55 protein-coding genes, 1 pseudogene and 1 riboswitch are annotated in these 54,763 nt (G+C 67.4%); of the genes and pseudogenes, 26 read left to right on the forward strand and 30 right to left on the reverse strand.

Features of this window, described 5'->3' with window-relative positions; translation table 11 throughout:
- Window positions 1-272: 272 nt before the first annotated feature.
- Together HYV14_14825 and HYV14_14830 are read right to left on the reverse strand one after the other, a co-directional pair.
- Window positions 273-974 (reverse strand): class I SAM-dependent methyltransferase, encoded by a 702-nt coding sequence (locus tag HYV14_14825; protein MBI2387264.1) that lies wholly within the window; start codon window positions 972-974, stop codon window positions 273-275.
- A gap of 197 nt (window positions 975-1,171) precedes the next feature.
- Window positions 1,172-1,588 carry a hypothetical protein gene (locus HYV14_14830; protein ID MBI2387265.1) on the reverse strand — a complete coding sequence of 139 codons (417 nt, stop codon included), beginning with the start codon at window positions 1,586-1,588 and terminating at the stop codon, window positions 1,172-1,174.
- Between the two features lie 128 nt (window positions 1,589-1,716).
- Here HYV14_14830 and HYV14_14835 point away from each other — a divergent pair, with 128 nt between their 5' ends.
- On the forward strand, window positions 1,717-2,631 hold the full coding sequence (locus HYV14_14835; protein MBI2387266.1) for an alpha/beta hydrolase: 915 nt from the start codon (window positions 1,717-1,719) through the stop codon (window positions 2,629-2,631).
- Window positions 2,632-2,638: 7 nt separating this feature from the next.
- Here the strand turns inward: HYV14_14835 and HYV14_14840 are convergent, their stop codons facing one another.
- Both HYV14_14840 and HYV14_14845 read right to left on the reverse strand, forming a co-directional pair.
- The gene (locus HYV14_14840) at window positions 2,639-3,001 is read right to left on the reverse strand and encodes a hypothetical protein (protein ID MBI2387267.1); all 363 of its coding nucleotides are present in this window, start codon (window positions 2,999-3,001) and stop codon (window positions 2,639-2,641) included.
- Between the two features lie 86 nt (window positions 3,002-3,087).
- The gene (locus HYV14_14845; GenBank protein MBI2387268.1) at window positions 3,088-4,326 is read right to left on the reverse strand and encodes a hypothetical protein; all 1,239 of its coding nucleotides are present in this window, start codon (window positions 4,324-4,326) and stop codon (window positions 3,088-3,090) included.
- 188 nt (window positions 4,327-4,514) lie between these two features.
- On the opposite strand from HYV14_14845, the gene HYV14_14850 reads away from it, so the two are divergent.
- From HYV14_14850 to HYV14_14860, 3 genes are read left to right on the forward strand one after another with little or no spacing between them, the layout of a single operon-like run.
- Window positions 4,515-5,993, forward strand: coding sequence for a phosphoglucomutase/phosphomannomutase family protein (locus tag HYV14_14850; GenBank protein ID MBI2387269.1), 1,479 nt, complete (start codon window positions 4,515-4,517; stop codon window positions 5,991-5,993).
- A 2-nt stretch (window positions 5,994-5,995) separates the two neighbouring features.
- Window positions 5,996-7,291, forward strand: coding sequence for a phosphopyruvate hydratase (eno, locus tag HYV14_14855; protein MBI2387270.1), 1,296 nt, complete (start codon window positions 5,996-5,998; stop codon window positions 7,289-7,291).
- Complete coding sequence (locus HYV14_14860) at window positions 7,288-7,599, forward strand: septum formation initiator family protein (protein ID MBI2387271.1); 312 nt, start codon at window positions 7,288-7,290, stop codon at window positions 7,597-7,599. The genes eno and HYV14_14860 overlap by 4 nt, the downstream gene beginning before the upstream one ends.
- Here the strand turns inward: HYV14_14860 and HYV14_14865 are convergent.
- From HYV14_14865 to HYV14_14875, 3 genes are all read right to left on the reverse strand, one after another.
- On the reverse strand, window positions 7,596-8,753 hold the full coding sequence (locus HYV14_14865; protein MBI2387272.1) for an ATP-binding protein: 1,158 nt from the start codon (window positions 8,751-8,753) through the stop codon (window positions 7,596-7,598). The genes HYV14_14860 and HYV14_14865 overlap by 4 nt on opposite strands.
- 233 nt (window positions 8,754-8,986) lie before the next feature.
- On the reverse strand, window positions 8,987-10,033 hold the full coding sequence (locus tag HYV14_14870) for a hypothetical protein (protein ID MBI2387273.1): 1,047 nt from the start codon (window positions 10,031-10,033) through the stop codon (window positions 8,987-8,989).
- A gap of 27 nt (window positions 10,034-10,060) precedes the next feature.
- Window positions 10,061-10,708 carry a hypothetical protein gene (locus HYV14_14875; protein ID MBI2387274.1) on the reverse strand — a complete coding sequence of 216 codons (648 nt, stop codon included), beginning with the start codon at window positions 10,706-10,708 and terminating at the stop codon, window positions 10,061-10,063.
- Window positions 10,709-10,848: 140 nt separating this feature from the next.
- On the opposite strand from HYV14_14875, the gene HYV14_14880 reads away from it, so the two are divergent.
- The 5 genes from HYV14_14880 (at window position 10,849) to HYV14_14900 (ending at window position 14,597) form a co-directional block, all read left to right on the forward strand.
- Window positions 10,849-11,613 carry a prolipoprotein diacylglyceryl transferase gene (locus HYV14_14880; protein MBI2387275.1) on the forward strand — a complete coding sequence of 255 codons (765 nt, stop codon included), beginning with the start codon at window positions 10,849-10,851 and terminating at the stop codon, window positions 11,611-11,613.
- Entirely contained in the window at window positions 11,595-12,332 is a 738-nt protein-coding gene (locus HYV14_14885; protein MBI2387276.1) for a prolipoprotein diacylglyceryl transferase, read from the forward strand. Before HYV14_14880 ends, HYV14_14885 begins: the two co-directional genes overlap by 19 nt.
- Complete coding sequence (locus HYV14_14890; GenBank protein MBI2387277.1) at window positions 12,329-13,240, forward strand: RluA family pseudouridine synthase; 912 nt, start codon at window positions 12,329-12,331, stop codon at window positions 13,238-13,240. Before HYV14_14885 ends, HYV14_14890 begins: the two co-directional genes overlap by 4 nt.
- A 73-nt stretch (window positions 13,241-13,313) precedes the next feature.
- Window positions 13,314-14,210: a HEAT repeat domain-containing protein gene (locus HYV14_14895; GenBank protein MBI2387278.1), complete on the forward strand. Its 897-nt coding sequence runs from the start codon at window positions 13,314-13,316 to the stop codon at window positions 14,208-14,210.
- 18 nt (window positions 14,211-14,228) lie between these two features.
- On the forward strand, window positions 14,229-14,597 hold the full coding sequence (locus HYV14_14900) for a DUF423 domain-containing protein (protein MBI2387279.1): 369 nt from the start codon (window positions 14,229-14,231) through the stop codon (window positions 14,595-14,597).
- Here HYV14_14900 and HYV14_14905 read toward each other — a convergent pair.
- Window positions 14,577-14,975, reverse strand: a complete 399-nt coding sequence (locus HYV14_14905; protein ID MBI2387280.1) for an aspartyl protease family protein — start codon at window positions 14,973-14,975, stop codon at window positions 14,577-14,579. The two genes, HYV14_14900 and HYV14_14905, sit on opposite strands and share 21 nt — an antisense overlap.
- A gap of 108 nt (window positions 14,976-15,083) precedes the next feature.
- Here HYV14_14905 and HYV14_14910 point away from each other — a divergent pair, with 108 nt between their 5' ends.
- Together HYV14_14910 and tdh are read left to right on the forward strand one after the other, a co-directional pair.
- Window positions 15,084-15,926 (forward strand): proline dehydrogenase family protein, encoded by an 843-nt coding sequence (locus HYV14_14910; protein MBI2387281.1) that lies wholly within the window; start codon window positions 15,084-15,086, stop codon window positions 15,924-15,926.
- Window positions 15,923-16,945 carry an L-threonine 3-dehydrogenase gene (gene tdh / locus HYV14_14915; protein ID MBI2387282.1) on the forward strand — a complete coding sequence of 341 codons (1,023 nt, stop codon included), beginning with the start codon at window positions 15,923-15,925 and terminating at the stop codon, window positions 16,943-16,945. The genes HYV14_14910 and tdh overlap by 4 nt, the downstream gene beginning before the upstream one ends.
- Window positions 16,946-16,951: 6 nt before the next feature.
- On the opposite strand, the gene HYV14_14920 is transcribed toward tdh, so the two are convergent.
- A complete protein-coding gene (locus tag HYV14_14920) occupies window positions 16,952-17,443 on the reverse strand; it encodes a hypothetical protein (GenBank protein ID MBI2387283.1) in 492 nt (163 codons plus the stop codon).
- Entirely contained in the window at window positions 17,440-19,509 is a 2,070-nt protein-coding gene (locus HYV14_14925; protein MBI2387284.1) for a hypothetical protein, read from the reverse strand. Before HYV14_14925 ends, HYV14_14920 begins: the two co-directional genes overlap by 4 nt.
- 121 nt (window positions 19,510-19,630) lie before the next feature.
- Here HYV14_14925 and HYV14_14930 point away from each other — a divergent pair, with 121 nt between their 5' ends.
- Window positions 19,631-20,254, forward strand: coding sequence for a hypothetical protein (locus HYV14_14930; protein MBI2387285.1), 624 nt, complete (start codon window positions 19,631-19,633; stop codon window positions 20,252-20,254).
- Here HYV14_14930 and HYV14_14935 read toward each other — a convergent pair.
- Window positions 20,221-21,723 carry a hypothetical protein gene (locus tag HYV14_14935; GenBank protein ID MBI2387286.1) on the reverse strand — a complete coding sequence of 501 codons (1,503 nt, stop codon included), beginning with the start codon at window positions 21,721-21,723 and terminating at the stop codon, window positions 20,221-20,223. The genes HYV14_14930 and HYV14_14935 overlap by 34 nt on opposite strands.
- 24 nt (window positions 21,724-21,747) lie before the next feature.
- Here HYV14_14935 and HYV14_14940 point away from each other — a divergent pair, with 24 nt between their 5' ends.
- Window positions 21,748-22,947, forward strand: coding sequence for a glycine C-acetyltransferase (locus HYV14_14940; GenBank protein MBI2387287.1), 1,200 nt, complete (start codon window positions 21,748-21,750; stop codon window positions 22,945-22,947).
- A gap of 66 nt (window positions 22,948-23,013) precedes the next feature.
- On the opposite strand, the gene HYV14_14945 is transcribed toward HYV14_14940, so the two are convergent.
- From HYV14_14945 to HYV14_14965, 5 genes are all read right to left on the reverse strand, one after another.
- Window positions 23,014-23,487: a hypothetical protein gene (locus HYV14_14945; protein ID MBI2387288.1), complete on the reverse strand. Its 474-nt coding sequence runs from the start codon at window positions 23,485-23,487 to the stop codon at window positions 23,014-23,016.
- Entirely contained in the window at window positions 23,484-24,164 is a 681-nt protein-coding gene (locus HYV14_14950; GenBank protein MBI2387289.1) for a flagellar assembly protein T N-terminal domain-containing protein, read from the reverse strand. The genes HYV14_14945 and HYV14_14950 overlap by 4 nt, the downstream gene beginning before the upstream one ends.
- Entirely contained in the window at window positions 24,161-24,601 is a 441-nt protein-coding gene (locus HYV14_14955; GenBank protein ID MBI2387290.1) for a hypothetical protein, read from the reverse strand. Before HYV14_14955 ends, HYV14_14950 begins: the two co-directional genes overlap by 4 nt.
- Before the next feature lie 17 nt (window positions 24,602-24,618).
- Window positions 24,619-25,455 carry a hypothetical protein gene (locus HYV14_14960; GenBank protein ID MBI2387291.1) on the reverse strand — a complete coding sequence of 279 codons (837 nt, stop codon included), beginning with the start codon at window positions 25,453-25,455 and terminating at the stop codon, window positions 24,619-24,621.
- A gap of 19 nt (window positions 25,456-25,474) precedes the next feature.
- Window positions 25,475-25,563, reverse strand: a riboswitch (cyclic di-GMP riboswitch).
- A 68-nt stretch (window positions 25,564-25,631) separates the two neighbouring features.
- Entirely contained in the window at window positions 25,632-26,330 is a 699-nt protein-coding gene (locus tag HYV14_14965) for a response regulator transcription factor (protein MBI2387292.1), read from the reverse strand.
- A gap of 200 nt (window positions 26,331-26,530) precedes the next feature.
- Between HYV14_14965 and HYV14_14970 the strand changes: the two genes are divergently transcribed.
- The 9 genes from HYV14_14970 (at window position 26,531) to HYV14_15010 (ending at window position 34,670) form a co-directional block, all read left to right on the forward strand.
- Window positions 26,531-27,472, forward strand: coding sequence for an NAD(P)H-binding protein (locus tag HYV14_14970; GenBank protein ID MBI2387293.1), 942 nt, complete (start codon window positions 26,531-26,533; stop codon window positions 27,470-27,472).
- Window positions 27,457-27,972 (forward strand): MarR family transcriptional regulator, encoded by a 516-nt coding sequence (locus tag HYV14_14975; GenBank protein ID MBI2387294.1) that lies wholly within the window; start codon window positions 27,457-27,459, stop codon window positions 27,970-27,972. The genes HYV14_14970 and HYV14_14975 overlap by 16 nt, the downstream gene beginning before the upstream one ends.
- A 22-nt stretch (window positions 27,973-27,994) precedes the next feature.
- Entirely contained in the window at window positions 27,995-28,942 is a 948-nt protein-coding gene (locus tag HYV14_14980; protein ID MBI2387295.1) for a polyprenyl synthetase family protein, read from the forward strand.
- A 192-nt stretch (window positions 28,943-29,134) separates the two neighbouring features.
- Window positions 29,135-29,386 carry a PqqD family protein gene (locus HYV14_14985; protein ID MBI2387296.1) on the forward strand — a complete coding sequence of 84 codons (252 nt, stop codon included), beginning with the start codon at window positions 29,135-29,137 and terminating at the stop codon, window positions 29,384-29,386.
- Between the two features lies 1 nt (window position 29,387).
- Window positions 29,388-30,344, forward strand: coding sequence for a radical SAM protein (locus tag HYV14_14990; protein ID MBI2387297.1), 957 nt, complete (start codon window positions 29,388-29,390; stop codon window positions 30,342-30,344).
- Window positions 30,341-31,258 (forward strand): prenyltransferase, encoded by a 918-nt coding sequence (locus tag HYV14_14995; GenBank protein MBI2387298.1) that lies wholly within the window; start codon window positions 30,341-30,343, stop codon window positions 31,256-31,258. The genes HYV14_14990 and HYV14_14995 overlap by 4 nt, the downstream gene beginning before the upstream one ends.
- Window positions 31,255-32,214: a radical SAM protein gene (locus tag HYV14_15000; GenBank protein MBI2387299.1), complete on the forward strand. Its 960-nt coding sequence runs from the start codon at window positions 31,255-31,257 to the stop codon at window positions 32,212-32,214. Before HYV14_14995 ends, HYV14_15000 begins: the two co-directional genes overlap by 4 nt.
- 137 nt (window positions 32,215-32,351) lie before the next feature.
- On the forward strand, window positions 32,352-33,314 hold the full coding sequence (locus tag HYV14_15005) for a radical SAM protein (protein MBI2387300.1): 963 nt from the start codon (window positions 32,352-32,354) through the stop codon (window positions 33,312-33,314).
- Between the two features lie 108 nt (window positions 33,315-33,422).
- Window positions 33,423-34,670 carry a hypothetical protein gene (locus tag HYV14_15010; GenBank protein MBI2387301.1) on the forward strand — a complete coding sequence of 416 codons (1,248 nt, stop codon included), beginning with the start codon at window positions 33,423-33,425 and terminating at the stop codon, window positions 34,668-34,670.
- A 3-nt stretch (window positions 34,671-34,673) separates the two neighbouring features.
- Here the strand turns inward: HYV14_15010 and HYV14_15015 are convergent, their stop codons facing one another.
- From HYV14_15015 to HYV14_15070, 12 genes are all read right to left on the reverse strand, one after another.
- The gene (locus tag HYV14_15015) at window positions 34,674-35,132 is read right to left on the reverse strand and encodes a DUF4279 domain-containing protein (protein ID MBI2387302.1); all 459 of its coding nucleotides are present in this window, start codon (window positions 35,130-35,132) and stop codon (window positions 34,674-34,676) included.
- A 63-nt stretch (window positions 35,133-35,195) separates the two neighbouring features.
- Window positions 35,196-36,932: an RNA-directed DNA polymerase gene (locus HYV14_15020; protein ID MBI2387303.1), complete on the reverse strand. Its 1,737-nt coding sequence runs from the start codon at window positions 36,930-36,932 to the stop codon at window positions 35,196-35,198.
- Window positions 36,929-37,855, reverse strand: a complete 927-nt coding sequence (locus tag HYV14_15025; GenBank protein MBI2387304.1) for a hypothetical protein — start codon at window positions 37,853-37,855, stop codon at window positions 36,929-36,931. The genes HYV14_15020 and HYV14_15025 overlap by 4 nt, the downstream gene beginning before the upstream one ends.
- The gene (purH, locus tag HYV14_15030; protein ID MBI2387305.1) at window positions 37,855-39,375 is read right to left on the reverse strand and encodes a bifunctional phosphoribosylaminoimidazolecarboxamide formyltransferase/IMP cyclohydrolase; all 1,521 of its coding nucleotides are present in this window, start codon (window positions 39,373-39,375) and stop codon (window positions 37,855-37,857) included. Before purH ends, HYV14_15025 begins: the two co-directional genes overlap by 1 nt.
- Window positions 39,372-41,396, reverse strand: a complete 2,025-nt coding sequence (gene ligA / locus HYV14_15035; protein MBI2387306.1) for an NAD-dependent DNA ligase LigA — start codon at window positions 41,394-41,396, stop codon at window positions 39,372-39,374. Before ligA ends, purH begins: the two co-directional genes overlap by 4 nt.
- Window positions 41,368-41,823, reverse strand: a complete 456-nt coding sequence (gene nusB, locus HYV14_15040) for a transcription antitermination factor NusB (GenBank protein ID MBI2387307.1) — start codon at window positions 41,821-41,823, stop codon at window positions 41,368-41,370. Before nusB ends, ligA begins: the two co-directional genes overlap by 29 nt.
- A complete protein-coding gene (gene ribH, locus HYV14_15045) occupies window positions 41,813-42,247 on the reverse strand; it encodes a 6,7-dimethyl-8-ribityllumazine synthase (protein MBI2387308.1) in 435 nt (144 codons plus the stop codon). The genes nusB and ribH overlap by 11 nt, the downstream gene beginning before the upstream one ends.
- Window position 42,248: 1 nt before the next feature.
- Window positions 42,249-43,490, reverse strand: a complete 1,242-nt coding sequence (locus HYV14_15050) for a bifunctional 3,4-dihydroxy-2-butanone-4-phosphate synthase/GTP cyclohydrolase II (protein MBI2387309.1) — start codon at window positions 43,488-43,490, stop codon at window positions 42,249-42,251.
- The gene (locus tag HYV14_15055) at window positions 43,487-44,074 is read right to left on the reverse strand and encodes a riboflavin synthase (GenBank protein ID MBI2387310.1); all 588 of its coding nucleotides are present in this window, start codon (window positions 44,072-44,074) and stop codon (window positions 43,487-43,489) included. Before HYV14_15055 ends, HYV14_15050 begins: the two co-directional genes overlap by 4 nt.
- A complete protein-coding gene (ribD, locus tag HYV14_15060; protein ID MBI2387311.1) occupies window positions 44,074-45,069 on the reverse strand; it encodes a bifunctional diaminohydroxyphosphoribosylaminopyrimidine deaminase/5-amino-6-(5-phosphoribosylamino)uracil reductase RibD in 996 nt (331 codons plus the stop codon). The genes HYV14_15055 and ribD overlap by 1 nt, the downstream gene beginning before the upstream one ends.
- Complete coding sequence (locus HYV14_15065; GenBank protein MBI2387312.1) at window positions 45,066-46,088, reverse strand: alcohol dehydrogenase catalytic domain-containing protein; 1,023 nt, start codon at window positions 46,086-46,088, stop codon at window positions 45,066-45,068. Before HYV14_15065 ends, ribD begins: the two co-directional genes overlap by 4 nt.
- Window positions 46,085-47,086 carry an alcohol dehydrogenase catalytic domain-containing protein gene (locus HYV14_15070; protein MBI2387313.1) on the reverse strand — a complete coding sequence of 334 codons (1,002 nt, stop codon included), beginning with the start codon at window positions 47,084-47,086 and terminating at the stop codon, window positions 46,085-46,087. Before HYV14_15070 ends, HYV14_15065 begins: the two co-directional genes overlap by 4 nt.
- 35 nt (window positions 47,087-47,121) lie before the next feature.
- Between HYV14_15070 and HYV14_15075 the strand changes: the two genes are divergently transcribed.
- From HYV14_15075 to HYV14_15090, 4 genes are all read left to right on the forward strand, one after another.
- Complete coding sequence (locus tag HYV14_15075) at window positions 47,122-48,279, forward strand: hypothetical protein (protein ID MBI2387314.1); 1,158 nt, start codon at window positions 47,122-47,124, stop codon at window positions 48,277-48,279.
- 111 nt (window positions 48,280-48,390) lie between these two features.
- Complete coding sequence (gene speA / locus HYV14_15080) at window positions 48,391-50,385, forward strand: biosynthetic arginine decarboxylase (GenBank protein ID MBI2387315.1); 1,995 nt, start codon at window positions 48,391-48,393, stop codon at window positions 50,383-50,385.
- A gap of 112 nt (window positions 50,386-50,497) precedes the next feature.
- Window positions 50,498-51,088, forward strand: a complete 591-nt coding sequence (locus HYV14_15085) for a porin family protein (protein ID MBI2387316.1) — start codon at window positions 50,498-50,500, stop codon at window positions 51,086-51,088.
- Between the two features lie 13 nt (window positions 51,089-51,101).
- Window positions 51,102-51,716, forward strand: coding sequence for a hypothetical protein (locus HYV14_15090; GenBank protein ID MBI2387317.1), 615 nt, complete (start codon window positions 51,102-51,104; stop codon window positions 51,714-51,716).
- Here the strand turns inward: HYV14_15090 and HYV14_15095 are convergent.
- Both HYV14_15095 and HYV14_15100 read right to left on the reverse strand, forming a co-directional pair.
- Window positions 51,691-52,785 (reverse strand): DNA topoisomerase IV subunit A, encoded by a 1,095-nt coding sequence (locus tag HYV14_15095; protein ID MBI2387318.1) that lies wholly within the window; start codon window positions 52,783-52,785, stop codon window positions 51,691-51,693. The genes HYV14_15090 and HYV14_15095 overlap by 26 nt on opposite strands.
- A gap of 189 nt (window positions 52,786-52,974) precedes the next feature.
- Window positions 52,975-54,744 (reverse strand): annotated as a pseudogene (locus HYV14_15100) (DNA topoisomerase VI subunit B).
- Between the last annotated feature and the right edge of the window lie 19 nt (window positions 54,745-54,763).

Below are 54,763 nucleotides of genomic sequence, written 5' to 3' on the forward strand. Positions count from 1 at the left end.
CGTGATGTTGGCCTACAATTTGATGAGCGTGTTCCGGCAGGCGTTACTAAAAGCGCCGAAAGCGGTTCGCCTTTCCACGATGCGCTTCCAATGCTTTGCATTAGGAAGCTGGGTCGGACGAAATGGCCGAAAGAAGGTCCAACGGATCAGTTTGCCGCGGCAACGCCGGGCTTGGTTCGACGGATTATTCGCCAGCATCAACGCCTTTAAGGCGCCATGGCCGATCCCAACCTAGTTCCTAATGCAAGATTTGGATCAAGGACAGCCGGTCGCTACTTCTCGGCCGCGATCATCGCGATCCAGATCTCCTCGCGGCCGCCGTTCTCGTCTCGGGCGAACTTGCCGTTGCCCCGCCTCCCGTCGTCGCCTTCCCAGTAGACGTGCGACCTCCGGAACCCCGCCTCGGCCAGCAGCTCGCGGATCTCGGCGACGGTCCAGACGCGCCAATCGTAGGTGAAGACGTCCAGCATCTTCCGCCCGCCCTTGGGCTTGAAGTGCATCGCGCAGCGGGCCGTGTTGTGCACCGGGTCGTAGTCGTACTGCTCCCAGTAGTAGGTGAAGCGGGGGTGGACCGTGCTCTCCTTGTTCGGCCGGTGGACGCCGCCTCCGCCGAAGCAGTCCATCGCCAGCACGCCGCCGCGGCGGAGGTTGCGGAAGCAGTTCTTGAAGTAGGCCTTGAGCGCCGCGCGCTCCTTGAAGATGAAGTAGGAGAAGTTCATCGCCATGATCAGGTCGCTCTTCGGCCCGCCGGGCGCGAGGACGTCTTTGCGCTCGATCGCGACGCGCCGCCTCTGCTCGGGCGCCAGCCGGGACAGGAAATACCTCTTTCCGTACGCGATCGGCTTCGCGCCGAGGTCGCGCCCGTAGGCGCGGTAGCCGGGGCCGAGCTTGACCCACTCGCAGCACACGCCGAAGGTCCCGCAGAAGTCCTCGCGCAGGAGCTTGGGCCCCCGGCCTTTCAGCTCCCGGTACATCTCCCGGAAGAAGCGGACGTCGGCGTCGGGCTGCTGGACGGCGGCGGCGTAGAGGGCGTGCTTATCGATGGCTCAAGTCTAGCAGTAAAAAATGGGACCAAAGCGTCACAGCGCGGGCATGGAGCGGGGGGGCGTTACGCGCTAGGCTGTGCTCGCGGATACGGGAGGTTCCCATGCACGGATGGACGAGCCGGTTCTCAGGCCTGTGGCAGGCCGCGCTCATGATCTTTTTCGCCTCGGTCGTCGTCGGCCCTCACGGGCTTCGGGACGCCGACCGCTGACGCCGTGTGGGCCCGGTGGCAGGGCACGCATAAGGTCTCGAGGTTGACGAGGTGATGGGCGCAGCTGATCTCGCCGTGCGCGCCGAGGCAGGGCGCGATGTGGTTGACCTCGAGCGGGCGGCCGCCGCCGCAGCGCACGCAGGCGTACTTGTCCCGCCGTTTCGCCGCGCGCCGCGCGCGCGGCCACCAGTGGTTCTTCCAGAACGCCGTCGCGCAGCGGTCCCGGCACCACATGCGCCGAGCCGCGGGCAGCGCCTGCGCGCACCAGGAGCAGGCTCCGGCCGCCGGCTTGGCCAGCGCGCAGCGCGACACCAGCTCGGCGCTCTTCGTCATGCCCGCTATTCTAACAAGCTGAATCGGTGTCAGGCATTCCGCTTTTTTCAGTTTTCGCCCCGCTCGCGCGGAAAACTGAAAAAAGCGGAATGCCTGACACCAAGATTATCGTTTGTTATGATCGTCGGATGAAGCGCGCGATCGTCGCGGGGCTGCTCGGCGTCCTGTGCGCCGCCGCTGTCTTCGCGGCCGCGGTCTCCTTCGCCCCGTTCCAGACGCACATGGCGCTGCGCCGGCTGGCGCTGCGGCGGGGCGGCGCCCAGCGCGTGCCCGCCGGGCCGCTGCTCGCCTATGAGCTGAGCTCCTGCCGCCCCGGGGCGCCGTGCCGCTGCGTGGCGCTCGTCCACGGGATGGGCGACTCGGCGATGACCTGGGACAAGACCATGCTCGGCCGCGGCGGCGCGACGCTTCCCCCCGAGGGGATCATGCTGCTCGCGGTGGACATGCCCGGGACGGACGGCTCGGCGCCCGCGGCCGACTACGGCATCCGGGCGCAGGCGCGCGTGCTGCGCGCCGCGCTCGAGCCGCGCTGCCCGGAATGGACCGTGGCGGGCAACAGCCTCGGCGGCTGGATCTCGGGCTGGCTCGCCGTGGACTGGCCCCAGGGCGTGCGCCGCCTCGTGCTCGTCAACGCGGCGGGGCTCAGCGACCCGACCGCGCGCTCTCTCGAGGCGGCGAAGGTCCTGGCGGACCCGACGATCCCGGCGATGAAGGCCTTCAACGCCAAGGCCTACGGCAAGCCCCGGGCGGTGCCGGATCGGGCCTGGCCCGCGGCCGTGGCGTCCATCCGCGCGCGGCCCACGCGCGCGATCCTGGAGGCGCTCAAGCTCGAGGACGTCCTCGACTCCCGCCTCAAGGACGTGAAGGCCGACACGGTCATCCTGTGGGGGAGCGCCGACGGCGTCCTGCCCGCGGAGTTCGCCGAGCGCTTCCGCAAGGGCGTGCGCGGCTCGCGCGTGGAGCTGGTTCCGGGATGCGGCCATCTGCCCCAGCAGGAGTGCCCGGAGAGCGTCTCGCGGGCGTTGTTCGGCGCGAAGCTCTAGGCGCCGGCTACTTTCGGCCGGACCAGTCGGCCGCGCGCTTCTCGTCCGACATCTTCCGGAGCTGCTCGTCGGCGCGGCGGACCTTGCGGGCGGCCTTCGCCTTGGCGGGCTTTTCGGCGGTCTTCTCGGCGAGGCCCGCGACGGGCTTGAGGGGGGCGAGCGGGTCGACGAGGCTGATCGTGATCGCCTGGCCGGAGCCGAGGCGCGTGGAGCCGGTGACGCCGCCGGCGGGCATGGTGAGCTGATGACTCATGATCTGACGCATCAGGGGGTCGTGGGTGACCGTGGGGCTGGTGACCTCCGCCGAGGCGGACAGCGCCGCCATCGTCAGCAGCGCCGCGAACATCGCCGTCATGAGCTTGGTTCCCATGTCCTTTCCTACTAAGAGGATAGCGGGAAAGGGCTTCGACGCTCAGTGTCCTAGGGCCCGGGAGGGCCTAGGCCCATGGACCTAGGCTACTCGTTCGAGGACGCCTGGATCTTGCCCAGGTACTTCTCGTCCACGGGCGGCTCGGCCAGCCGGCCGGAGGCGGACGGCGCGTTCGGCGACGCGAAGCCGGTCATCTGGCCGCTGCTGAAGGCCCCGGCCGCGCCCTTGATGTCGTCCTCGGTCTTCTGCAGGCGCGTGTAGGTGATCTCGATGCTGCCGAGCGAGGCCGCCTTGGTCTTGATGACCTGCTCGGCGGTGGCGCCGCCGGAGGAGGAGCCGTTGGACGCGATCGAGCCTCCCGTGCCGGAGGGGGAGCCCGAGGCCCCGGACACGGCCGCGGAGTCGGCGGCGGCCTGGCGGCCCATGCCTTTCGCCTCGTCGGAGGGGTTGGTCTGGTCGGCGGCCTGGTTCGGAGAGCCGGTCTGTCCGGCGTTGTTGATGCCGGGGGTGGCGGGGGCGTTCCGGCCCGCCTGGCCGCCGCCGGAGGACCCGGTGAAGCCGGCGCTCTCGGCGCGGGCCATCTGGACCTTGTCATGGAAGTCCGGGATCTCGCCGGGGGCGCGGGTGCCGGCGCAGAGGCCCTTGCCGCAGACCTGGACCTCTCCGTCCGGCGTCACGATCCCGTAGCGGTTGTCGCCGAGGTCGATGACGGGATAGGGATTATCGCTGCGCGCGTCGGCCATCTCCTTCTGGAACTCGGCCGGGGAGAACGCCGGCGGGTCGCTGAACATGCCGACGCTGTTGGAGGCGTTGATGGGAGGCGCGGGCGGGCCGATGAAGCCGGGCTGCTTGTCATAGGGGAGGCCGGACTCGGCGGCGCGCTTCGCCTGCTCCTTCTCCCACGCGGCCTTCTGCGCCTCCTCCTCGGACGTGCACAGGCGGTAGGGAACGGTCCCGCACTTCTTGAAAAACTCGTCGTTCGCCGTGGACGGGTTGGCCTGATTCCCGAGCAGCTGGATCGGCGCCGTGCCGGCGTTCCTCATCAGGTAGTCGACGCAGGACGGGATCGCCGGCTGGGGGCACTTCCCGGAGGTGCGCACGGCCTCGCGGAGGTTCAACTGGGCGGCGGTGCAGGCGACGTAGGGCACGGTGCCGCACTTGAAGACCATCTCGTCGATCGGGCCGGCGCCGGGGGCGAGCAGGAAGGGGCTCGAGTTGCCGGCGGGCATGGTGAAGCCGGTTCCGGCGCCCGCGGAGAAGGGCTGGGCCGCGGCGGAGGCGGCGATCAGGAGCAGCGCGGCGGCGAGGGGGTTCGGGGTTTTCATACGGATTCTCCGTTCTTTCCTGCGACCCCCACAGCATAGCCCCGGGGGCCCCTTCGCGCCATAGGCCTAAGGGCCCAGGCGTCAATGGGTCCTAAGACCCAGAACGGCTCTGCCGTAACAGGGTCATTGACCTTTGGCCGCGCTTATCCTAATATGCCGCCCACGATTCAAACGGCTCAAGGGGATCAATGATCAGATTCGGCACTTCCGGGTGGCGCGGCGTCGTTTCGGACGACTTCACGTTCCAGAACGTTCGCAAGGTCGCCCACAGCGTGGCTGGGTGCGTGAAGGAGAGCACCGAGGTCGGCTACAACAGCGACGATTACCGCCAGTTCCTGGCGGGGACGGCGCCCTCCCGCGTGCCGACCGTCGTCGTGGGCTACGACACCCGCTTCCAGTCCGAGGATTTCGCGCACGAGGTCGCCGCGGTGTTCGCCAACGACGGCATCCGGACCTTGCTCGCCTCCGCCGACCTGCCGACGCCGGCCGTCGCCTGGGCCGTGCTCGCCAACAGGGCCGTCGGCGGCGTGATGATCACCGCCTCCCATAACCCCGCCCAGTACAACGGCTTCAAGTGGATGCCCTACTGGGGCGGCTCGGCCTCCCCGAACGTGACCAACGACCTGGAGCGCCGCATCGAGCTCCTCGGCGACCACGCGATCAAGACGATGACGGACGAGCGGTCGACCCGCGAGGCCTGGGTCGACAAGGTCGACTTCCGGAAGTCCTACTTCGACCAGCTCGAGAGCCTGCTCGACGTCAAGGCCATCAAGAAGGCCAAGCTCAAGGTCGGCGTCGACGCGATGCACGGCTCCGCGCGCCTGTACCTGCGCGCGTTCCTGGAGGAGCGCCTGGGCGTGGAAGTCTTCGCGCGCAACGAGGACCGCGACGTCCTGCTCGGCGGCATCTCGCCCGAGCCGACGCCCGAGTCCACGGCGGACCTCGCCGAGCAGGTCAAGAAGCAGAAGCTCCACCTCGGCCTCGCCTGCGACGGCGACGGCGACCGCTTCGGCATCATCGACGCGGGCGGCGTCTGGATCCAGCCGAACGAGGTCATCGCGCTCGCCTACGAGCACCTCGTCGTCAACCGCGGCCTGAAGGGCAAGGCCGCGCGCTCGGTCATGACTTCCCACTTCATCGACGCCGTGGCCAAGTCCCACGGCTCGGAGACGCGCGAGACGCCGGTCGGCTTCAAGTACCTCGGCGAGCTGCTGCGCTCGGGGCCCTTCCTGATCGCCGGCGAGGAATCCGGCGGCCTCTCGATCCGCGGGCATGTTCCTGAAAAAGACGGCATCCTCGCCTGCGTCCTGATGCTCGAGCTCGTCGCCTTCGAGAAGAAGCCGCTGACGACGGTGCGCGACCGGCTGTTCAAGGGCCTTGGCGCCTTCCACGGCGCCCGCCTCAACTACAAGATGGACCGCCTGCGCGACATCATCGAGCTCGAGGCGCGGCTGAAGACGAAGCCGCCGCTCGAGCTCGCGGGGTCCTCGGTCTGGCGCATCGACCAGGCCGACGGCTTCAAGTTCATCCTGCGCGACGGGGCCTGGCTCGGCCTGCGCAGCTCCGGCACCGAGCCGGTCTTCCGCGTGTACGCCGAGGCGCACACGCCCAAGCGCCTGGCGGAGATGATCGACGCCGGCAAAAAAATGCTGTCGGGGAAATTCTAAACATGGCTAAAATCGAATCCGTTCGCGCTCAAGAGATACTGGACAGCCGGGGCTTCCCGACCGTCGGGGTCGAGGTCGTCCTTTCGGACGGGTCCGTCGGCTGGGCGGGCGTGCCCTCGGGCGCGTCCACCGGCGAGCACGAGGCCGTCGAGCTGCGCGACGGCGACAAGGCCCGCTACTTCGGCAAGGGCGTCCTCAAGGCCGTGGCCAACGCCAACGGCGAGCTCGCCAAGGCCGTGAAGGGCCGCGAGGCCTCCGACCTGGCCGGCCTCGACGCCGTGATGATCGCGCTCGACGGCACCCCGAACAAGGGACGTCTGGGCGCCAACGCCATACTCGCGGTCTCCATGGCGACGGCCCGCGCCGCGGCCGCCTCCGCCAAGACGCCGCTGTACGCCTTCCTCCGCCAGGCCTACGGCATCACGTCCGACAAGTGGCTACTGCCCGCGCCGATGCTCAACGTCGTCAACGGCGGCAAGCACGCCGACAGCGGCCTCGACGTTCAGGAGTTCATGATCGTCCCGGTCGACGCCCCGACCTTCGCCGACGCCCTGCGCGCCGGCGCGGAGATCTACCAGATCCTCAAGAAGAAGCTCGCCGCGCTCAAGATGACGACCGCGGTCGGCGACGAGGGCGGCTTCGCCCCGCGCCTGAAGACCCACCTCGAGGTCCTCGAGATCCTCGCGGCGTCGATCAAGGAAGGCGGCTACGAGGGCAAGGTGCGCCTGGCGCTCGACTGCGCGGCCAGCGAGTACCACAAGGACGGCAAGTACGTCCTCGAGGGCAAGGCCCTGAGCAGCGTCGAGATCGCCGAGGTGTACGCCGGCTGGGCGGCCAAGCACGGCATCGTCTCCATCGAGGATCCCCTGGACGAGAACGACTGGTCCGGCTGGGCGGCGATGACGGCCAAGCTCGGCGACCGCTTCCGTCTGATCGGCGACGACCTGTTCGTCACCAACCCGGAGTTCCTGGCGCGCGGCATCAAGGAGAAGGCGGCCAACGCCATCCTCATCAAGCTCAACCAGATCGGCACGATCACCGAGACGGTCAAAGCCGTCACCGACGCGCAGAATGCCGGGTTCTCGACGGTCATCTCCCATCGGAGCGGGGAGACCGAGGACGCGTTCATCGCGGACCTCGCCGTCGCCCTCAACGCGGGCGCCATCAAGACCGGCGCGCCGTGCCGCTCCGAGCGCCTGGCCAAGTACAACCGCCTCCTGCAGATCGAGGCGGCCCTGGGCAAGAAGGCCAGCTACGCGGGCGGCTCCGCGTTCGCGGCCACGGCCGGAGCGCGGTGAAGGACCGGGCCCGGCGCGCGTCCGCTTTCGTCCGCGCGCACTGGGGCCGGCTGCTGACGGGCGCCGCGCTGATCTTCGTGTTCTTCGGCAACGGCGGCTTCCGCTCGCTGACGCGCAACTGGCTCGAGCTGCGCCGCCTCAACAAGGAGATCGTCGCGCTCCAGGCCGAGGAGAAGGAGCTCGACGGCCGCCTCAAGGCCCTGCGCTCCGGGGACGGCCCCGTCGAGCGCCTCGCCCGCCGCGAGCTCGGCTACATCAAGAAGGGCGAGATCGAGTACCGCTTCCCGCCGCCGCAAAAGAAGCGCTAGAGGCGAACCTGGTCCAACGGGATCGCTCGCACCTTTTCCGCGAGGGGGAAGGTCTCCTGCCCGGCATGGACCACGTCGAGCCGGTGGAGCTTTAAATCCTTAAGCGCGATCTTCATGGAGGGAGTGAGGGCGGGCGCCTCGGTCCGCTTGAACTCAAAACCAAAGCGTTTTCCCCCTTTGACGACCAGAAGGTCGAGCTCAGCCCCGGCATGCGTCGCCCAGAAATAGCACTCCTCGGGCCTCGCGCCCAAAGTCCGGATCGCCGTTTCCAAGGCGAAGCCCTCCCAGGAAGCGCCGAGCCGAGGGTGGCTCTCGAGCGCTCCCTTGCTCTCTATGCCGAGCAAAGCGTGCAGGAGGCCGCTGTCCGATAGATAGACTTTCGGAGACTTCACCTGCCGCTTAGCGAGGTTCTCGTGCCATGGCTGGAGCTGGCGCACGAGAAAAGTCGCGGAGAGGGCGTCGAGATAATTCCGCACGGTCGTATCGGCGACCCCGAAGGAGCGGGCGAACTCCGAGGCATTCCAGATCTGGCCGTGGTAATGGGCCAGCATGGTCCAAAAACGATGCATCGTACGCGCCGGCAGGCCGAACCCAAGCTGGGGCAGGTCTCGTTCGAGGAATGCGGATATGAACTCCCGGCGCCACTCGACGCTGGCCGCCTCCGAGCGGGCGAGAAAGGCCCGGGGAAACCCGCCCCGCACCCAGAGTCGCTCCAACGAGGAAAGTCCCGCCTCGTCCAAACCCAACGGCGGGAGGATGTGATGTGCGATCCGCCCCGCCAGGGACTCCGAGCCTTGCCGTTTGAGGTCGGGCGAGGCGCTTCCCAGCAGAAGGAACTTCGCGGGCCGGCCCGGACGGTCGGCGAGCACGCGCAGGATCGGGAACAGCCCGGGGAGCCTCTGGACCTCGTCGATCACGACCAGTCCGCGCAGCCCGCGCAAGGCGAGCATGGGGTCGGCCAGACGCCCCAGATGGGCCGGGTCCTCGAGATCGAACCACGCGGCCGGACCGCGGCCGGCGAGGCGAGCCTCCTTGGCCAAAGTGGTTTTACCGACCTGACGAGCGCCCAGGATGGCGACCACGGGGTTCCTGGACAGCAGGGACTGCACGGCCTGGAGATGCCGGCGGCGCTGGATCACAAGGAAAGTGTACATTGAAAATTCGGTCTTTGCAACCGGATTTTCAATATACAAGGAAGGCCTTGACGCAGAGTAATGTGCATGTTTCGATAAACCTGCGTATAGTCATGCTCGAGCGGCTCTGCGCCCCGGCGACCTGCGCCTCGCGCACGACGCGCTGCGCGCGCTCGAATGATCAAGCGCCCTAGCTCTGTGAAAAAGATCGGGAGTGGGCCTAGGCGGTCCCGTTCATGTACCAGGATGCTTGTTTATTGGATGTAGAGCAGGAAGCCCGCTTCTGGAATGCCCGAGGTGCGGATGTTGAGGTAATACGTCCGGCCGGGTTCGATCCTGCATGCATTGAACATTTTCGCGTACTTGCTGCCGTCGTATGTCCAGTACACTCCTCCGGTGAGCGTTCTCGAGACGGCGCATCCGGCCGGCACGCCCGAGAATTGTCCCGGACACTCGCTGATCGCCATGTCCTTGAGGCCGCTGCCACGGTTGCCATCCTCAGTAGCGACGCGACCTCCTCTCTTGGACGCCGGCGTATACTTGTTGACGAATGCGTAGGCTTTGGGCTTGCCCGCCAGCACCTTGCTATCCAGCGGCATGCCGGGAGTGTTGAAGGCATAATGGAAGTTGCGCGGGGTATAGTTATCCCGCTGAGCGGTGCTGTACAGCAATGTTCCGGCCGGCGGCGCCGGACAATTGGCCGCGGTATTCGAGCCCGCAGACGGGTCTTCCGGCTTTCTCGCCCCGCCGCTCGGGGCCCGATCGCCGTTTGAAGGCGTGCAGGCGCCCTTCCCGGGCTGAAAAACCTTTTGGGGATTCCCGATGCATTCCTCTTCGTAAGCGGGAGAGAAATCGACGGGATATGAGCACAAGCATTCTCCCTCGGAATAGCCCGGCCGGAGGCAGTTGTTAGTGTCTCCATTTAAGCATAGCTGCCGACAGCTTGCCCCGGCCCAGTGGTAGCAGCGGCCGCTCGAATCCTTGAGAGGAAAATCTTCCGAACAGGCTACGGCGGCGCAGGAATCCGAGGAGGTCGGATCGGCGCTCGCGCCGCCGCCCTGAGCCGCGTTCCCGGAAGATTGCGTCCGGGCGCTCGCGGCGGAGGGGCGGCCGCTAAAAATGGGGCGGGCGGGACGCTCGGGGCGCGGAGCGGGCTCGGGAGGCTGGGCCTGAGGCTCCTCGACATCCTCGGACGGTTCGCCTTCATCCGCGGTCTCGTAATGCTGAGTGGTCTGAGGTTGCGCTCCGGCGAGCGCCGCGACGAAAGTCAGCGTCAGGGCGACGGCGAGATTCTTGAGCATGGTTTCTCCGGCCGGGACACAGTAGTACTAATAGGCGCCGCGACAGTGTCCACCTTTATATTTTTTATGATTGCGCCACCAGTTTTTTTCCTTCGGGACCTTCCCAGGCGGGCAAATCGGGGCATGGCCGGGCAGCGCGCTTCGCGTTGAGTTGGTGTACCTATGCCACGCCTCCTCGGCCTCCTCATGTGCCGCCAACGCCTCTTGGTACGCGCATGCGCTGGGATTTTCGTAGAGATACCGGCTGATCGCGTGGTGCGCCAGCGCTCTCCTCAACTGCCATTCTGTTTCGAGATCGTGACTGGCGATTCTGGCGAGGGCGAGCTGCTTTTTGATGTCGGCGGCCCGGGCCGCGGCCTGGGAACAATCCCGGCCGCCGGGGGCCCGTCCGGCATTCCGGGCGCCCTCGACGGCCTGACCCACCCCTGAGGCCGAACCGCCGCTGCCGGTGGATGAGAAGTCCGTGTTGGGTCTGTTTGTCTCCCTTCTTCCCCGCATCTGGAGCCCGGCTCCGCCTGAGTCCGCTTGAGCGGGCGGCCGTATAGCCTCCGGTTCGGGGGCTTTCACTTCGTCTTCGGCTTGGGCCCCCTCGGAAGCCTCCTCCTCGTCGGCCTGCGCTGCCGCGAAAGACGCGAACTGCGCCAGAATCAAGGCGACCGCCAGATTTTTGAGCATGTTTTCTCCTGATTTTTTGACGAGACGTATCAGTATTAGGGGCGGCCCTTGGGCCGGTCAACGGGTCAAAAATACCGTTAATGAGAAATGGATCGCCGCGCGCGAAGCCGCCGCGGAGAGATATGGGCTACAATAGGCCCATGTGCCCCGTCCTCCTGGCGTTCGGCCCCTTCAAGCTGTACGGCTACGGGGCCGCGATCACCCTCGGGGGCGTGATCGGCGCGCGGCTGCTGTGGCTGCGCCGCGAGAAGATGGGCCTGCGCGACGAGGAGTCCTTCTGGGCGCTGATCAACCTCGCCGTGCTGTCGGGCTTCCTCGGCGGCAAGCTCCTCTTCATGCTCCAGTACGGCGTCCGCCCCGGCCTGTCCCTGATGAACGGCTACTCCGCGTTCGGCGGCTTCGTCAGCGTGCCGCTCGCGGTCGCGGGCTTCGCGCTCTGGAAAAAGATCCCGGTGCTCAAGCTCGCCGACTACATGTTCCTCACCGCCCTGTTCTGGCACGCGTTCGGCCGCCTCGGCTGCTTCCTCGCCGGCTGCTGCCAGGGCCAGCCGACGAGCCTCCCGTGGGGCGTGACCTTCCGCGACCCCCGCTCGATGGTCCCGCCGGAGTTGCTCGGCGTCCGCCTCCACCCGGTCCAGCTGTACGAGGCGGCGGGGGACCTGATCGTCGCGGCGATCCTCTACCGCGTCCTGCTCGCGACCGAGAAGGGCAAGGTCGAGCCCGGGCTCGTCGCGGCCGGCCATTTCGCCGCCTACGGGATCATGCGCTCCTCCCTCGAGTTCCTGCGCGGCGACACCTTGCCGTTCCTCGGGCCTCTCACGCAGGGCCAGGCGCTCGGCGCGGGCCTGCTCGCCGCTTCCGCGGCCATACTGGCCTGGAGGAGCCGATGCTCCCCGTCCTGCTGACGCTCGGGCCGGTCGAGGTCTCGACCTACGGCGTGCTCGTCGCGCTCGGCTGGTTCCTGGGCGTGCGCTGGCTCGTCTCCCGCCGCGCGGACATGGGCCTGAGCGAGAACCAGATCTGGGACATCGTCTACTGGGTGTTCGGCGGCGCCTTCGTCGGCGGCAAGATCATGTACTTCCTCGTGACGCCCGGCTCGTTCGCGTTCACGGTCGAGGCCCTGCGCTACGGCTTCGTGTTCTACGGCGGCCTGATCGGCGGCCTCGCGGCGGGGTTCTACCACGCCTGGAGGCGCGGGCTCCCGTTCCTCAAGCTCGCGGACTGGTGCATGACCGCGCTCGCGCTCGGACACGGCATCGGACGGTTCGGCTGCCTCGCCGCGGGCTGCTGCTACGGCCGCCACACCGACCTGCCCTGGGGGATCTCCATGGCGGGCGACCCCTCCCGCCATCCGACCCAGGTGTACGAGGCGGTCCTGAATCTGGCCCTGTTCGGCGTCCTCGCCCGCTTCGTCCTGCCGCGGGTCGCGGACGAGCGCTGGCGGGAGGGCGCCGGCCTCGCGTCCTACATCATAGGCTACGCCGCCCTGCGCTTCGCCGTCGAGTTCCTGCGCGGCGACGACCGCGGCGCCTTCGTCCTCGGCCTGTCGCCGTCGCAGTGGGTCGCGCTCGCGGCCGCCGGGGCGACCTGCGCTGCCCTCGCTTCCCGGAGAAAACCCGCATGAAGAAACGCCTGATCGTCGAGAACGACCTGCCCCGCCTGGACGCGTTCCTCGCCAAGAACCTCACCGGCTTCAGCCGGGCCTTCCTCAAGGACATGATCGAGCGCGGCATGGTCACGGTGGACGGCAAGGTCGTCGACGCCGACGAGCCCATCCTCGAGGGGCAGAAGATCGAGGTCGAGCTGCCGGAGACGGCTTCCGCCTCCTCCGACGATTTCGAGTCCTGGGTGATCTTCGAGGACAAGCGCCTGCTCGTCCTCAATAAGCCCACGGGCCTGCTGATGCATCCGTTAGGGGACTCGTGGCTGAAAAGCCCCGAGGCCGCGCGCGCCGGGCGCGAGACCAACCTCGCCGCCGAGCTCCAGGTGCATCGTCCCGCGATCCTGAAGGCGGGCACGCCCCGCTGCGGCATCGTCCACCGCCTCGACCGCCCGACGAGCGGCGTGCTCCTCGTCGCGAAGGACCCGGAGACCTACGCGGCGATCACCGACATGTTCAAGGAGCGGTACATGGACAAGACCTACCGCGCGATCGTGCGCGGCGTCCCGCCGCCGACCTCGCGCGTGTCGGCGCCCATCGGCCGCGAGCCGGGCCAGCGCCAGATCGTCGTCACGCCGCTGGGCAAGCCCGCCGAGACCGGCTTCCGCGTCGTCACCAAGAAGAAGGCCGCCTGCCTCGTCGAGGCGAAGCCGCTCACCGGCCGCACCCATCAGATCCGCGCCCACCTGGCCCATATCGGCCATCCCGTGATGGGGGACAGCGAGTTCGACCGCAAGGGCGTGCCCGCCGCGCCCCGCCTGATGCTGCACGCCTATCGCATCGCCTTCGAGCACCCGTTCACCGGGCGCCCGGCGCGGTTCGAGGCGCCGCCGCCCGCCGACTTCCAGAAGTTCTGGAAGTCCATGCGCTGAAAATACGACGGAAAATGGGCCCACGCGGGTCTTGTTTTCGGGCGGGGGCTTTGGCAGAATCCAGATTATGATAATGACCACCTGGCTGGTTGCCGCCGCCCTCGCCGCGTCCGCCGCGCCGTCGTCCGACGCCTCCTTCTTCTCCGCCGCCGCCGGCGTCCGCGCCGAGCTGGGCGCCGCGTTCAAGACCGCCTCGTGGAACGAGGTGGACACCCTTCTCGACCTGCTGCGCGACTCCGACCCCGAGGTGCGCCGCCAGGCCGTGCGCTCTCTGAAGGCCTGGGTGGCCCAGCGCTCGAGCACGCGCGACCGCGTCCTCGACGTGTACAAGAGCTCCGCCGAGGACCTCGCCGTCCGTCGCGAGGCCGCGAAGACCCTCTCCGTCGTCTCCGGCAACAGCGAGATCCACCAGGCCCTGCTCGACTACGCCCGCCGCGGGAGCGACGCCGGCCTGCGCGCGGTCTCCTACAAGGCCCTGTTCTGGATGGTCGCGCAGCGCTCCGACGTGCGCGACGACGTCCTCGACGCCGCTCGCCGCGAGAGCGAGCCGTCCGTGCGCCTCGCCGCGATCTGGGCGCTGTTCGGCGCCAACGACAGCCGGGTCAAGGACCAGCTCCTCGACATCGCCAAGCGCGACTCGAGCGAGGCGGCCCGCGCGGAGGCGCTCAAGAGCTCCTACGGCCTGATGGGATACAGCGAGGTCCGCGACCTCGCCTACGACCTGGCGCGCGACACGGGCACGCCCGCGTCCGCGCGCAAGGCCGCGATCCTGCTGCACTCCAACCGCGTCACCTCGAGCCAGAAGGACCTCCTCGAGGAGATCGCGACGCGCGACCGCGACCCGCGGATGCGCTCGGCGGCGATCGTCGCGCTCGGCAACCCGCGGGCCGAGGAGCTGCTGACCTACTTCCACCTGGTCCGCCGCGACCAGAACGGGGTCATGGTGTACGACCCGCTCGACGCGGAGTAGCCGGTGACCGCCGCCGTGATGACCCGCCTGGGCGCGGGCCTGATGTTCCTCGCCGTCGGCCTGGGCGCGTTCGGCGCGCACGCGCTGAAGGCGAAGCTCACGCCGGACATGCTCGCGGTCTTCGAGACCGGCGTGCGCTATCAGGTCTACCACGCGCTGGCCCTGCTGCTGCTCGCGTCATTGCGCGGTCCGTCCAAGGCCGCCTGGTGCTTCACCGCCGGCATCGCCCTGTTCTCCGGCAGCCTCTACCTCCTGGCGCTGACGGGGGGCCGGAAGTGGGGGGCCGTCACGCCGATCGGCGGGGTCCTGTTCCTGATCGGCTGGCTGATCGTCCTGTTCGACCGGACGCCGGGCCCGTCGTCGGTCCTAGACCGGCTCGGCCTGTAGCGCGGCGGCGGCGGGCAGCGGGCCGGCGGCGACCAGGCGCTTGCGGGCGGGATCCACGGCCAGATTGAGGCCCTCCAAGGAGCGCGCGCCGAGGAGCTGAAGGTCGCCCTCCAGGGCGAACACGACCTCGTCGGTCGTGGTCCGGCCCGCCGTGTTGATCAGCGCGAAGCCGACCTCGCGGCTCACCGTCTTGCCGTCCGCCAACTCGAACAACTCGGTCTTCTCCGGCGTCACGCCGATGTCCCGGAGCGCTTGAGAGTCGATCCAGGTGAGCTCGCTGCCCGTGTCCACGAGGAGCCGGCGGGGCGTCCTCCGCTCCCTGGCGACCTGGTTCGAGACGACGCACTCCGTAAAGAACGTTCCCATGCGCGGTTTCATGCCTCCATTGTAGCGCCGCCGTTTTATTTTCGCCAGGGGCGCCTCTACCATACGATCGAGCCGCCGCTTTTGTTCCATCAGCCCGGCGGGAATGCTAGAATCGCGGCGATGAGAGCATTGACCTTCCTCGCCTCGCGTTTCGTCGCGGGCGACGACATCTCCGACGCGATCGAGGCCGTGCGCGCGCTGAACGCCGACGGCCTCAAGGCCACGCTCGACAACCTGGGCGAGGACAGCCTCGACGAGAAGCACGCGCTCGCCGCCGCCGAGGAGAACCTGACGATGCTGCGCCGCCTCGCCGAGTCCAGCGTGGACGCCAACATCTCGCTGAAGCTCACCCAACTCGGGCTCGCTTTCGACGAGAAGCTCGCGACCGACAGCCTCCACCGCATCGTCACCGAGGCGGAGCGCCTGAAGACCTTCGTGCGCATCGACATGGAAGGCTCGCAGTGGACGCAGAAGACGCTCGACATCTTCTACGCCATGCACGAGAAGCACCCCGGCGTCGGGATCGTGCTCCAGTCGATGCTGCGCCGCACCGAGGCTGACTGCAGGGACGCCGTCGAGCGCAAGGCGCGCGTGCGCCTATGCAAGGGCGCCTACAAGGAGCCCGCCTCCGTCGCCTTCCAGGACAAGAGGGAGGTGGACGCGAGCTACGACCGCTGCGCGGCGATCCTGGCGAAAGCCCCGATCCCCGCCATGGCCACGCACGACGACGCGCGCATCGAGGCGGCGCTGAAGGCCTTCGACGCGGCCGGCCTGGTCAAGTCCGACTACGAGCTGCAGATGCTGTACGGCATCCGCGGCAAGCGCGCGCGGGAGCTGCGCGAGGCGGGCCACACGGTGCGCATCTACGTCCCGTACGGCAGCCATTGGTTCCCGTACTTCTACCGGCGCATCCGCGAGCGCAAGGAGAACCTGCTGTTCGTGGCGAGGAATTTCTTCGAATGAAAGCCCTATTGAAAAAGACGCCCGCCCCCGGCGCGGCCTTCGAGACGACCGACGACCTGCGCATCAAGCCCGACGAGGTGCTGGTCAAGGTGCACCGGGCCTCCATCTGCGGCTCCGACCTGCCCATCTACGGCTGGAATTCGTGGGCGCCTGAACGATTCAAAACCCCGAGCACCTTCGGCCACGAGTTCTGCGGCACGATCGCCGAGGTCGGCGCGTCCGCGCGCGACTTCAAGAAGGGGGACTTCGTCTCCGTCGAGAGCCACATCTTCTGCGGGCTCTGCTACCAGTGCCAGAACGGCCAGCGCCACGTCTGCCGCGAGATGAAGATCATCGGCGTGGACGGCCCCGGCGGCTTCGGCGAGTACGCGGCCGTGCCCGCGCGCTGCGCGTGGAAGCACAGCGACGACTCCTTGCGCGACATGGGCTCGCTGTTCGAGCCGTTCGGCAACGCCGTTTACTCCGTGCTCGTCGAGCCCGTCGCCGCCAAGTCGGTGCTCGTGATGGGCTGCGGCCCGCAGGGGCTGTTCTCGATCGCCGTGGCGAAGGCCTCGGGCGCCGACCGCATCGTCGCGGTGGAGGGCTCGAAGTACCGCGCGGAGCTGGCGCTGCGCATGGGGGCCACGACCGTCGTCGCCCCCGGCGAGGACCCGGTCAAGGCCGGCAAGGTGAAGGACGGCTACGACGTCGTCTGCGAGATGTCCGGCGCCCAGGCCGCCATCACCCAGGCCTTCAAGTGCGTGCGCAGCGGCGGCCGCATCACCGCGTTCGGCATCCCCTCGAAGAAGGTCGAATTGGACTGGGCGAACGACCTCATCTTCAAAGGCGTGCGCGTGCACGGCATCGTCGGCCGCGAGATCTTCGAGACGTGGTACAAGGCGGACCGCCTGCTGCGCTCCGGCGCCGTCGACCTGAGGCCCGTGGTCACGCACACCTTCCCGCTGAAGGACTTCGCGGCGGGCTTCGCGGCGATGACCTCTCCCGACCGCGACTGCGGCAAGGTCGTCTTCGTCCCTTAGGCCGGGCTACGGCTTCGGCTTGAAGGTGCGCAGCAGCTCCTCGAAGGCTGGGCGGCCCGAGGGCGCGCCGGCGGGCCAGGTGTGCTCGAGGACGAACAGCCCGCGCGGGGTCGGCAGCGACACGACGCGCGAGGAGAGCTTCTTGACCCCGCCGTGCGGGTCCGGGAACTCGGAGTCGCTCAGGAACTCCCAGGCCCTCGCCCCTCCGGCCGCGGTCTCCCTCAGCGGCGTGGGCAGGCCCGGGCGCGCGGCGCGGTAGGCCTCGGGCGTCGTCGCGGGGTGCAGCGACACGCGGATCATCTCGGTGAAGGCGCCGGGCCCGGAGGGGGGGCCGAAGAAGGCCGCTTTGCGCGTCTCGGCCGGGGAGTCGTCCACCTTCCAGCCGCCCGGCAAGGTCGCGGTGAAGCTGTCGTCGTCGGGACGGTACTCGGCCGGCGCGTCGGGCGCGGGGCGCGAGCAGGCGGCGGCGGCGAGGACGGCGATCAGTATCAATCTCATTTTGTTTTAGCCGCGCGCGCTCTGCGGATGCGGGCGGGGAGGTCTCCGGGTTCGCGCAGGACGTTGGCCCACCCGTCGGCGCGGTCGAGCAGCTCCGCGCGCTCGCGCGGGAGCTTGAGGGCCTTGGCGAGGAGCTCCTCGGCGATCGAGCGGGCGTCTCGCTCGTAGGCGGCGGCCAGCGAGGGCGGCACCGGGCGTTTCCTGAAGTGGAGCCGGCTGATGACCTGGCCCCCGGCCGCGAGGCGCGCGTCGCGCAGCGCGGGGCCTTCGGCGGCGGCGACCCAGGCGGCGGCCTTGCCGGCCAGCGCGTCGAGACGCTCCTCGCCGCCGTCGAGCGTGCCCGGGGGCAGGCTCAGCGCCGCCGTCAGCGCCCGGTCGGCGGCGCCGGTCCTCTCGTAGTAGGAGACGAGCCTCGTTCCCGCCTCGCGCCGCAGGGCGGGCACCGTCGCGAGGAAATCCCGCTCGCGCTTGTCGACCTCGGCCCGGTAGGACCGCAGCTCCGCGTCGCCCAGGTCGAAGCCGGCCAGCTTGAGCCTCTGCTCGATCCAGTCCCGGACCCCGCCGCCGGCCTGGAGCGAGCGCGCCGTCCGCCGGCGCACCGCCTGGCGCGCCGCGACGTCGTCGAGCTTCGCGCTGCCCGAGAAGGTGGAGAGGTACGTCCGCGTGACGTCGTCCTTGAACGCCGCCGGGTCGTAGATCAGCTTCAGGCAATAGTCCCGCCAGGGGTTGCGGTCGATCGCGTCAGGGCTCTTCGAGAGCGTGTAGCGGCAATGCTCGCGATGGGCCTCGTGCTCCTTGGCGAGCGGGTTGGCCGCCGGAAGGTTGCCGCGGATGGCCTCGTCGTCGATGCGGTTGCGCCGCGACTGCGCGGCGTGGGTCAGCTCGTGGAAGTACATGACGTCGAGGCTGTCGACGAACAAGGGCAGCAAGGACGGGTCCTCGGCGAGGAGCTTGGAGACCTGCTTCGCGTCGGCGAGCCGGTCCTTGATCCTGGCGAACTTCTCCGGGGACAGCCGGGCGTGCATGGCCCTCACGATGACCCAGTGGTTGATGACCATGCGGTCGCCGGTGACGTCGTACTGCGCGCCGGGGGCGTTCGGGTCGTTGGGGCTTTGCGTGAGCTTGAGGACCATGACGTCGGGAAGCCGCAGGCCGTTGCGTCCGCGGAAACGGGCGAGAAGCTCGCGCCCCGGCGCGGTCTTCATCATCTCGGCGTTGAAGGCGGCGCTGAGCGCGGCGCCGAGCTTGCGCTCGTCGGGGTCCGGGATGCCCTTGCGGCGCGCGGCGACCCCGGGGCCCGAGCCGGGGATCGCGGCCGAGACGAAGTCGGTGAAGGCTCGCTGGCCGTCGAAGAACCTCGTCGAATCAGCGTAGGAGACCGTCGCGGGCGCGCGCAGCTGCCCGACCGTCGTCCCGGCGCGCTTGAGGAGCTCCCGGATCCTCGGGGGGAGGACGGTGCCCGCCTGCGCCAGCGCCAGCATGTGCTTGCGCACGTCCTCCGGCACGGGCCGCGACGCGTCGAGCCCCTCGAGCTTGCCCAGGAGCGTCTCCATGGCCATGTGCGCCTGACCGCGGCGGTTCGTCTCACGCCAGACCATCAGCGTGACGGTGTCCAGGGGCTTGGCGTCCGGCCCCATCAGGCGGCAGGTCGCCTCGTCGAGGCGGTAGCCCGCGTACACGAAGCCCTGCCACACCGAGGCGTCGAGCTGCTCGGTCGCCGCGTCGAAGGGCCTGTGCAGGGCGTCCATGTGCGCCCGGCTGACCACGACGCCGGCGGGGTCGATGAGGCGGCCCGCCCTGTCGTCGATGCGGTAGCCGATCATCTCCCAGTACACGCGCTCCTTGTCCGGGATGGGCTCCGCGCGCAGGTCTAAGGGGGGCCCTCCGGCGGGGATGGGAGCCGGGGGGGCGGCGGACGCGTGCCCCGTGCAGCGTCCCTCGGGCATGGCGACGGCGGGCCCGGGGGCGCCGGCGCTGGCGTGGATATGCCCGGGGTAGCCGAACGGGCAGGCCGCCGCCGAGGCGGCGAGCAGGAGGAACGCCGGGAGGGGTGCCAGCGCGCGCATGGGTCCAGTATAGGTCGGGAACCGAGTTCTTTCAATGTCTTTTTTCTGGAGGGAGATCCCTTCACCCGCGGCCCGTGCCCCTTCTCGGGCGCGGAAAATCGTCTATAATACTAGACATACCATGATCTACCTGAAAGGCCATCTCTCCCGACCCCTGGACGCCGTCCTGACCGCCCCGAGCCGCCTCGCCGTGCTGCGCGCGCTGTTCCGCGCGAAGTCCCCGCTGTCGGGGCGGGCGCTCGCGCGCCTGGCGGGGATCAATCATCAGGGCGCGGCGGTCGCCCTCGCGGGGCTGGCCAAGCTCGGCCTGGTCGAGCGGCGGCCCGCGGGACGCTCCGACCAGTGGCGGCTCGAGCGGAAGGGCTGGCTCATGAGCGAGCTCCTCCTGCCCCTGCTCGAGCGCGAGGCCGAGCACGCCGGCGCCGTCGTCGACGCGATCCGCAAGGGCCTGCGCGGCAAGGCCGCCGCGGTGTTCGTCGCCGGCGCGGCGGCGAAGGGCCGCCTCGAGCCGGGACGCCCCGTGGAGCTCGTGGTCGTGGAGGGCGCGATCGGCCGCCGTCCCCTGTCCGAGGCGCTCCGCGACCTCGGCGCGCGCCTGAAGGAGCAATGGTCGCTGCCTCTCGAGGCGCGCGTCCTTGCGCGCCGCGACGCGGCCCGCGCGGCCGCCGTCGAGGACCTGTGGGAGCTTCTTCCCGTCGAAGGGCCCCCGTCCTACTTCGCGGCGGGAACGATCGACCAGCGGTAGTAGGGCGGCGCGGGGCAGGCCGGGCACTGATCGGACTCGAAGGCGAGCGCGGCGTCGCAGCCCGGGACGGGGTTCCCGGCGCGGTGAAAGAAAAGCGGGATCGCGGTGAAGCTTCGCTCGGCGTGGGCGACCTCGCAGGCGCGCGAGGCGTCGAAGGCGGCGAACAGGCCTTCCTTGCGCGCGAAATCCTTGGAGTTCTCCTTGCGCCAGCCGACGTGGAAGTCCAGCGGCGGCCGCTCCGCGGGAGAGGCCAGCTCGCGCAGGAGGCAGCCCTGGGTCGCGAGCGCCGCTCCGAGCGCGCAGAGATAGACGAAGCGCTTGTCCGCGCGCGCGAGGCGAGGCAGGGCGGCGGCGAGCGCCGCCGTGCTCAGCAGCGCGGGCAGCGAGTAATAACGCAGGGAGCTCGTGTGCCGGAAGGCGATGAACACCGCGGCGAAGGCGGCCGGCCACAGCAGCACGGTGCGCTCGTGGAAGCTCAGGCTCTCGTCGTGCCAGGCGCGGACGCAGCTCCAGGCGAGCAGGCCGGCCAGGAACACCCCCCAGGCGTGGAGCAGGAGGCTCAGCGGCCCGGGGAGAGCCAGGGAGAACAGGCGCTTGAACACGACGGGGCCGGCGAAGACCTGGATCATGGGGACGACGTGCCAGCCGGCGAAAGCGGCGATCGTCAGCGCGAGCAGGACCTCGAGCGGACGCCGGAAGCGCGTGAACGGCGCGAGCAGGAGCTCCCTCGGGGCGCGCCGGACCCCCGCGGCGGCCAGCGCCGGCAGGACCACGAGCGCGGAGAGCAGCAAAGGCCGGTGCGCGACCCACATCTCGTCGGTGAGCGGCTGCTTGACGAGCGCCAGGGCGACGCCGGCCGCGAGCGCCCCCGCGGCGTCGCGCAGGCGCCCCGCGGCCTCCGCCTCGCCGCGCCAGGCGGCCCGCGCCCCGAAGAGCACGACGAGCGAGGCGGGGATCGAGAGATAGATGAAGTGGTTCACGACCCCGATCATGGTGAGCGCGACGAGGACGGCGCCGCCTCCCGGCCGGGCCAGCGCGGCCAGCGTGCCGAGGATCAGGATCGGATGCAGCGCGTACACCTCCCACGCCAGGCGCCCCTTCAGCAGGTAGAAGGCCGAGCCCGCGCACAGCAGGGCCCAGGAGGCGGCGGCCCCGGGCGAGACGCGGCGGCGCAGGTGCGCCCAGACGCCGATCACCGCGGCGGCGTTGAGCAGCGCGCCGGGCAGGCGCAGCGTCTCGAGGGAGATGCCCCGCGCGTCGTAGAACGCGGCCAGGAGCCGGGCGTACAGCGCGCTCGTGTAATGGTTCATCGCGTGCGGGGAGTACAGACCGGCGCCGCGGAGCCGGTCGGCGAAGAGCCCGATCCAGGCCTCGTCGAGCGACATCGCCGGCACGTCGGCCAGCCGCGCGAGCAGGCCGTACAGGCACACGGCGAGGAGGAGGAGGGCGGCCGCGTCCGTGCGCTTCATGGCCGTATTCTATATAATCGGCGCATGACGACTAAGACCGACTCTTTGATGGATTTCCTCGACGCCGAGAACGCCCAGCTCAAGACCGAGGGCCGCTTCGTCCGGCTGCGCGTGCTCACCGGCCACCAGGCCCCCGTCTCCGTCGTGGACGGCAAGAAGGTCGTGAACCTGACCTCCAACAACTATCTCGACCTGACCGAGCACCCGAAGCTCAAGGCCGCCGCCAAGGCCGCCATCGACACCCACGGCGTCGGCACCGCGGCGGTGCGTCCGATCATCGGCACCCAGGACATCCACCTCGCGCTCGAGCGGAAGCTCGCCGAGTTCAAGGGCACCGAGTCCGCGCTCGTCTTCCAGTCCGGCTTCACCGTCAACGTCGCCTGCTGCCAGAGCCTGATGAGCGACCCCAAGGACCTCTTGATCTCCGACGAGCTCAACCACGCCTCCATCATCGACGGCGCCCGCCTGGCCAAGGCCGCGCGCAAGGTGTACCCGCACAAGGATATGAAAGCCTTGCAGGCCATCCTCGAGACGCCCGAGGCGAAGGGCGCCCGCCGCAAGATGATCGTCACCGACGGCGTCTTCTCGATGGACGGCGACCTGGCGCCCCTGCCGGAGATCGTGGACCTCGCCGAGCGCCACGGCGCCTTCGTCATGGTCGACGACGCGCACGCCTCCGGCGTCATGGGCGAGAACGGCCGCGGCACCCCGAACCACTTCAAGGTCTCCGAGCGCGTCCAGGTGTCGATCGGCACGCTCTCCAAGGCCGTCGGCTCCGTCGGCGGCTACGTCGCGGGCCAGAAGCGCCTGATCGAGTACCTGACCTCGACCGCGCGCCCCTTCACGTTCTCGAGCTCGCACCCGCCGTCGGTGATCGCCACCTGCGCCGCCGCCATCGACGTGATGCTCGACGAGCCGCAGCGTATTCAAAAGCTGTGGCAGAACGCGGCCCACTTCAAGGAAGGCCTCAAGAAGCTCGGCTTCGACACCGGCGCCTCGGAGACCCCGATCACGCCGGTGCTGATCGGCGACACCAAGAAGGCGCAGGAGTTCTCCGCGCGCCTGTTCGACGAGGGCGTCTTCGCGCTCGCGATCTGCTTCCCGATCGTCGCGCGCGGCAAGGACCGCCTGCGCACCATCGTCTCATCGGGGCACACGGCCCAGGACCTCGACTTCGCGCTCGAGAAGTTCGGCAAGGTCGGCCGCGAGCTCGGCCTGATCTAGCGCTCGGGCTCGCGCCGGCGCGAGTCCGGGTCACGACTGTTTCCGGAAACAGTCGTGCGCCCATCCTCAAGGATAGTCGTGGGCGTTGAATTCGACGGGGTGGAACTTGATTTCGGGCTTCTCGGATTCGTAGACGGCGAGGAGCGCCGACCGCGCGGCGGCCAGCTTCGCGGCCGGCGCTTTCGCGTCGTGAAGGACGGTCAGGTGGAACGCGGAGTATCTGATCGACGAGGCGATGCGTTCCTCTTTGGTTCCTTTCGTCTGGCGCGACTCTTGTACCTGCTGATCTCCGTTCTCGGCCTTGGATTGGGTCTTCGTCATCCGGCCCTCGCCGGAGCGGTCGCTGATCTCGAAATCGCGTTTCGTCTCCAGCGACAAACGGACGAAGGCGGCGCTTCGACCGGCTCCCAGGATCGGATCGAGTACCTTGGCTTGTATGCGGTCGGCGGTCTCGGTCTCGATGCGGTGGATCGTCATCAGCGACTCGTCGTCGGCCCAAGCCGTCAGGACGAAGAAGGGAAGCAAGAGCAGAATTCTCATCGCACGCTCATCGCAGCGGCGAGTTCCAGCCCGGCGCGGTAGCCGGCCGCCTCGAGGGCCTTGTCGGCCGCGCCGTCGCGGTCGGGGTCGAGGCCGGAGGCGGCGCCCGAGGCGTGGAGGGGGGAGCCCTCGCCTTGAAGGACCAATGATGCGTTGGCGCGCACGGCGGTCGTGCCGGCGATGAGGCTTGTCGGCAGGTCGATCGTACGCGACGTTCCGGTGAGCGCGGCCGCGCCGCGGCCGCCGCCGGTCTCGATCTTCTTCTCGCGCAGCGCGCGGGCCACGCCGGCGGCGAGCGGACCGTCGGGGATGTTGAGGGCGACCGTGCTCCACGGGGGCGTGCCTTCCCGCACCTTCGCGCGCACGCGCACGCGCACCATGCCGTCGCGCGTGTCCTCCTCGACCGCGGTGGAGGATTCGACGAAGCCGCGGCTGCGCGACGTCGTGTTCTGAGCGGTCGTGAGCGCGCCCTCGACGCGGGAGCTCGACTCCATGGCGACCCCCGCCACCGACTCCACCGCCCGGCGCCGCGCGTCGGTGAGCGCCCTGTCGCGCGCGTCGGCCAGCCCGCGCGCGTCGAGCGGGGCGAAGCCCTCGGCCTCGACGACCTTCGCCCGCGGCCCCGCGTGGGAGCAGGCCGCGAGGCCCAGAGCCGCGACGAGCGCCAGGCGCCTCACTGCAGGCGGCTCCCCAGCGACTTCTCCAGGGCCTCCTTCGGCAGCCTCAAGGTCACCACGCAGCCGTTGTCGGCGGTGAACTCGGACTTGTGGATCTCGGCGCCGCGGATCACGTCGCTGACCCGCGCCGACAAGGTCGAGTCGGTCTCGAGCGCGCGCTCCACGCTGACGCCGCCCTCGAGCCGCACGCCCTTGATCATCGACAGCAGCTCGTACTGCGCCTTGACGATGGCCGCGTCGCGGGCCAACGCCATGCGCTGCGTGTCGGTCTTCAGCGCCGGATCGGAGGCGCCGATGCCGATGGCCTCCAGGTAGCCCCCGCGCACGGGCTTCTGGTCGATGACACGGTCCACGCTCCCGTCGTGCACGCGGCGCGTCACTCCTCCGCAGCCCGCCAGGACCGCGGCAGCCGCCAGAACGAATGCTCTCTTGTCCATGCGTCCTCCTCGGATCGTCATCCTTCGCACAGTCCCGACAGAACCTTGATCTCCTGAAGGCCCCGCGCCAGCGCCGCCTGCTCGGCGGACGTCAGCGGCGTGCGCGCCGGGGCGTCGTAGCGCTCCTGCAGCTTGAGGAAGAACCGCTTCTTGAGGTCGGCGTTGTGGATCTCGGAGCCGGGGTTGTGCTTGAGCGAGCGCAGGGAGAAGGCGGGATCCTTGAGGCGCTCGGCCCAGTAGCGCGCCTTGAAGTCGAGGATGCGGCTCTCGACGGCGTCCACGCTCGTCTGGCAGGAGGCGCCGGTATTGAAAAGATCGTTGCCTAATTCGGGAACGGGGACGATCCAGGTGGAGGCGTCCTCCCCGATCGCGCGCTCCTCCCAGTCCTTGGCCACGCGCACCGTGTCCGCGGCCAGCACCTGCGCGGTCTCGGCGTGGATCAGGCGGGCGTTGACCTCGACGCGCTCGCCCTTCAGCTCGACGATGGTCCCGGTCAGGATCGCGTCCACGCCGAGCACCTTGCCCAGCGTCTTCACCGTGTCCTGGTCCATGATGCCGAACACGCCCAGGCGCTGCTCCTCGAGGACCTTGTCGAGGAAGCGGCGCTCGACGAGGTCGAGCTCGCCGCGCGCGAGGATCTGGATGACGAGGCGCTCCGAGACGATCGCGCCGGAGAAAGAGGCGGCCCCGCGCGGGGCCGTGAAGGGGACGACGGCGACGCGCTTGACGTTGCGCGCGGCGGAGGCCGTGGTCACGGCCGAGGCCAGGTCCTTGAGGTCCGTCGAGGCCCGCCCCGGGAGGGCGGCGGCGGCGGCGACCAGCGCCGCGAGCAAGGCTTTTCGGAAGACTCCCATGATCGATGGAGTCGTTCGTTTCGGCGGCCCGGCCGGCTTGGCGCTCTCGCGCCGTCAGCCCCGTCGGCTTTGCGGCCCCGGGTTTCTCCGGGTGTGCCCTTCTCGGTCAAATCGACTGCCTCAGGAGTCTAACAGGCGGAATGTTTACTGTAAATTCACCGTCTTGTTACGCCGCGTTACGGGCGTGTTACTCGCCGATCCTCTAGGAAGCAATAGCCGAAATTCTTCACGTTGACGATCCTTTCGGCCAGCTCCTTGGGCAGCGATTTCTTGAGACGGTTGAGCATCACGTCCAGCGCGCGCGACAGCCCGGGGTTCTCGACGCCCTCGACCATGCGGTAGAGATCCTCGCGCGAGACGGGCTGGGGGCCGCGCTCGACGAGGATGTGGAACAGGGCGAAGGCTTTCGGCGTCAGCTCCGCGACGGGCGCGTCCTTCCAGAAGACCCGCCGGTCCTCGCGGTGCAGGGACAGGTCGCCGTGGGCGAGCACGCCCGGCTCCTGCTTCGCGCGCTTGAACAGGGCGCCGAGGGTCGCCATCAGCTCGCGCGAGCTGTCGGTCTTGCCGACGAAGTAGTCCGCGCCGTTCTCGAGGCCGAGCACCTTCTCGCGGCCGTGGGCGGTGAACATGACGACCGGGACCCGGGCGAGGGCGGGGATGGCGCGGAGCTTGGCGCAGACCTCGCAGCCGTTCTGGTCGGGCAGGCCGAAGTCGAGGAGGACGCAGTCGGGCTTGCGCTGCACCGCCGCCTCCAAGGCCTGCGCCCCGGTCATCGCGTACTCCACCACCGAATAGCCCGCGGCGGGGAACCAGAGCTTGAGCAGCTCGATCCAGCCCGCGTCGTCCTCGACCACCAATATCCGCTCGGAATGCATCTTCTGGAGTATAAAGGGGGGGCGCCCCGCCGTCAATGGGAGCCAAAAGGTGACAGGCATTCCGGTATTTTCACTTTGGGCCGGAAAGTGAAAATACCGGAATGCCTGTCACCATCTGTCTGGGGGGCTTGACGGCGGACCGTTTTCTTTGTATAGTACTTTCAGAAATAATTGAAATAACGGAAGCGGGGGACAACCATATGACCGCGCCGCTCGACGTCGTCACCGGGGCCTTCAGCTATTCGGGGGGATATATCGCCGAGCGCCTGCTGGCCGCGGGGCGCCGCGTCGCGACGTTGACCGCCCATCCCGACCGCCCGTCCCCGCTCCAGGGCCGGATCGCGGCCCATCCGCTCGACTTCGAGCGCCCGGAGCGGCTCGCCGAGGCCTTGCGGGGCGTCGATACGCTTTACAACAACTACTGGGTCCGCTTCGCGCACGGCGGGATGACGCACGAGAAGGCCGTGCGCAACAGCGAGGTCCTGTTCCAGGCGGCCGCCAAGGCGGGGGTGAGGCGCATCGTCCATGTGAGCATCGCCAACGCGGACCCCGAATCCGACCTCCCTTATTATCGGGGAAAGGGGCAGGTCGAGCAGGCGCTGAAGGCCGCCGGCCCCTCCTACGCGATCCTCGGCCCGACCGTGCTGTTCGGCGGGCACGACGTCCTCATCAACAACATCGCCTGGCTGCTGCGCCGGTTCCCGGCGTTCGCGGTGATCGGCGACGGGCGCTACCCGATCCAGCCCGTCGCGGTCGAGGATCTGGCCGACCTCTGCGTCGCCGCAGGGGCGGATGCGGCGAACACGAAGGCGGACGCGGTCGGTCCCGAGGTCTACGCCTACGGGGATCTCGTCCGCCTCATCGCGGAGCGGGTAGGCTCCCGGGCGATGATCTTCCGGGTCGGTCCGGGCGTGGGCCTGGCGCTCGCGAAGGTCCTCGGAGCCCTGAAGGGCGACGTCCTACTCACGCAGGAGGAGGTCGACGGTCTCACCCGCGGCCTGCTGAAGTCGAAGGCGCCGGCGACGGGCCGCCGCTCCTTCCGCGAATGGCTGGACGCGGCGGGCGGGGACATCGGCCGCGAGTACCGCAACGAGGTGAGGCGTCATTTCGAGGGAGGGAAGACCGAATGGGCACGGAACTGAAGGCCGCGAAGGAGAGCTTCGTCGAATCCTGGGGGCAGATGGGCGGCGCCTGGGGCATCAACAAGACGATGGCGCGCATGCACGCCTTGCTCATGATCTCCGAGAAGCCGCTCACGGCCGACGAGATCATGGAGTCCCTGGCCGTCAGCCGGGGCAATGCCAGCATGAACCTCCGGTCCCTCGTGGACTGGGGGCTGGTCCGGCGGACCTCCCTCCCCCGGGACCGGAAGGAGTACTTCTCCTGCGAGAAGGATGCGTGGACGATGTGCTGCCGCATCGCAAGGGAGCGCAAGAAGAGGGAAATAGAGCCTGTGATCTCAGCGATTGATGAGTGCCTGAAGCAGGCCGGCACCGACAAAGAGGCCGCCGCCTTCCGCAAGAAGCTCAACGAGCTGCTGGAACTCGTCCGCCTGCTCGATTTCGTGCTCGGAAAGGTCGGAAACCAGGAAAAAGCGGCCGTTCTGCCGAAAGTACTGACCTTACTTAAGGCGATGGCTTAGCCGTGGTATAATTGAGGCCCCCATGCCGATTTCCCTTTTGAAGGTGGAAGATTCGTTGACGCGGGTCCGCTCCGGCCTCGAAAGCCGGGCGCGGCGCATCGAGGGCCGCGTCGGCCAGGAGCTGGCGAGCCACATCGCCCGGCCGGGCAAGATGCTGCGCTCCCGCTTCGCTTTGCTGCTGTCCGGGGCCCTGGGCGTCGACCTGGAGAAGGCCGAGGGCGTCGCCCGGGCTATGGAGCTGGTCCACAACGCCAGCCTCCTCCATGACGACTGCGTGGACGAGGCCGAGCTTCGCCGCGGCCATCCCACCCCGAACAAGATCTTCGGCACCACCATCGGCCTGCTCCTGGGAGACCTGGCCTTCGCGCAGGGCCTCGAGGAGGCCATCGACATCTCCCCGAACGCGCCCAAGCTGCTGGTCACCACCGTGCGCGAGATGACGGTCGGCGAGCTGCAGGAAGAGTTTTTGAAGGGATCCATACAGGTGACCGTTGATGCTTATATGGGCGTGGCCTCCCGCAAGACCGGCGCTTTGTTCGAGTGGGCCGGCGCGGTCCTCTCCGAGCTCTCGCCTTTCCCGCACGAGCAAAGCGACCCGCCCCGCCTGGCCTGCGCGGCCGGCATCCTGCTCCAGATCGTCGACGACATTCATGATTATACGTTGACGGAACGAGTCTCCGGGAAAGACGAAGCCCAGGACTTGGCGAACCGGAAATTGACGCTGCCGTGCATCTACGCCATCTCCGACAAAGGCACCCGCGACGAGTTTCTGTCGTTGTGGAACGAGGCGAAGCCCGACGCGGCGAAGATCGCCAAGCTCCTGAAGGACCGCGGCCATATCCAGAAGACGCGCGAGAAGGGCCGCGAGATAACCGATTCGATGCTCGCCATGATCAAAAAATTGCCGTGCAAGGCCGAGGCGGCGGAGCTCGGCTTCTTCGTCGAAGTCATGGCGAAGAGGGAGTTTTGAATGTCGTACGAAGCCCTGCTGCGCAAGGCGTGGAAAAGCGGGGACTTCGTCGTCTCTGAGACGGAGGCGGCCCAGGCCGACTTCGCCGCTGACGCGGCAAGTGTCTTAAAAGTTCGCCGTGAGATGGAAGAAATCGCTAGGCGTGAAGTGTGGGATGCTAACTCCTGCCTCGTCGCCCACAGAGAGGGAATCATGAAGCTTGCTCCATTCGTGAAGTTCCGGGAAGAGAAGTTCGGCGCGGTGCTCTTCGAGACGCGCTCCGAGAAGGTGTACACGCTGAGCCCCACGGGCGCGGCGGTCGTGCGCGAGGTCATCGCGGGTGCTGAGTCCGGCAACCTCGTCGCCAAGCTCAAGGAGAAGTTCGAGGACCCGTCGGGCAAGATGGCGCAGGAGGCGGAATCGTTCCTCGCCCAGCTGAAGGAAAAGGGATTGATCGTCGAATAACATGGAAGACAAAGAGACGTCGGACCTCGGCGCGCCCCTGTACGTCGCCTGGCAGATCACCAACGAGTGCAACCTCGCCTGCCTCCACTGCATCGAGGAGAGCGGCCCGGGCAAGGCGTTCAAGGACGAGCTGACCACCGAGCAGGCCTACGGCATCATCGACCAGCTCGTGAAGTCCGAGGTCCCGTACGTCTCCTTCTCCGGCGGCGAGCCCATGGTGCGCCCCGACTTCTTCGGCATGGTGGAGCGCATCACCAAGGGCGGCGTCGGCCTCAAGATCGAGACGAACGGTCATTATCTGACCAAAGAGAACTGTAAGAAACTGAAGGACCTCGGCATCAAGGCCGTGCAGGTCTCCCTCGACGGCGCCAGCAACGCGTCCTTCAACAAGATGCGCGTCCACGGCCGCTTCGAGGAGGCCCTGAACGGGATCAGGAACCTGCGCGAGGCGGGGATCCCCATCGAGATCAACTTCGTTCCGGCCCGCTTCAATATCAAGGAGATCGGGGCGGCCGTCGACCTCGCCCACGAGATCGGCGCCTACTCGTTCTACACCGGCAAGCTGATGTTCACGGGCAACGCGGTGCGCACCTGGGGCATCACCGCCCCCGACGAGGCGGACTACCCCGAGTTCTTCGCCACCCTCAAGGCCAAGACCGACCAGTACAAGGGCAAGATGCGCGTGTACTACCACGAGATGGGCCTGCTCGAGGCGCTGCGCTACCGCCTGCTCAACCCGGCGGCGCTGTTCATCATCCTGCCCAACGGCAAGGTCAAGCTCATCAACGCGCTCCCGTTCACCTGCGGCGACCTGAAGACCGACACGCTCGGCCAGGTGTGGGCCCAGTTCCAGAAGGCGTGGCAGAGCCCGCGCGTCTCGGCGTTCATCGACCGCCTGGCCGAGGACCCGAACATCGTCTCCCGCCTTCACCAGTGGGAGGAGGTCGGCGCCGCATGACCGACGTCTTCGCCGCCCCGCACGCCCCCGCCGAGCAGACCCTCGTGATGAAGGTCGCCTCGGTGGTTCGCTACAGGTTCTTCCTGTACGCGGGGCTGCTGCCGTATTTCCTGGGCGGCGCGTGGGCGTACGGAGTCGAGAAGTCATTCAACCCCGGCGTATTCTTGCTGGGGCTGTTCGGGATATTCCTGTCGGTCGTGGGCGTGGAAAGCTTCAACGAGTACTTCGACGCCAAGATGGGCACCGACCGCGTCTTCAACCCCGACGCCGAGGAGTACATCCCTGAGTGGATGTTCTCCCTCGGCGTGACCGCCTTCGCCGTCGCCGCCGCCATCGGTTTTTATCTGGCGTGGGAAGGCGGCTGGCCCATCGTCCTTTATACGCTCCTCGGCGGCGCGGCCGCGGTCTGGTACGTCGGGCCGCCCATCCGCTGGGTGTACCGGGGCTTGGGGGAGACCGTCATCGGGCTTTCGTACGGGCCGTGGATGGTCCTGGGTTCGCTTCACCTCAACACTCATCGATTCTCATGGGGAGCTCTCCTCGCGTCGCTCGTGCCCGGTCTTCTGATTACGGCGCTGGCGACGGTCAACAACATCCCCGATTTCCATCAAGATCGTCTCGTCGGCAAGAAGAATCTGGTGGTCCGCCTCGGACGGAAGAACGGAAGGGTGCTGTACCTGGCGCTGTCCGCCGTCGGACTTCTCATCATCCCGCTCGGCGTCGTTCTTGGCGTCTTCCCCAGGCTGACGGTCCTCGCCGCGTTGGCCGGCTTACCTTTGTGGTTCATGTCGTTGAAGGCCGGTGAATCGACGTGGGACACGCCCCGCCTGTTCATGCCCGCCATCCGCTCCATCGTGCAGTGCTACGCGCTGACGACGGCGCTGTTCGCGGTCTTCATGGGGCTCGGCCGATGAGGATCGAGGCTTTCTCGTCGCCGACGATGGTCACCTGGCAGCTGACCCGCGACTGCGACCTGGCCTGCCTGCACTGCTGCACCGACTCCGCCCCGGGCAAGGCCCTCCCCGGCGAATTGACGCGGGAGCAGGCCTTGAAGCTGTCGGCCGAGATCGTCGCCGCGGGCGTGCCCTACGCGATGATCGTCGGCGGGGAGCCGACGCTCGTTCCCCACTTCGCCGAGGTGTGCAAGACGCTGTCCGACGGCGGGGTCCTCCTCAAGATCGAGACCAACGGCCACAATTTCGACGTGAACACGCTCAAAGGCCTCGCTATCCGCTCGGTCCAGATATCCTTGGACGGCGCCTCGCAGGCGGTGTACGGCCGCCAGCGAGTGAACGGGAATCTGGAGAAAGCGGCGGCGGCCTGCCGCGCCGTCGTCGCCGCGGGGCTTCCGCTCGAGGTCACCTTCGCCCCGACGACCTTGAACGTCTTCGAGGCCGAGGCCGTCATCGACCTCGCCGCCGAGCTCGGCGCCTTCCGCTTCAACACCGGACAGCTCATGCGCCTGGGCACCGCCGCCCGCCTCTGGGACAAGCTCGAGCCGTCCAAGGACGATTACGCGGCGTTCTTGCGCGTGCTCGAGCGCAAGGAGCGGGATTACGCCGGGAAGATGGAGCTGTGCTACAAGCCCTTCTCGCTGGCCGAGGAGATGGCGCACCGGGTTTTCCAGCCCTCGGGCACATTACTGTTACTTCCCGACGGGCGAGTGAAGGTCGTGGCACCCCTGCCCTTTACATGCGCCGACCTCAAATCGCAAACTTTCCTGGAAGCCTGGGAGGCGTACAAGAGCGCCTGGGCCGACTCTCGCGTGAAAAGGGCTCTTGAACGCCTCGCCGCCGAGCCGTCCGCGTCGGCGCAGGCGAACCAGTGGGTCGCGTTGGACGATTTGAAAGATATGCCGGTCGTGGTCTGACCGGCAAACAGGAGTAACATGAACGACCAGAAAACCGTGACGGATGCCAAGGCCGAGCCGAAGCTCGCTTGGGAGACGCCCTCTCTCGAGGAAGTCTCTGAGCGCGTGATGGCCCAGCCCTACATCCGCTTCACCTGATGGACCGGAGAGGGGCGTCCGTGGGCGACTACGGCGCCCCTCTCTTTCTTGCCTGGCAGCTGAGCAACCGCTGCACGGGCCGCTGCCTGCACTGCTGCGAGGAGTCGGGGCCGGACAAGGCGTGGCCCGACGAGATGAACCGCGAGCAGGCGCTTTCGCTCACCCGGCAGATCGTCGAGAACGGCATCGCGTACGTCGCCTTCGGCGGCGGAGAACCCATGGGCAGCCCGTGGGCGATCGAGATATTCGAGACCCTCACGAAAGGCGGGGTCGAGATCAAGATCGAGACGAACGGATTGGATCTCGACGATAAGGCCTGCGATAAATTAAAAGAATTAAAGATAGCGTGTGTTCAGATCTCGATCGACGGCGCCACCGCGGCCGTCCACGAGAAGCTCAGGCCGGGCTCTGGTTACGCCCCCGCTTGGGCGGCGATCGACCGGCTTGTTGAGCGCGGGCTCGAACCCGAGTTGGTATTCATACCGACAAAAATAAATGTCCAGGACGCGGTGGCGGTCTATGAACAAGCCGCGCGGCGCGGCGTGCGCACCTTCGTGACCGGTCCTATGATGCGCCTCGGCCGCGCCGCTCACGCGTGGGACACCTTGGCCTGCTCCGACGAGGACTGGAAGGAGGCCGTGATGGGCCTCAAGGCCGCGGCGGCCGCCTTGAAAGGCCCCAAGCTCGCGATCTATCCGTGGGGCATCCAGCAGGAGATGGTGACCCGCGCCGAGAGCCCCCAATCGATGGTGCTCGTGGTCCCCAACGGCCGCGCCAAGCTGCTCAACGCTTTGCCGTTCGCCGTGGCTGACCTCAAGACGGAGACCTTGGCTTCCGCGTGGCCCAAGGTCGGAGCCGCCTGGAAGTCCAAGGAAGTGCAGGACTTCGTTCGCCGCGCCCAGACCGAGACCGACCTCCTCAAGCACGCCAACGAGTGCTGGGACGTGAAGGTCGCCGTCTAGGCTGCGTCGACTATCCTCAAGGATAGTCCCATACCTAGGCCCTTTTCCTATAAAAGGAGTGCCCACTGGGCCCACGCGCGGCCGGCTCCAGACCTTTATAGTATGGTCATGCAAAGAACCCTCGCGGCGTTCGTCGCGGTTCTGCTTCTCGTTTCCCCGGCGTTCGCTCAGGTCCGCGTCGCGACGCCCATCGTACCCGTCGCGCGGGGCCCCGTCGTCAACGCCATCAATCTCCAGCTCGCCCCGCTGACCGCAGCCCTGTCCGGGCCCTCCGCCTCTCCGACGCTCGGGCTCACCGCCGCGTTCCAGGCCCAGGTCGCGCCCGCGCCCGTCGTGGCGGCCTCGCCCGCCGCGTTCGCCGCCCGCTCCGCCGTGATCGCCGCGCTGGCCGCGCCCAAGACCGAGCTGCCCGCCCTCGTGAAGTCCCTGCGCGAGGCGGGGGGCAGGAAGGCCGAGAAGGCCGCCGTGTCCCTCGAGAAGATCGGGGAGGCTCTGGCCGCCGCCAAGCCCTCCGAGCGCAAGGCCCTCGCCGCCGAGGCCGCCGCGCTCAACGCCCGCTTCGACGGCGCCGCCGCCGCCCCCGGGGAGGCCGTGGACCTGTCGCTCGTCCCGACGAACGATGAGGACGGCCTGTCCGCCAAGAAGGCCGGCAAGAAGCTCAAGAAGGAGGTCGGGCAGGTCAACGAGCTCGAGGACATCCTGGCCGCGGCCAAGACCCAGGCCGTGCTCGTCGTCGTGCAGGGCATGGACACCGCCGGCAAGGACGGCGTGATCAAGCACGGCATGACCGGCCTCAACCCCGCCTTCGTGCGCGTCGCCGCCTTCAAGAAGCCCTCCGCCGAGGAGGCCGCTCAGGACTTCCTCGAGCGCATCAAAAAAGAGGTGCCGAAGCCCGGCGTGATCGGCGTGTTCAACCGCTCCCATTACGAGGACATCATCGTGCCGGCGGTGTGGGGCACCCACGACGCGAAGACCGTCGAGGAGCGCTACGCCCGCATCAACGCCTTCGAGCTGGAGCTGGCGCGCTCGGGCGTGAAGGTGGTGAAGATATTCCTCCACGTGTCGAAGGACGTGCAGCGCGAGCGTCTGCAGCGGCGGATCGACCGGCCGGAGAAGAACTGGAAGTTCTCGGCGTCGGACCTGGAGACGCGCAAGCGCTGGGACGACCTGCAGAAGGCCTTCGGCTCGATCCTCGCCCGCACGAGCACCTGGTACGCGCCGTGGAACGTGATCCCGGCCGACGACAAGCCCCGCCGCGACCTCGCCTTCGCGAGGATCCTCCGCAAGACCTTGCAGCGCATGGGGCTCGCCTATCCCGAGTCGCCCGACCTGAAGGGCGTCAAGATCCCGAAGTAGGCCTCAGAACACCGAGGCGGGGCCTTCCTTGTCTCCGGGCTTCTTCTCGCTCGAGGCGCGGGCGTTCCGGTCGACGAGCATCGAGATCTCCACCTCGAGCTGGGCGCCCATCGCGGCCATCCAGCGCAGGTCGTCCTTCTGGAAGCTGACCGGGGGGATGATCTTGCTGATGATCGAGCAGACGATCTCGACCTTGGCCTGCGCCGAGATCTCCCCGATCTTCTGCGCGACCGGCGCGACGCGCTTGAGCATCGAGCGGAAGTGGTCCTCGAGCCTGGTCGTCATCATCGCCGTCGAATCGAGCGCGTACCCATGATCCTTCAGGATCGCCCCGAAGGTCCCGGTGCGGTCCCCGATCTTCCAGGACTCGTCGGGCTTGATGCCGAGCTTGGCCTCGATCTCGGCGGCCGTGAGCGTGGCGCTCGTGATCCGGAGGCGGACGACGGTGGTCTCTCTCTGCATGACGCGATTGTAGCCCCCCCTCGGCGGTGCGTCAAGGGTAACCAATTATATTGGAGGCCCCTGCTAGGCGGTGCCTGAATTCGTGTCCCCGCCGATTAATAGTGCTTCTAGAGATAAGTCCTCATCAAGATCGTATCGGGTCGCAAGAAATTCTTGCGACTGTCCCGAAGAAAAGCCGGACTGAAGAGCGTTTATCTCATCGAAATAATCAATCGAAAAATGGGATCGAGGCTTAAGTCTTCTGCTGGCAAGAGCTAGCAGGCGGCGGTCTTGTTCTTTTCCCGCATTTATCGGGTCATCCTCAGAGTATGCGATTACCCCTGCCGTGATTAAAGTCGAAAGCGCTGCAATATTAGTGGAGGTCGGAACTGCCATTTTCCCGCCCGTCATTCGTATAACTCCGAGTCTGCGAGCGACGGAGCAGAATGCAGCAACGGGCGCTCCTGGAAAGTGAAGTAAGGGGCCCGCATCCTTCGTTATGACACTTTCAAAAAGGGCTTGAGTTTCTGACAGTTCAGGGTCGGATTTGACGATAGGCAGAAAAATGGGGAGTTCGTTGGTGGGTGTAATGTAAAACAGACGGCTAAGTAGATAGCGCTTCCGTTGTAATTGCCATCGACGCATCATCGGCGAAAACGTTTCAGTTTCAGAAAATACATCCTTAAGTTGATCGGCTAACCGTGCTCTTAATCGACGAATATTGTGTTGAAAATCCTTCGGTCCAAATGTTTCCGCGGTGGTGGTATCAATTAGTCCATTTGCCATGAGGACGTGAAACCATCGCCTCACTCGTCCTGATGTGGAGCGATCCCGAACGCGATTGATGGGGAGGAGAACCCCTTCATCATCGCACACTTTTCCGAATTCGCCAATGGTGTCGGGCTTGAGGGCGCACGCTAGCGTTGTGCGGGTGAGGAGGTCTTCAAAACTGTCCGTGGTGTATTCAAACTGTGGGCAGTGAGTAATCCATGCGGACGAAGATATAACGTCTGTTTTGTCCTCGTTCAGCTTAAAGCCAGCGACGGATACTTTCTCTGCTAATTCCGCAAGAACAGCTTTGGCATTATCTTCATCTGTGATAACGATTATGTCGTCCACGTAGCGGAAATAGTGGTTTGGGTATTTGGCGCAAAAGTGCGCGTCCACATCCTCAAGCGCGAGATTCGCAAGAATGTGACTGGTCGGTGGAGCAATAGGTAACCCAGAATCGGACGGCGCGGTTAGGAATAATTCCAAGTGTTCGCGAATGGAAGATTTGCTTTCTCCGAGGTCTGCCCTCTTCATTGCACGAATCTGTTCAGCCAATCGCGTTCTATCTATGTTGGGATAGAAGCGCTGGATGTCGGCAACAATCACAACCTTGTCTTCGCTGCCGATCAAGCGCTCAGTAATCTCCCGATTACGTTGGGCGTAGCCCTTCATGTAATGCTCGAAAATCCTCGGACTATTTGCCCTGGGCCAGCGGTAGCTGTAGATGTGATTCCGATTGTTGAAGCGGGGCGCCGTTCGAAGTTCTTCCAGAATGTCGGTTTCGATTAAGGCGGAGATTGGGCTGGAGGCCGAGAATTCCCGAATATCTGAGCCGCCCGTCTTGTTCCAGCCTTTAAACCGAGGGAAAATTAAAGAACGAATGTTAGTTCGGGACTGGCGCTTGCGGCCAATCGCCAAGTTGAGCCATTTGCCGTCCGCGTGAACCGTCGAAGATTCCGCAACGTAGCGAATTCCCAGATAAGTCTCGAGATGATAGGGGCGCCAATAATTTAAAGCGCGGACGCATAACGTCTTGGCCGCGATTGTCATCTTCGGAAATGGCGCATAAGCTTCATGCCGCTGGAATGAATATCCAGCCGGATTGGGTGTTCGACCTCGTAAGTCGCAACTTCATTATGTATGCCAAGATTTTCGGCTATGTGCCGGACGTGGGCGTTAAAGAAATCCTTAATTGCGGCAACTCTTCCGCGACTTTGGCGTGATTCGGGTTCCACCCATACAAGGGTGACGCGTTTGGTGCTCAATCGGCCAAGTATCTGAGCGAGGCAAACACTGAATCTGCTGAAAAAATCGTCATCTGACAAGCTCCCAGAAAAATTGCTGATTAGGACGCAGTATTCGTCAGGACGAAAAGTCGATTCATCCGTAATGGTGTCCATTAATTGCGCGGTTGAATCGCTCGCTGTTGCGTCCCAATCGGTTGCGCGAATATTGGCGAAAATACCTTGGCCGGAGAGTCCCTGTGAGAGAGATTGTATAGTCGAAAGATATAGTTCTCGGGCTTTGGGAGAGTGATCGGCCCCAATAATGTCGAGGCTAAGCGGAAAGCGCGGTATGTGGTTCACGCGCCGCAATTCGCCGAATACACCCAACAGGCTGGCTGTTGTGGCGCCAGAGCCGCAGGGTATATCCAAAATGCGAATGGCGCCTTCGCTTGCGGCAGACAGAATGTCCGCTGATGCGGGAATTAGGGAGGGGGTTATCCCAAGGGTAACAGCTTGAATGCGGCAGGCCCCAACGCCATAACGTCTGGCAAAATGTTCCAGCGATTCTGCGTCGGTAAGTCCACCTTCGGGACCTTGACCTCCTCGGGCCTCGTCCGCTGACGCGCGTTCCAATAAATTCAGCTCAATTAATTTGGAGCGATAGCAGTCTTTCAATAACATTGGGATGCGAAGACGAGTTCCATCCCACAGATCTGGAAAATTGATGCCAATAATGGGTATTGACATCAGTGCTTGAAGTGGCGGACGCCGGTGGAGACGAGGGCGACGCCGCGGGAGTCGGCGGCCTCGGCGGCGTCCTTGTCCGCGGAGGCGCCGCCGGGATGGATGACGGCGGTCGCACCTCCGTCGACGGCGGCGAGGACGTGCTCGGCGGTCAGCGCGCCGTCGGAGGCCAGCACGAGCGGCTCGCCGGCGGCGAGTATGGGGTGGCGCTCCTGGGATTTCACGCTGGCCAGGCGCACCGCGTCGAGCCGCGAGGTCTGGCCCGAGCCCACGCCGATGACGGCGGTGCCGCGCGCGATGACGGCGGCGTGCGTGCGCGCGTGCATCGCGGTGTGCCAGGCCACGACCAGGCCGCGCATCTCGCGGTCGGTGGGCTGGCGGCGGGAGATCGTCTTCAGGTCGCCGATGAACGGGCGCTGGTCGCGCTCCTGGACGAGCATGCCGCCCGCGACCGCGCGCAGGTCGAGCTCGTGGGCGGAGATCAGCTTCGAGGGCAAGGTGACGAGGCGGATGTCTCTCTTGGTCTTCAGCAGCTGCAGGGCCTTGGGGGAGAACTCCGGCGCGGCGATGCAGGAGACGAACTCCTCGGCGAAGAACCCGGCCGCGGCGGCGTCGACCTCGACGTTGACGGCGGCGGTGCCCCGGAAGCAGCCGCGCGGGTCGCCCGCGTAGGCGCGGCGCGCGGCCTTGGCCAGGTCCTCGCCGCAGGCGAAGCCGGCGGGCACGCCGTGCTTGACGATGGCGCAGGCCGGCTCGTGGAACGCGTTGACGAGCTCCCAGGCGGTCTCGAGGTCGAGGTAATGGCCGTAGACGAGCGGGCGGCCGAGGTGGAGCTTGGCCGCGTTGAGCCCCCACGGCCGGGCGCCGGACAAAGTGTAGAAGGCGCCCGCCTGGTGCGGGTTCTCGCCGTAGCGCAGGTCGGCGGACTTCTTGAGGGCGATGACGACCTCGTCTGGGAACTCCTCCCACTGGCCGCCGAGGTACTGCGCCACCGTCGAATCGTAGTAGGCGCAGTAGTGGAAGGCCTTGGCGGCCAAGGTCTGGCGGCGGTCGGGGAGCATGCGGTCGTAGGACTTCAGCGTGTCCACGGCCTGCTGGTAGTCGTCCGGGTCGCACAGGGGGATGACGAGCTTGAAGCTGCGGGCGGCGGCGCGCAGCAAAGCGGGTCCGACGGGGTCGACGTAGGCGAGGACCTCGTCCTGGGTCAGTGCGGGATCGGCGGTCGCCGCGGAGAGCGGGTACAGGTTGACCGCGACGAGGTCCACCCGCGGCTTCTCGTCGGTGATGGCCGCGATCAGCTTCGGGTGGAGCAGGCCCAGCGCGTCGGCGGGCAGGCGCTCGCCGACGAAGTCGGAGACGGTCTTGTGGGGGATCCCCGCGAGACGCAGGGCCGTGGCGGTCGGGCCCGTGGCGACGAGCTCGAAGCCGAGGCCGAGCAGCGCGTGGGAGAACTCGACGACGCCGGTGCGGTCGGCGACGTGCAGCAAAGCGGTCCGCGGCGCGCGCTCCTTGCGGGCGCTCATGGCAGCATCTTCTCGAACTCGGCCTCGGTCAGGGTCTTCACGCCGAGCTCGCTCGCCTTCTTGAGCTTCGAGCCGGCGTCCTCGCCGTACACGACGTAGGTCGTCTTGGCGGAGACCGAGCCGCTCGCCTTGCCGCCGAGCGCCTTGACCTTCTCCTCGGCCTCGTCGCGCGTGAACTTGGTCAAGGCGCCGGTGAACACGAAGGTCATGCCCGCGAACGGGGCGCCCGCGGCGATCACCCGATCGGGCTTGGTCATCTTCAGGCCGTGCTTGGCGAGGCGGGCGATCAGGTCCTTGCCGGCCTTCGACGAGAAGAAGGCGTGGAGGGAGGCCGCGACGATGGGGCCGATATCGGGGACGGCCTGGAAGTCCGCGGCCGAGGCCTTCAGGAGGGCCTCGAGGTCCATGCGCTCGGCGATCGTCTCCGCGGTCTTCTCGCCGATGTGACGGATTCCCAGGGCGAAGAGGACCCGATCGAGGGTTTTGGCCTTGCTCGCCTCGATCTGGGCGAGGAGGTTGTCGGCTTTCTTGTCGGCGAACAGCTCGAGGCCCAGCAAGGTCTCCTTCGTCAGGCCGTAGACGTCCGCGACGTCCTTGACCAGGCCCTTGCCGACGAGCTGGTCCACGGCGGAGTCGCCCAGGCCCACGATGTCCATGGCCGGGCGGGAGGCGAAGTGCTCCAGGGTGCGCCGCAGCTGGGCGGGGCAGGAGACGTTGTCGCACCGGTAGGCGACGAGGCCCTCCTCCTTGACGACGGGGGAGCCGCAATCGGGGCACTTCCTCGGGGGAGCGATCGCCCGGCCGCCTTTCTTCTTCTCGACGACCTTGACGACCTTCGGGATGACCTCGCCGGCGCGCTCGATGAGGACGCGGTCGCCTATGTGAAGGCCCAGGCGTTCGATCTCCTCGAAATTGTGGAGCGTGACGGAGGAGATCGTGACTCCGGCGCAGAACACGGGCTCGACCTTGGCGACGGGCGTGATCGCCCCGGTGCGGCCGACCGAGAACTCGACGTCGCGCACGACGGACGTGGCCTGCTGGGCCGGATACTTGAACGCGACCGCCCAGCGCGGGGACTTGGCCGTGAAGCCGAGCCGCTTCTGCTGCGCGAACGAGTCGACTTTGACCACCAGGCCGTCCACGGCGTACGGCAGCTTCGCGACGCCCTCGTCGCGGAAGGCGTCGTACTGCGCGACGACCTCGTCGATCGACTTCGCCTTGGTGAAGGGCTCGACGCTGAAGCCCATGCGCCGGCAGCCCTCGAGGAAGGCGGCGTGGCCGGGGAAATCGTGGTCCGGCTTCCAGTCGCCGTAGGAGTGGACGAAGAATTTTAGTCGCCGTCCCTTAGTCACCCGGGGGTCCTTCTGGCGCAGGGACCCGGAGGCGCAGTTGCGCGGGTTGACGAAGGGCTCGCGGCCGGCGCGCTGCTCCTCCTCGTTGATCTTCTTGAAGTCCTCGAAGAACAGGACGACCTCGCCGCGGATCTCGAGTATATCCGGTACGTTCGGGCCGTCGAGTTCGTCGGGTACGTTGCCCACGAACCGGGCGTTCCCGGTGACGTCCTCGCCGGTCTCTCCGTCGCCGCGGGTCGCGGCGCGGACGAGGCGGCCCTTCTCGTAGGTCAGCGCGCAGGACAGGCCGTCGAGCTTCTGCTCCAGGATGAAGAGCGGGCGTTCGCCGGGCGGGAGGTTCTTGAGCACTCGGTCGCCCCAGGCGCGGATCTCGCCCTCGTTGTAGGTGTTGTCGAGCGACAGCATGGGCCGCGCGTGCTTGACCGGCGCGAACGAGGAGGCGGGCGCGCCGGAGACCTTCTCGGTCGGCGAGTCGGGCGAGCGCAGCTCGGGATGGGCCTTCTCGAGCGCCTTCAGCCGCGCGACCAGCGCGTCGTACTCGGCGTCGGCGATGGTCGGGGCCTCGAGCTCGTAGTAGCGCCGGTCGTGCTCGCGGATCTCGGCGCGCAGCGAATGGACTTCGGCGCGCAGCGCCGAAGTCTCAGCCTTCGGGGTCTTTCTTGCGGACATTCTTTTTCTTGGCCTTCCCGTCGCGGAGCTTCCGGAGCGAGTCGAGTATGCCGTTGATGAAGCGCGTGGCCTCCTCGGTGGAGTACTTGCGCACGATCTCGATGGCCTCGTCGATGATCACGCCGACCGGCGTGTCGGGGCGGGACTCGAGCTCGAAGGCGGCCAGGCGCAGGACGTTGCGGTCGACCGCGGCCATGCGGTTCATGGACCAGTTCGCGGCCTGCTCCTGGATGGTCAGGTCCAGCTTCTCGACGGCCTCGAGCGTCCCGAGGGCGAGCTCGCGGGCGAAGGCGAGGGTCTCCTCGTCCGCGTCGTCGCCGTCGCGGCGGGTCACGATCGCGAAGGCCTCGAGCGCGGGGGTGCGGGCCACGTCGGCCACGTACAGGGCCTGAAGGGCGATCTCGCGGGCGAGGCGCCTACGACCCACGAAGCTCCTCCTTGAGCGCGATCATCTCGAGGGCGGCGAGCGCCGCCTCGTGGCCGCGGTCCATCCTGCCTTTCGTCCGCGCCAGCGCCTGCTTTTCCGTGTTCGGCGTGATCACGCCGAGGATGACGGGGATGCGGGTGTCGAGCGAGATCCTGTGCAGGCTCTGCACGAGCGAGCGGGCGAGGTGGTCGTTCTGCGGCGTCTGGCCCTTCAGCACGCAGCCGAGGGTCACGACCGCCGAGTAGAGGTTGGTCCGGGCGAGCTCCTGGGCGGCCCAGGGTATCTCCCAGCCGCCGGGGACCTCGACGACCTTGAGCTGGGCGTCCGTCCAGCCCTCGGACTTGAACGTCTTCAGGCAGCTGGCGAGCAGCCGGGAGGTCACTTCCTCGTTGAACCGTGATTTGACGATGGCGACGCGCTTCATGTCAGCGGACCTCCTCGGGCACGGTCAGCAGGTGGCCCATCTTCTCGCGCTTCGTGCGCAGGTAGCGGGCGTTGTGCTTGTTCGACGGCAGCTGCAGGTGCACCCGCTCGGTCACCGTCAGGCCGTAGCCCTCGATGCCGACGATCTTGCGCGGGTTGTTCGTGAGGATCCGGATCGAGGTGAGGCCCTGGTCGGCGAGGATCTGGGCGCCGATGCCGTACTCGCGCAGGTCGGGCTTCAGGCCGAGGGCGAGGTTGGCCTGGACCGTGTCGAGGCCCTTGTCCTGGAGCGCGTAGGCCTTGATCTTGTTGATGAGCCCGATGCCGCGGCCCTCCTGGTTGAGGTACACGAGCACCCCCTTCTTCGCGTGCGAGATCTGCTTCAGGGCGGCGTCGAGCTGCAGGCCGCAGTCGCACTTGGCCGAGAACAGGGCGTCGCCGGTCACGCAGGAGGAGTGCACGCGCACGAGCACGTTCCTCGCGCCGCGGACCTCGCCCTTGACCATCGCGAGGTGGACCTTGCCGGTCAGTGCCTCCTCGTAGACGCGGATCACGAAGTCGCCGTATTTGGTGGGCAGCTTCGCGCTGGCGCGGCGCTCGACGAGCCGCTCCTTGCGGCGGCGGTGGTCGATGAGGTCGGCGATCGTGATGATCCTGAGCTTGTGCTTGCGCGCGAACTTCATCAGCTGGGGGGTGCGGGACATGGAGCCGTCGGCGTTGAGGATCTCGCAGATGACGCCCGCGGGCTTCAGGCCGGCGAGGCGGGCGAGGTCGACCGCGGCCTCGGTGTGGCCCGCGCGGACGAGGACGCCCCCCTGCTTGGCCCGAAGCGGGAAGACGTGGCCGGGGCGGCCGAGGTCCTCGGGCTGCGTCTTCGGGTCGATCAGGGCCTTGATGGTGATCGCGCGGTCGCGGGCGGAGATGCCGGTGCTCGTGCCGCGCTTGGCGTCGACCGAGATGGTGAAGGCGGTGTCCTTGCCCGGGACCGAGCTGAGCGAGGCCGAGGGGTCGATCATCGGCTGGAGCTTGAGGGCGTCGAGGCGGGCGGCGGGCAGGGGCACGCAGATCAGGCCGCGGGCGTGCACCGCCATGAAGTTGACGGCGGCGACGCCGCATTTCTCGGCGGCGATGACGATGTCGCCCTCGTTCTCGCGGTTGGGGTCGTCGACGACGACGACCATGCGCCCTTTGCGGATGTCCGCGATCGCGTCCTCGATGCGGTCGAAGCCCTTGGCCGTCCTCATCTCTTGCTCCTCAAAGCGCCTGCGGCCGCCATCGCGTACCGCGCGAGCGGGTCGGCCTCCAGGTTCACCTTCTCGCGCGCCGTCCGGCGGCCGAGGTTCGTGTTCTGGAGGGTGTGCGGCACGAGCATGACCTCGAAAAAGCCGCGCTCGACGGCGGTGACGGTCAGGCTGATCCCGTCGATGGCGATGGAGCCCTTCACGGCCACGAGGCCGCGCAGGACCTTCGGCAGCTCGACGCGCAGGCGCCAGAAGCCCTCGCCCCAGGGCTCGAGCGAAAGGATCTCGCCCGCCGCGTCGACATGGCCCGTCACGAAATGGCCGCCGAGCTCGTCGCCGTGCCGCAGCGCCGGTTCCACGTTGACGGCCTGGCCCGTTCTGAGTGATCCCAGATTCGTTCGTTTCCAGGTGTCCGGTCCGACGTCGAAGCTGTGCTTCCCGTTCCTCGTCTTCACCACGGTCAGGCACACGCCGTTGACCGCGATCGAGGCCCCGAGCTTGGGCTTCGCTATCTTGGCGCTGATCACGAGGCCGTTCGCCGTCCTTTTCTCGATCTTCCCGAGATGGTTGATGATGCCGGTGAACATCAGAGGGTCCCCTCGATGAGCCAGTCGCCGCCGAGCCGGGACACGGCCGGCGTCTTGAGCCGCGGCGCCGTGTTGGGGTCGTCCGACCCTGACAGGAGCTTGGGCGCAAGGAACACGCGCGCCTCGTCCACGAGGCCCGCGCGCAGGAAGGCGGCGTGGACCGTCGGACCGCCCTCGACGAGCAAGGTACCGACGCCGCGGGCGGCCAGGTCGTGGAGCACGAGGCCGAGGTCGACGTGCCCGCTCTTGTCGCGGTAGGTGAAAGTGGGTACGGAGCCGTCGAACACCCGCGAGGCCCGGGAGAGGCGGCGGCGGCCGGCGAGCACGACCCGCAGCGGGTCGGGGCCGGCGCCGTGAGCGGTCAAGGCGGGATCATCGGCGGCCACCGTGCCGGCGCCGACGAGGATCGCGTCGAGCTCGGCGCGCATGCGATGGACGGCCGCGCGGGCCGGCCTGCCGGTCACCCAGCGCGACTCGCCGTTGGCCGCGGCGGCTTTCCCGTCCAGGGACAGCGCCGTCTTCAGGATGACCCACGGGCGGCCGCGGCGCATGCGCGAGTAGAAGCCGCGGTTGAGCGCTTCGGCCTCGTCCTGGAATCCGGGGAGCCGGAGGGCCTTCGCCCCGGCGCGGCGCAGGACGGCGAGGCCCCGGCCGGCGACCTCGGGGTTCGGATCGAGGGACCCGCAGACGACGCGCGCGATCCCGGCGGCGGCCAAGGTCTCGGCGCAGGACGGGGTCTTCTTGCCCGGGAAATGGGCGCAGGGCTCCATCGTGACGTAGGCGGTCGCCCCGGCGGCGCGCTTCCCGGCGCGAGCCAGCGCGTTCGGCTCGGCGTGCGGCTTGCCGAAGCCGAGGTGTGCGCCTTCGGCGACGACGCGGCCGCCCTTGACGAGGACGCAGCCGACGCGCGGGTTCGGGCTCGTCGCCCGGGGGTGGACGCGGCGCGCGAGCGCGAAGGCGCGGGCCAGGAGCTCGCGGTCGAGCGCCGCGCTCAAGCGGTCACCACCGACTTCGGGATGGACTTGTCGGCGTTCGCGGCGAAGAAGTCGGGGATGCCGTCGAGGCGCACGGTCCCGCTGATGATCAGCTCGGTCTTGACCTTGCCCTCGGAGAGCAGCCGGACGGCCTCCTTGAAGTGCTTCGGCGTATGATGGAAGACCCCGTGCAAAGTGATCTGTTTATAGTGCAGGCGGTGCACGTCGAGCGGCACCGTCGCGCCGTGCGCGCAGCCTCCGAACAGGCAGACCTTGCCGCCGTCCCGCACCAAGGCGACGGCCTGGAGGTAGGTGTCGGGCGTGCCGACGGCCTCGAAGACGTGGTCGGGGCCGCGTCCGTCGGCCCAGGCCAGCACCTTGCCCTCGACCGAGCCGTCGAGGACGCTGAACGTCGCGTCGGCGCCGGCGGCGGCCGCGGCGGCCAGCGGCGGCTTCGAGCGGCCGACGACCCCGACGATCGCGCCGCGCGCGCGCAGGGCGTGGACGAGGAACAGGCACATGGGGCCCGCGCCGATCACGAGGGCGGTCTCGCCCTCGCGCACGCCGTGGACCTCCGCGGCGTGGATCGCGCAGGAGAAGGGCTCGGCTAGCGCCCCGATCTCGAAGGCGACCGAGGGCTTGAGCGCGTGGAGGTTCTGGCTGACGATGTGCGCGGGCACGAGGTCGTACTCCGCGTACGCGCCGTTGTGCAGCTTGAGGCTGCGGCAGAGGTGGTTCTGGCCGTTTCGGCACCAGAAGCAGTCGTCCATCGGCGCGGAGTTGGCGACGACGACGCGGTCTCCTTCCTTCGCCGTCTTGACGCCTTTGCCGAGCGCCGCCACCGTTCCGGCCAGCTCGTGGCCGAAGCGGGACGGGTAGTCGCCGAGCAGGACGCGATGGCCCTGGCGGTAGGCCTTGAAGTCGGTGCCGCAGGTGAGCGCCGCGCCGAGCTTGACGACGACTTCTCCAATACCAGGGGCGGGCATGGGGACTTCCTCGAGCCGGATGTCGCGGGGGCCGTGGTAGATGACGGCCTTCATCGAGGCACCAGGATCGATTTGAGGGTCTGCCGGGACTTCACGGCCTTGATCGCGTCGTTGAACGAGGAGAAGGGGAAAGACATGGGCGCCAACAGCAACGGATTGAATTGCTTGGACGCGATGAGATCGAACGACTCTTTCAGATCGGAAAGGGAGGGGGAATACGAAGAGAGAACGGATAATTCACGATGATAGACCTGATTGAGATCCAGTTTCATGAATGGATCGGGATGGAACGACGCGAAGACGTTCAGGATGCCGCCGTCGCGCAGCCAGGCGACGCAGCGCGCGACGAGGGCGGGCGTGCCGGCGGAGAAGATGATGGCGTCGAACCCGCGGCCGTCGCTGAGGTCCTTGCCGAACTGCGCGAACTCGTCCGCGTTCATCGTCGCCTTCCCCCACCGGGAGAACTTCTTCACGCGGTCGGCGTCGAGGTCGAGCCCGACGGCGGTCGCCCCGAAAATTTTCAGCAGCTGACCCGTCATCTGGCCGATGGCGCCTAGGCCGATGATCCCGATGACGTCGCCTTTCCGGGCTCCGATCCTCTTGACGTTCCTCAGCACGCACGCGAGCGGCTCGGTCTGCGACGCCGAGATCGCGCCCAGGCCCTCGGGGACCTTGAACGCCGCGTGCTTGGCGTGGAGGGCCGGGATGCGGACGAACTCGGCGAAGCCGCCCGGGTCGATGTTCGTCGACTTGAACTGGCGGCACATGCTCTCCTGACCCTTGCGGCAGTAATGGCACGTCAGGCAGGGGACGTGGTGGGAGACGACGACGCGCTCGCCGGGGAGGAAGGGGGAGGCGGGGCCCGCCTTTTCGACGAGCCCGCACAGCTCGTGGCCCAGGATCGCGCCCTTGGCCTTCGTGTCGAGCTTCATCACGTCGGTGCCGCACAGGCCGCAGACCTCGACGGCCAGAAGGAATTCTCCGTCCCCGATCGAGGGGACCGGGACTTCGGTCAGTGCGGCGTGGCCGTCGCGGGCCAGGATGGCCTTCATAAAGAGCTGAGCCAATGATAGAATATCCGCCGCCCGTGCGACAATTGCTGATTCTGCTGTTCCTGGCGGCTCCCGCCGCCGCGCGCAAGACCTCGGTCACCCCGGAGATGGACAAGCTTCTGATGGCCGGCGTGGACGACATCTACATGATGCGCTTCGCCCAGGCCGAGGCGGACATGGCCCAGGCGATCGCCCTCGACCCGGCTTACCCGCACGCCTATTTCGGCCGCGCGGCGATCGACCTCATCACCTTCATCTACGGCGAGAAACAGGGGGACCCGGCCCTGCTGAAGTCCTTCGAGGCCAAGGCCCTCGACAGCATCAGGAAGGCGGAAGCCTATTTGAAGGCGCATCCGAACGATCCCGACGCGCTGTTCATCCTCGGCGCGTCCCACGGGATGTTCGGCCGCCTGGCCATCGTGCAGCGCCGCTGGCTGCAGGCCTTCGGCCACGGCCGCGCGTCGATGAAGTTCGTGCGCCGCGCCGTCAAGCTCGAGCCCGAGCTCTACGACGCGATCCTCGGCCTGGGCATGTTCGACTACTACGTCGCGACGATCCCCAAGTTCGCGGGCTGGCTCGCGAAGATCGTCCTCGGCGGCGACCGCGAGCGGGGCCTCAAGCAGATCCGGCTCGCGGCCGAGAAGGGCCGCTACGCGAAGGTCACCGCGCAGATGATCCTCGTCGAGATCTACCTCGAGGACCCGTTCGGCGCGTACGATCCAAAGGAGGGCCTGCGCCTCATGCGCGAGGTCCATGCCCAGTATCCCGGCAGCGCGATGCTCGACACCGCCTATATCTCGGCGCTGTACGAATGCAAGGAGCTGCCCGAGGCCGTCCGCGAGGCGCGCGAGTACCAGGCGCGCGTGAAGTCGGGCCGGTACCCCGTCATGAACCTGGCCGGGAGCCACGCGCTGCTCGGCACCTTGCTGTGGGCCTCGGGCGAGAAGGACGCGGCGCTCGCCGAGTTCGTCGCCGGCGCCGAGGCGCGCGCCGTGCGCACGAAGTGGATGGTGTGGAGCCGCGTGCGCGCGGGCCAGCTGCTCGACGCGCTCGGCCGCCGCACCGAGGCGCTCGCGGCTTACCAGTCCGCATACAAGGAAAAGGACGAGTGGGGCTACCGCGCCCTGATCAAGCCCTGCCTCAAGGCGCCCTGCGTCGGGGAGAAATACCCCGGCCACTTCTCCCCTTACTAGGGTGGTGTCAGGCATTCCGGTATTTTCACTTTCCTCCATCAGATCCCATGAAAAGTGAAAATACCGGAATGCCTGACACCAAGCTCAACGCCGTATTGATATAATCTGACGATGCCCCCGCCGAAGACCTGGACGATCGACGCCGCCGAATCGCTGTACAACCTCGAAGGTTGGGGCCTCAACTATTTCGGCATCAACGCCAAGGGCAACGTCACGCTCCAGCCCAAGAAGGAGCCCGAGGGGGCGATCGACATCCTCGACGTCGTCAACGACGTCGCCTCGCGCAATATCAAGATGCCCGTCCTGATCCGGTTCCAGGACATCCTCCGCCGCCGCGTCGCCGTCATCAACGAGGCGTTCGCCGACGCGATCAAGGAGCACGGCTACGGCGGCCGCTTCTTCGGCGTGTACCCGATCAAGGTCAACCAGTTCCGCGAGGTCGTCGAGGAGATCAGCGACGCGGGCCGCTCCTGGCAGTACGGCCTCGAGGCGGGCTCGAAGGGCGAGCTGCTGGCGGTCCTCGCCATGAACTCCGGCGACTCCCTGACCATCGTCAACGGCTACAAGGACGAGTCGATGATGCGCCTGGCGATGATCGGCCTCAAGCTCGGCAAGAAGGTCATCGTCGTCGTCGAGAAGCTCTCCGAGCTGCGCCTCCTGCTCGACGCCGCCAAGGACGCGGGCGTGCGGCCGCTGATCGGCATCCGCGTGAAGCTCCAGACCACGGGCGTCGGCAAGTGGCGGTCTTCGTCAGGACACTTTGCGAAATTCGGCTTAACAACGCCCGAGATCCTGGCGGCCGTCGAGACCCTGAAGGCCGAGGGCCTCTCCGACTGCCTCAAGCTCGTCCACTTCCACATCGGCTCCCAGATCTGCGACATCCGCGTGATCAAGGACGCGGTCAAGGAAGGCGCGCGCTACTACACGAAGCTGCGCAAGATGGGCCTCGGCGTCGAGTATCTCGACTGCGGAGGCGGCCTCGGCGTCGACTACGACGGCACGCACACCGCCGTCGAGAGCTCGATGAACTACAACCTGCGCGAGTACGTCGCCGACGTCGTCTACTCGGTGCAGGAGGTCTGCAAGCAGGAGAAGGTGCCCGAGCCGAACCTCGTCACCGAGTCCGGCCGCTCCATGGTCGCCCACCACGCGCTGCTCGTCGTCAACGTGTTCGGCTCGATCGAGACGGGTGCGACGCCCATCGAGTTCCGGGAGACGCCCGACGAGCATCAGGTCGTGCGCGAGCTCCGCGACGCGATCAAGACCCTCAACCCGAAGAACATCGCCGAGAGCTTCCACGACGGTCAGCAGCATCTCGAGGAGTCGTTCACCCTCTTCAAGCTCGGCTACCTCGGCCTCGAGGACAAGGCCAAGGTCGAGCACCTGTACTGGAAGCTCTGCATCGAGATCGGCAAGCTCCTCCCGAAGGCGAAGTTCGTCTCCGAGGACCTGCTCGAGATGCAGAAGTCGCTCTACGACCAGTACCTGTGCAACTTCTCGCTGTTCCAGTCCCTGCCCGACTCCTGGGCCATCGGCCAGCTGTTCCCGATCATGCCGCTGCACCGCCTCAACGAGGAGCCGACGCGGCGCGCGAGTCTCGTCGACATCACCTGCGACTCCGACGGCAAGATCACCAACTTCGCCTGCCACCGCAGCGCCGGCGGGACCTTGCCGGTCCACGCGCTCGACGGCAAGCCCTACTACCTCGGCTTCTTCCTGATGGGCGCCTACCAGGCGACGATGGGCGACATCCACAACCTCTTCGGGCGCGTCAACGAGGTCCACGTCTTCCAGGACCCCGCCGAGGAGAAGGGCTACTACATCGAGGAGACGATCCAGGGCCAGACAGTCCGAGACGTCCTCACCGGCATCCAGTACTCCGACTTCGAGCTCGTGCGCATGATCAAGGAGGCCGCCGACGCGCAGATCAAGTCGGGCGGCCTGAAGCCCCGCGAGGCCGCCGACCTCGTCGACCGCTACGAGGCGGTCCTGTCCGAGTACACCTACGTCGACCACCTGCCCACGGCCGACGAGAACAAGGTCCTGTCGCGCGCCCGCGCGAACGGCTCCGCCAAGCCCCCCGAGACCGTCGTCCAAGGCTCCTGACGCCCCGTTCGTCCCGGGCCGCGTCCTCGTCCCGGTAAAATAAAGTCACCCGCACGTTATGGGGGCGGCGCGTCCTCCCGGATATACTCGACATGAAAGGGAGGACCGCGCCATGAGAAGATCAGCCTTGCTCGCAGCCCTGCTCCTCGCCGCTGCGGCCGCCGTCCCGCCGCGCGCCCGGGCCGCGACGGATGAGGGCGTCGTCGTCGGATCCCGCCCGGGATTGTCGCTCGGCGGACGGGGCGCGTATTTCAAGCCGAAGGACGCGGCCGACGGGAGCTGGAGCGGAGGCGCGCAGGTCCGCCTCCATCTCGGGTCGGCGTTCGCGATCGAGGGCTCCGCGGACGTCCGCCAGGACCGCTTCGGCGAGACGGTCGTGGACATCGTCCCGGTCCAGGCCTCGCTGCTGGCGTACCTCTTTCCCGGCCGGCCGGTCTCGCCGTACATCCTCGGCGGCGCGGGCTGGTACTACACCCACATCAGCGACGTCTCGCCGTTCGGCGACCGCACCGACCACCGCTTCGGGCCCCACGCGGGCGCCGGCCTGCAGGTGTGGTTCAACAGACACTGGTCCATCGACGGTTCCTACCGCTACGTGTGGCTGTCCGCCTACCGGTCGCGGGACGCGTCGCACCCCCTCGGGCGGGAGATCCGCGACCGCGGCTGGATGGCCACGGCCGCCTTGAACTATCACTTGTTCTAGAGGAGGGCGAGACATGTCGCGAGCCATCGTCGGCGCCTGCGTCGTCGCGATCCTGTCGTTCTCGGCGGGACGGGCCGGACCCGTCGCCCGGGCGGGCGGCTGGTCGGACCGGGTCGCGGTCCCCCGGCCCGCGGAGAAGGAGATCGACCGCTGGCCCGCGCGCTCCCGGAGCGCCGCGCGCGTCACGATGGCCCGGTACGGCATGCCCGACGAGGTCGGCGAGGACGCCTTGGTCTGGCGCAACAACGGCCCGTGGAAGAAGACGACCGTCCATCGCCGGGCCTGGCTGCGCTACCTCTTCGGCGCCGAGCCGGACTGCGTCGAGAACGCCGTCGCCTACGACGTGCCGACGCGCAGCCTCGGGGACCTGGAGCTCTTCGACGACAGGATCACCGCGGACCCGGCGGGCGCGGAGCTCTCCTCGCGCGCGGAGAGCGAGGCCGGCAACTACCTGACGCTGAACCTCGCCGACGAGATCATCAACGGAAAGCGCACCGTCGCCGAGGCGAAGGTCTTCCAGGCCCGGATCCTGAGGCTCGCCGACTCCGGGAAGTCGTCGCCCTACCTCGCCGGCCTGCTGTTCGCGCCCGGCCGCGGGGCCCTCAGTCGAGCCAGTCTCTTTCCTTGAGCTTCCTGGGCAGGTAGGTCTTGGTCAGGTACTGGAAGTCCTTGTTGGCCAGCGCGTCGAGCTCGTACTTCAGGCCCGACGTCAGCATGCGCTTGAGCTCGACCTGCCATTCCTTCTTCTGGAACCAGGCGTAGTTCATCAGCTCCTTGGCGCGGCTGACGTCCTTGTCGTTGAGCTTGATGCCGACGTTGCGCGGCAGGTCGTATGACTCCGGGTCGGCCGAGGACAGGCCGATGAACTTCGCGTCGGGGATCGCCATGCGCTGGCTCTCGAACGCCAGGTTGATCGAGCCCTGCTTGACGACGGAGTAGATGTAGTACCCCCATGGGTCGTTGTCGACCAGGACGTACACCGGGAGCTTCTTCTCCTCGTGCAGGCGGCGGGCCAGGCGGCGCACGCCGCGCGGCGGCTGGCCGTTGCCGGTGAGCAGGATGCAGTTGTACTTGCGCCAGAACTTGTCCTCGGCGAGGCGGTTCCACTGCGTTCCCTTCTCGATGAGCAGGACGAAGTCGGCCGTGCACTTCTTGATCTTGAGGTACTCCTCCTCGACGATCGACGGCACGGAGTAGCCGCCCTTGCCGAGCTTGGCGCAGTCCACCTTGTCGCCGTCGTCCTCGAAGACGACCGGGCCGATGATCGTGCCCGCGTTCTCGGCGCGCACGTGGAACTCCTCGCGCAGGGCGGCGAGTCCGACCTCCAAGTCCTCGATGACGGGGTCGGACTCGGCCTGGTCGTCGAAGGTGTTCTCATGAGAGTCGCCCATCGTGTGCTTCGTTCTATAATAGATTTCGCGCAGGCTCGTGGTCAGGTCCGCCTTCTGCAGCTCGTTGAGCGCGTCCGCGACGAGCATCGTCTGCATGAACTTCTTGGCCATGCCGACGTTGAAGAAGGTCCGCATCTGCTTGTTCTTGCCCATCTCGATGAAGCCCTTCTTCTCGTTGAACGTGACGTTCGACAAGGAGCGGACCGGGATCGCGATCGCGGGGTCCTTCCTGCGGGCCGCCGCGTCGATGACGAGATCGGCCAGGCCGACCAGCTTCTTTTCTACCGCCGGATGTCTTTTGGCCATGGTTTATTTCTTCTTCTTCGCCGTCTTCTTGGCTTTAGCCTTCGGCTGGGCCTTGACCTTCTTCGCCGCGCCTCGTGCCTTCGCGCCTTTGTGCTTCGCCGTCTCTTTCTTCGGCTCGGGAGCTGCCTCGGGCGCGGCGTCCGCGGCGGGAGCGGCCTCGGTCACCGAGACGGGGCCCTCGACGGGGACCTCGCCCTCGATGCCTTCCGTCGTGACGATGATCGAGTGCGGCAGGCCGTGCGGCCCCGCGTTCCGGTCGAGCAATTCGTCGGTCTTCTGGCCGCCGGTGATCTTCTTGGCGATCTCGGTGAGCTGCGCCTTGAGCTTCTGCTCCGCGAGCTTGCCGCCCTTGAGGCGCTTGCACGCGCCGACGACCTCCTCGATGTACAGCTCGAAGATGTCGCGCCGCTTGCTCTCGGCGTGCGCGCGCTCGCGGCGCTTGATGAACACGCCCAGGCGTCGGCCGGCCTCGCGCAGCGCGAGCGTGATCTCCTTGCGGATCTCGTCGTAGTCGGCGATGGCCTCCTTGGATTCCGAAGTAAAGGGCACCCACACGGAGGCCATATGAACGAACACGACCATGGGGCCGGCGGGGGGCGCCCCGCGCGACTGCGAGATGCCGTAGTTCTTCCAGGTCGTGTCGAGCACGGCCTTGAAGGTCGAGCACGCCGACTGCTGGTACAGGAGGGGGACGCGGTTGGCGAAGCGCATCACGCGCGCCAGCTCGTTGTCGTCGTCGCCGTGGGTCTCGCCCTCGGCGAGCGGCGCCTTCTGCGCGTTCGCGGCGTCGAGCGCCGCCTGCTCGGGGCCGCGGCCCCAGGCCAGGCCAGCCTCGATGATGAAGGGGTTGCCGCGGTACACCGCCGGCGGACGGCTGACGGCGGTGTAGAAGTCGCCCTTGATCTGCTTGAACAGGCCGGCGAGGATCGCCTTCTCGCCGATCGGCGACAGGCAGTTCGTCGGCGGCGCCATCAGCTTGGTCGCCTGGATGGTCTTGAACAGCTTCTCCGCCTCGGGGCCGACGACGTCTCGGGGGCGTTTCTTGGGGGATATGCCCGCGGCCTTGCAGATCTCGGTCGCGGTCTCGGTCGAGACGCGGGAGAAGTCCGCGGACAGGAAGCCGGCGAGCCAATGGCTCTTCGTGTCCTGGAGCATCTTCAGCAGCATGCCGAGCTCGATGCCGTACGGGTGGGGCTTGATCTCCTTCGGCGGCTCGGGGTTGTGCTGGATCGTGCGCGGGTACACCTTGGTCTCGCCGTCGGGGGCGTGGTAGGTGAACTGGGCGTGCGGGTTGGAGATGGCGGAGAGCTCCATATACTCGTCGACCGAGGCGCGCCCCTTCTGGTACTTGCCCTCGAGCTCGATGGTGACCTGGGTGCCGCGGTGGGCCTCCCACTCGATCTGCTTCTTCTCGAGGATGATCGGCTCGTTCTTCTTCGTGTCGATCTGCACCTCGAAGTAGTGGGCGGGGGACTTCTCGCCGGTGCGCGAGATGATCTTGACGGGCTTGCCCGTGGTGAGCTGGCCGTACATGCCCGCCGCCGAGATGCCGATGCCCTGCTGGCCCCGGCTCATGCGCAGGCGGTGGAACTTGGAGCCGTACAGGAGCTTGGCGAAGATGCGGGGGATCACCTCGCGGACGATGCCGGGGCCGTAGTCGATGATGGTGACCCGGAAGCGCGTCGCCTGGGAGACGGCCGGCGCGGGGCCGCCGTCGGGGTTGACCGCCTCGAGCTTGACGACGATCTCGGGCAGGATGCCGGCCTCCTCCGAGGCGTCGAGGGCGTTGTCGACCGCTTCCTTGACGCAGGTGAGCAGGGCCTTGCGCGGGTTGTCGAAGCCGAGCAGGTGCCGGTTTTTAGTGAAGAATTCCGATACGGAAATCTCTCGCTGCTGCTTGCCCATCTCGTCGGCGGTCTTGCCGGCGGGGCGCGGTTTAACGGCGGGTTTGGTGGTCATCGGGGGGGAATATTAGCAA

It is taken from the genome of Elusimicrobiota bacterium (assembly GCA_016182905.1).
Lineage (GTDB): Bacteria > Elusimicrobiota > Elusimicrobia > UBA1565 > UBA9628 > GWA2-66-18.

Bases quoted from the DNA above. Each gene is read 5' to 3' on its own strand.
- HYV14_14845 (MBI2387268.1), bottom strand. From the start codon at position 4,326: ATGAAAACCCCGAACCCCCTCGCCGCCGCGCTGCTCCTGATCGCCGCC.
- HYV14_15070 (MBI2387313.1), bottom strand. From the start codon at position 47,086: ATGAAGGCCATCCTGGCCCGCGACGGCCACGCCGCACTGACCGAAGTC.
- HYV14_14925 (MBI2387284.1), bottom strand. From the start codon at position 19,509: ATGCGCGCGCTGGCACCCCTCCCGGCGTTCCTCCTGCTCGCCGCCTCG.
- HYV14_14995 (MBI2387298.1), top strand. From the start codon at position 30,341: ATGACCGACGTCTTCGCCGCCCCGCACGCCCCCGCCGAGCAGACCCTC.
- HYV14_14965 (MBI2387292.1), bottom strand. From the start codon at position 26,330: ATGCATTCCGAGCGGATATTGGTGGTCGAGGACGACGCGGGCTGGATC.
- ligA (MBI2387306.1), bottom strand. From the start codon at position 41,396: ATGTCCGCAAGAAAGACCCCGAAGGCTGAGACTTCGGCGCTGCGCGCC.
- HYV14_15095 (MBI2387318.1), bottom strand. From the start codon at position 52,785: ATGGCCAAAAGACATCCGGCGGTAGAAAAGAAGCTGGTCGGCCTGGCC.
- HYV14_15000 (MBI2387299.1), top strand. From the start codon at position 31,255: ATGAGGATCGAGGCTTTCTCGTCGCCGACGATGGTCACCTGGCAGCTG.
- purH (MBI2387305.1), bottom strand. From the start codon at position 39,375: ATGAGCGCCCGCAAGGAGCGCGCGCCGCGGACCGCTTTGCTGCACGTC.
- HYV14_14885 (MBI2387276.1), top strand. From the start codon at position 11,595: ATGCTCCCCGTCCTGCTGACGCTCGGGCCGGTCGAGGTCTCGACCTAC.
- HYV14_14945 (MBI2387288.1), bottom strand. From the start codon at position 23,487: ATGAGAATTCTGCTCTTGCTTCCCTTCTTCGTCCTGACGGCTTGGGCC.
- HYV14_14980 (MBI2387295.1), top strand. From the start codon at position 27,995: ATGCCGATTTCCCTTTTGAAGGTGGAAGATTCGTTGACGCGGGTCCGC.
- HYV14_14840 (MBI2387267.1), bottom strand. From the start codon at position 3,001: ATGGGAACCAAGCTCATGACGGCGATGTTCGCGGCGCTGCTGACGATG.
- HYV14_14830 (MBI2387265.1), bottom strand. From the start codon at position 1,588: ATGACGAAGAGCGCCGAGCTGGTGTCGCGCTGCGCGCTGGCCAAGCCG.
- HYV14_15090 (MBI2387317.1), top strand. From the start codon at position 51,102: ATGTCGCGAGCCATCGTCGGCGCCTGCGTCGTCGCGATCCTGTCGTTC.
- HYV14_14920 (MBI2387283.1), bottom strand. From the start codon at position 17,443: ATGAGATTGATACTGATCGCCGTCCTCGCCGCCGCCGCCTGCTCGCGC.
- HYV14_14960 (MBI2387291.1), bottom strand. From the start codon at position 25,455: ATGGGAGTCTTCCGAAAAGCCTTGCTCGCGGCGCTGGTCGCCGCCGCC.
- HYV14_14970 (MBI2387293.1), top strand. From the start codon at position 26,531: ATGACCGCGCCGCTCGACGTCGTCACCGGGGCCTTCAGCTATTCGGGG.
- ribH (MBI2387308.1), bottom strand. From the start codon at position 42,247: ATGAAGCGCGTCGCCATCGTCAAATCACGGTTCAACGAGGAAGTGACC.
- HYV14_14875 (MBI2387274.1), bottom strand. From the start codon at position 10,708: ATGCTCAAAAATCTGGCGGTCGCCTTGATTCTGGCGCAGTTCGCGTCT.
- HYV14_14865 (MBI2387272.1), bottom strand. From the start codon at position 8,753: ATGTACACTTTCCTTGTGATCCAGCGCCGCCGGCATCTCCAGGCCGTG.
- HYV14_15050 (MBI2387309.1), bottom strand. From the start codon at position 43,490: ATGAGGACGGCCAAGGGCTTCGACCGCATCGAGGACGCGATCGCGGAC.
- HYV14_15010 (MBI2387301.1), top strand. From the start codon at position 33,423: ATGCAAAGAACCCTCGCGGCGTTCGTCGCGGTTCTGCTTCTCGTTTCC.
- HYV14_14905 (MBI2387280.1), bottom strand. From the start codon at position 14,975: ATGAAACCGCGCATGGGAACGTTCTTTACGGAGTGCGTCGTCTCGAAC.
- HYV14_15005 (MBI2387300.1), top strand. From the start codon at position 32,352: ATGGACCGGAGAGGGGCGTCCGTGGGCGACTACGGCGCCCCTCTCTTT.
- HYV14_14940 (MBI2387287.1), top strand. From the start codon at position 21,748: ATGACGACTAAGACCGACTCTTTGATGGATTTCCTCGACGCCGAGAAC.
- tdh (MBI2387282.1), top strand. From the start codon at position 15,923: ATGAAAGCCCTATTGAAAAAGACGCCCGCCCCCGGCGCGGCCTTCGAG.
- HYV14_15020 (MBI2387303.1), bottom strand. From the start codon at position 36,932: ATGACAATCGCGGCCAAGACGTTATGCGTCCGCGCTTTAAATTATTGG.
- eno (MBI2387270.1), top strand. From the start codon at position 5,996: ATGGCTAAAATCGAATCCGTTCGCGCTCAAGAGATACTGGACAGCCGG.
- HYV14_15055 (MBI2387310.1), bottom strand. From the start codon at position 44,074: ATGTTCACCGGCATCATCAACCATCTCGGGAAGATCGAGAAAAGGACG.
- HYV14_15065 (MBI2387312.1), bottom strand. From the start codon at position 46,088: ATGAAGGCCGTCATCTACCACGGCCCCCGCGACATCCGGCTCGAGGAA.
- HYV14_15085 (MBI2387316.1), top strand. From the start codon at position 50,498: ATGAGAAGATCAGCCTTGCTCGCAGCCCTGCTCCTCGCCGCTGCGGCC.
- HYV14_14880 (MBI2387275.1), top strand. From the start codon at position 10,849: ATGTGCCCCGTCCTCCTGGCGTTCGGCCCCTTCAAGCTGTACGGCTAC.
- HYV14_14910 (MBI2387281.1), top strand. From the start codon at position 15,084: ATGAGAGCATTGACCTTCCTCGCCTCGCGTTTCGTCGCGGGCGACGAC.
- HYV14_14975 (MBI2387294.1), top strand. From the start codon at position 27,457: ATGGGCACGGAACTGAAGGCCGCGAAGGAGAGCTTCGTCGAATCCTGG.
- HYV14_14850 (MBI2387269.1), top strand. From the start codon at position 4,515: ATGATCAGATTCGGCACTTCCGGGTGGCGCGGCGTCGTTTCGGACGAC.
- HYV14_14930 (MBI2387285.1), top strand. From the start codon at position 19,631: ATGATCTACCTGAAAGGCCATCTCTCCCGACCCCTGGACGCCGTCCTG.
- HYV14_14835 (MBI2387266.1), top strand. From the start codon at position 1,717: ATGAAGCGCGCGATCGTCGCGGGGCTGCTCGGCGTCCTGTGCGCCGCC.
- HYV14_15025 (MBI2387304.1), bottom strand. From the start codon at position 37,855: ATGTCAATACCCATTATTGGCATCAATTTTCCAGATCTGTGGGATGGA.
- HYV14_14955 (MBI2387290.1), bottom strand. From the start codon at position 24,601: ATGGACAAGAGAGCATTCGTTCTGGCGGCTGCCGCGGTCCTGGCGGGC.
- HYV14_15015 (MBI2387302.1), bottom strand. From the start codon at position 35,132: ATGCAGAGAGAGACCACCGTCGTCCGCCTCCGGATCACGAGCGCCACG.
- HYV14_14895 (MBI2387278.1), top strand. From the start codon at position 13,314: ATGACCACCTGGCTGGTTGCCGCCGCCCTCGCCGCGTCCGCCGCGCCG.
- speA (MBI2387315.1), top strand. From the start codon at position 48,391: ATGCCCCCGCCGAAGACCTGGACGATCGACGCCGCCGAATCGCTGTAC.
- HYV14_14825 (MBI2387264.1), bottom strand. From the start codon at position 974: ATGTACCGGGAGCTGAAAGGCCGGGGGCCCAAGCTCCTGCGCGAGGAC.
- HYV14_14900 (MBI2387279.1), top strand. From the start codon at position 14,229: ATGACCCGCCTGGGCGCGGGCCTGATGTTCCTCGCCGTCGGCCTGGGC.
- HYV14_14870 (MBI2387273.1), bottom strand. From the start codon at position 10,033: ATGCTCAAGAATCTCGCCGTCGCCCTGACGCTGACTTTCGTCGCGGCG.
- HYV14_14990 (MBI2387297.1), top strand. From the start codon at position 29,388: ATGGAAGACAAAGAGACGTCGGACCTCGGCGCGCCCCTGTACGTCGCC.
- HYV14_14985 (MBI2387296.1), top strand. From the start codon at position 29,135: ATGAAGCTTGCTCCATTCGTGAAGTTCCGGGAAGAGAAGTTCGGCGCG.
- HYV14_14935 (MBI2387286.1), bottom strand. From the start codon at position 21,723: ATGAAGCGCACGGACGCGGCCGCCCTCCTCCTCCTCGCCGTGTGCCTG.
- HYV14_14890 (MBI2387277.1), top strand. From the start codon at position 12,329: ATGAAGAAACGCCTGATCGTCGAGAACGACCTGCCCCGCCTGGACGCG.